Genomic DNA, 45674 nt, shown 5'->3' with positions numbered 1-45674 from the left:
CATGTAGTGGCTGACATATTGCTATCGGGGGCAAGCCCCCTCCCACATTTTTGACCCGGTTCGGCTTCCAGGATCAGGTCGGCTATAAGGCCGCCTCGCTTTGGCTTTTGATCTTAGGCGAGGCACCAAGTGGTTTTACGGGGCGCCTAAGATCAAAAGCAGATCAAAAGCAGAGCAAGGTCTATCTGATCTATGGAGATCCAAATGTGGGAGGGGGCTTGCCCCCGATAGCGGTGGATCAGTCATGCATGTAGTGGCTGACATATTGCTATCGGGGGCAAGCCCCCTCCCACATTTTTGACCCGGTTCGGCTTCCAGGATCAGGTCAGCTATAAGGCCGCCTCGCTTTGGCTTTTGATCTTAGGCGAGGCACCAAGTGGTTTTACGGGGCGCCTAAGATCAAGATCAAAAGCAGAGCAAAAGCAGAGCAAGGTCTATCTGATCTATGGAGATTCAAATGTGGGAGGGGGCTTGCCCCCGATAGCGGTGGATCAGTCATGCATGTAGTGGCTGACATATTGCTATCGGGGGCAAGCCCCCTCCCACATTTTTGACCCGGTTCGGCTTCCAGGATCAGGTCGACTATAAGGCCGCCTCGCTTTGGCTTTTGATCTTAGGCGAGGCACCAAGTGGTTTTACGGGGCGCCTAAGATCAAGATCAAGATCAAAAGCAGAGCAAAAGCAGAGCAAGGTCTATCTGATCTATGGAGATCCAAATGTGGGAGGGGGCTTGCCCCCGATAGCAGTGGATCAGTCATGCATGTAGTGGCTGACATATTGCTATCGGGGGCAAGCCCCCTCCCACATTTTTGACCCGGTTCGGCTTCCAGGATCAGGTCGGCTATAAGGCCGCCTCGCTTTGGCTTTTGATCTTAGGCGAGGCACCGAGTGGTGGGGCAGGAGCCCTTTGGTTACTTTGGGGCTTTTTTTCCAAAGTGACCCGCTGTAAGAGCGGAACCATAAGCCGCCGTAACCTAAATAACGGATATGTACTCAATCCAATCCAAAAAAATGCCCGGTCAACCTAACTCAACAACACCACCCCCCCCGGTAATTCCGTACACTTCGCCCCATACGCATCACGAATCAACAACGCCACCCCCGCCAACTGCTGCAAACTGAACCGCGCCTGCACCCGGCGCTGGCCCAGTTGTTTGTTCAATAACACCAACACCCCCGGCCGGTAGCGATTGATCTCGTCCACCACCGTCGCCAGCGTCGCGTTGTTGAACACCAGCACCTGCTCGCGCCAAGCCACCACCGCCTGGGCGTCCACCGTCTCCACCGCGCCGATCCCGGCGGCGCCATAGGTGAGTTGTCGGCCACTCTCCATATGCACAGTGCGTCCAGCGACATCCACCGACAGCCACCCTTCGATACAGGTGACGCACACGTTGCGATCGGTATGCCGCACATTGAACCGCGCCTGCGCCGCACTGACCCAGCCGGCGCCGGCCTGGACCTTGAGCGGCTGGGCCACGTGGGCGAGCACTTCGACTTCGCCTTCGAGCAATTCGATCCCCTGCCCCACCCGGCTGATGCGCGTCTGGGTATTGAGTTCCAGGCTCACGCCTTCACTCAACAGTACCTGGCGCTGCTCGCCGACCGCGGTGCGATAGTCCGCGGTCAAGCCGGCCAGCCCACCCGGGGCGCCGACGCCCACCATCACCAACGCCGCCGACGCCGCTATTGCGCCGCCGAGGAAGGCTCGCCGGCCAAAATGGCGCGGGGGCTGCGCCTGTTCAACCGCCGTGCCCACTTGCCGCCATAACGTCTTGGCCTGCTCGAACGCCTGGGCATGCTCCGGGCTCTGGGCGCACCACGCTTTCAGGGCCTTGGCATCGGCTACGGTGGCGCGGCCCGAGGTCAGCAGAAGCAGCCAGTCGCGGGCTTCATCGTGCAATGGGCTGGCGGGGGTTGCCCGGGCGGTGGAGAGGCTAAAAATGTTCAAGCGCGCAAATACTCACGGATTTATCAGGGACTCAACACTAAGACGGTTTTCCGGCCCCGGGACCGAACCGCTGGATCACTTTTCTTTCCAGGCGCTTGGCACAGTGGCCCAGGGCGGCCTTGATTTCCTTTTCGACCATGCGCGTGGAAATGCCGAAACGTTGGGAGATTTCCAGGTGCGGCGCTTCTTCCAGGCGCGCGGCGATGAGGATCTTGCGACGGCGCGCCGGCAGTTCGTAGAGCGCCTTGACCAGGGACTGGATTTCTTTCTGCCCGCCCACTACCCGCGAGGGGTCCTGGGCTTCGTCGGCGCTTTGCAGCAGCTCTTCGACTTCGCTGCCGGTCAACAGCCGGGCGTCGGCTTCGCGGCGATCGGCGGCGATGTTCAAGGCCATGCGGTACAGGTAGGCATTGGGCTGCGCCAGGTTCGGCGGCATGTCCATGCGGTCGACGCGCAGGTAGGTTTCGTGCAGCACATCGTTGGCCAGGTCTTCCGAGCCCAGGCGCTTGCGCAGACGCACCTTGAACTCCTCGTAGGACGCCAGGAACAGGCTGACCATCGTGCTGTGCCCGGAATCTTTCATCCGCCCCAGGCTCCTTTCCCTGCTGTGCATTCCATGCGCGTTCCTGTTGTGTCGGGCATCAAAAGTAAAGTCACCGGCTGGCGCAGCGAGCTGGGCGCCGGGCGTTCGACCCGGGCAGCGCCCAGGCTGCGCACCAGGGCTTCATCGCGTTGTTCATCGCCGGTGGAACTGACCAACCGGCTGTATTCGATCAACCCCTGAGGGCTGACCCAGACCTGCACCAGCGCTCTGAAGCTGCCGGGGTGGGTCAACGGCGAACGGCACAGGCTGGTTTCGATCGCCTGTTGCAACGCCGCGGCATAGCTGTTGTTGATCCGTGCTGCGTTGCGTGCCGATGCACCACGGGTAACAGGAGGTTGGCTGACCGCGGGCAGTTGCAAGGTGAATGCGTCACTGCGTGCATAGCGCGCCATCAGGCCACTCCCCGTCAGCAACATCGCCAAAGCCTCCTGCGCCGTGAAGCGCCCGCGCACGCTGATGGAGCGCCGGCCCCGCGTCAGTTCACGGTCGACCAGCACCGCCATGCCGGTGGCGCGGCTGTACGCTTGCAGTGCGTGTTCCAGATCTTGTGCTGGCAGGTCCAGTATCAACAGCGGCGGCTCTGCCCTCGCCGGGGTCCCCAGCGCCAGCAGCAACAGCAAGGCCAGGGCACCGATGGCGCGCCGCAAGCCCCACTGTTCCCCCCCCGCTCTGCATCGCTGCACGGCCGACGTGTCCTTGAAAACCGTCATCCTGAGGCCAGTTTATGAACCTGATGTTACGGTGATAGCAAAAAAAACATCACGGTGATGGGAAACCCGCTGCACTACACTTTCAAGCCTTATCGGCCCAATTCCCCAGGCCCGCCAGGAGGCCCCATGAAGCGACTCCCCACCCTCGCCAGCCTGTTGCTGTGTACCGCGCTGCCCCTGCTCGCCCACGCCGAAACCGCCGCCAAAGGCTGCACCGAGGTGACGGTGGATGGCTATAAGGCTCCCGACTATGGCTGCCTGGGCCAGCAGATGGGCAACAACGCGGACGCGGCCAAGGCGGCGCAGAAAAACCGCGAGGCGCAGAACGTACCGGTGCAGAAGCGGCCGCCGAATCAGGTGGGACTGTCCACCCCGGCGGCGACCAGCATTCGCATGGGCAATACGTTCGGGACGTCGGTCAAACCGCAGCGGCCTTGAACCTCTGACAAGCCATCAAGGCTGAACCGCTCAACCGAGCACGCCCATACAATTCGCTTGGCTGCCCTAGCCCCTAATCTCCTGACTTTCCAAAAAGGCGGGAGAGTAGGCATGTACAAAAAAGTGAGAACGGTATCGCTGGCATTGACGCTGTTGACCGGCGCCATGATGAACTGCGCCTTTGCGGCGACGCCAGCGGTCGCCGTGGCACCGCAATATGACACTAGCCATGTGTACGTCGCCCCGGCCGATGTGGACCGTTTCACCCAGAGCTTCCTCGCCACTTTCGGCGGCAGGAGCACGCCCCAGGTGGTGGTGAATGTGCTGCCGGTGCCCAGCAGCACCACCTCGCAGTTGCTGCAGACGCCGGCAGGCACGGTGTCGCTGTTTGGCTTCACCACCCCCATCCCGCATCCGTTCGGCCAGGAACGCAACGGCTATCTGGTCAAGGACATGGACGCAGCGCTCAAAGCCGCCCGGGACAACGGTGCGGCGGTGATCGTCAGCGACTTTCCCGACCCGATTGGACGGGACGCGGTGATCCAATGGCCAGGTGGTGTGAACATGCAGCTCTACTGGCACACCAAGACCCCAGACTACGCGGCGTTCCAGACCCTACCGGAAAACCGTGTTTACCTCTCCGCCGATCGGGCCGACACGTTCATCCGGTCGTTCCTGGGCTTCTCCCATGGCAAGGTGCTGGCCGATGACAAGCACGCATCCGCGGTCGACGTGGGCCAGGTCAGCGGCACCTACCGGCGCGTCGAGATCGAATCGCCGTTCGGACGCATGACGGTGCTGGTCACTAACGGCCAACTGCCCTACCCGTTTGGGCATGAAACCACCGGCTACCAAGTGGCGGACCTGACCGCCACGCTCGGTAAAGCCACCGGCTCGGGTGCCAAAGTGCTGGTGCCGGCCTTCACCAGTAAAAACCGGCGCAGCGCGCTGATTGAATTCCCGGGCGGCTATATCGCGGAAATTCACCAGCTCAATACGGTGCACTGAGCCCATGCCAATGACTCGACGCACCGGCTGGGGCCTGGCTGTGCTGTGGCCGCTGCTCGCCAGCAGTGGCCATGCAGACGAGTTGGCCACGCGACCGGCGATCAAGACCAACCGCTGGCAGGAAGACTGGTCCGTACTCAGCGATCCGGCGCTGCGCACGCAGCCACTGGACAGCTTGAAGTACCTCCCGCTGTCCAGCGCCAACCCATTCACCTACCTGTCCCTCGGCGCAACATTGCGCGAGCGCTTCGAGATGAACGATGCCAGCGGTTTTGGCGTACACAATGTGGCCCGTGATAGCTACTTGCTCCAACGCTTCCAGGTCCATGCCGACCTGCACTTGAATGAAAACTGGCGTGTGTTCACCCAACTCGAAGATGTGCGGGCCTACGACAAGACCACGATCGGCGGCGCCGATCAGAACCGCGTGGACCTGCGCCTGGCCTTCGCCGAATACATCAACACCTTCGACGCCGGCACCTTCAAGAGCCGTATCGGCCGCCAGGACTTTGCCTTTGACTTGCAGCGTTTCATCTCGTCGCGGGACGGCCCGAATGTGCGGCAATCCTTTGATGCGCTGTGGGCCGACTGGGAGACCCGTCAGTGGCGCTTTATCGGCATCGCCAGCCAGCCGGTGCAGTATCAGGACGGGCGGCACTTCGACGACACATCCAACAGCGATGCGCGCTTTCATATGCTGCGGGTCGAGCGACTGGTAGGCGGCAAGAATGAACTGTCAGCCTACTACGGCGTGTATGAGCGCAGCGCCGCGCACTATCTGGATGCGGACGGCGATGAAACCCGGCATTTCGTCGACGCACGCCTGGGCGGGGCGGCCCAGGGTTTCGACTGGGACATCGAAGCCATGCTGCAAAGCGGCTCGGTAGGCCACAAGGACATTCGCGCCTGGGCCGGCGGCAGCCGCACCGGATACACCTTCGATAGCCTGGCGTGGAAACCGCGCATCGGCCTGCAATTGGATATTGCCTCGGGCGACCGTAAAACCGGCGACGGCACCCTCGGCACTTTCAACCCGCTGTTTCCCAACGGCTACTATTTTTCCCTGGCGGGCTATACGGGCTACAGCAACCTGATTCACGTCAAGCCCTCGATCACCGTTCAGCCTGTCGACAAGCTGAGCGTGCAGACCGCCGTCGGCCTGCTCTGGCGGCAGACCACCAGCGACGCGGTCTACACCCAGCCGAACTTGCCGGTCGCCGGCACCGCAGGCCAGGGTGATCGCTGGACCGGCGCTTACGCTCAACTGCGTACCGACTATGTATTTACGCCAAACCTCAGCGGCGCGGTTGAAGCGGTGCATTACGCAGTCGGCCGGACCTTGCGCGATGCCGGAGGCGACGACAGTAATTATTTGGGGGTAGAGCTCAAGTTCAGTTGGTGAACCCAAGCAAGCACACCCATACAAGCCCGTTGCCCGGTTTGGGGCAATAGTGATCCTGATGTTTTTCGTTCCTCAACCAAGGAGTTTTCCATGAGCACATTCGTTGCCAAAGACGGTACCCAGATCTACTTCAAGGACTGGGGCAGCGGTAAACCCGTGTTGTTCAGCCATGGCTGGCCGCTGGATGCCGACATGTGGGAATACCAGATGGAATACCTGAGCAGCCGCGGCTTTCGCACCATCGCGTTTGACCGCCGGGGTTTCGGGCGCTCGGATCAGCCGTGGAGCGGTAACGACTACAACACCTTTGCCGACGATATCGCCCAACTGATCGAACACCTGGACCTCAAGGACGTGACCCTGGTCGGCTTTTCCATGGGTGGCGGCGACGTCGCGCGCTACATCGCCCGCCACGGCAGTGCCCGTGTCGCCGGCCTGGTGCTGCTGGGCGCGGTGACGCCGCTGTTCGGTCAGAAACCGGACTACCCGCAGGGTGTGCCCACCGATGTGTTCGACGGTATCAAGGCCGGCCTGCTGAAGGATCGGGCGCAGTTCATTGCTGATTTCAACCTGCCGTTCTTCGGCATCAACAAAGGTCAGAAAGTCTCCGACGGCGTACTGACGCAAACCCTGCAGATCGCCCTGCTGGCATCGCTCAAGTCGACCGTGGATTGCGTCACCGCCTTCTCCGAGACCGACTTCCGCCCGGACATGGCCAAGATCGACGTGCCGACCCTGGTGATCCACGGCGATGGCGACCAGATCGTACCGTTCGAAACCACCGGCAAGGTAGCGGCCGAGATGATCAAGGGTTCCGAGCTGAAGGTCTACAAAGACGCGCCGCACGGGTTTGCAGTGACCCACGCCCAGGCATTGAACGAAGACCTGCTGGCGTTCCTGAACCGCTGAACCGCTTAGACCCCGCTCTCCTTATTTGGCCGGGCTTGCCCGGCCTTTTTTTGCTCAGGCAAAACGCTGACCGAGGGTGAAGCGACCCGGCCCGGCGATCAGCACGCTGGTGAAAATGATCAACAACAGCCAGCCGAACTGCCCTTCCAGCAACGTCCACTCCGGGTGCACCACCAGCATCGCGATCAACAGCACCGCGAGGATCGGCAGGCAGGCCAGGCGCACCAGCACCCCGGCGATGATCAACAGCGGGCACAGCACTTCGGCGCCAATCGCCAGCAGCAACGTGAGGTGGGCGCCGAGGTGAAACGGGTCTTCGATCAGCTTCAATTGCTCGCTGTAATTGAGCAGTTTGGGCATGCCATGCACCCAACACAGAAACAGTGCGCCGCTGACCCGCAGAAACAGCAGACCCACATCCTGATTTCTTGATTCGTTCATAAGCGACCTGTCCGTGAGATGACTGCCGCCGATTGTGTGCGCAAAGACACCTGCGAGCTTGCAAGCGTGTGCTGACCTCACTCCCCGGTGCCGGCAAACCCCGCGACGATTTCATCGATCACCACCCGCACCCGCGCGGTGTGGCGCAGGTCGGCGTGGGTCACCAGCCAGACGTCGTAAGGCATCGGCCGAGTGCGCTCCGGCCAGAGACGCACCAGCCCGTCGCGTTCGCCGGTACACACCGGCATCTCACCGATACCGATGCCGGCGGCAATGGAACGGCGCACCAGCAGGCCGGAGCTCAGGGTGGCCGCGATGCGGCCGCGGCCCAGGGGTTCGCAGACCAGGGTCATGTCCTTCTGGCTCTGCAGATAGGCGTGGTACACCACCAGATCATGGCCTTCGAACAGGCTGCCGGGCTCCGGTGCGCCGTGGCGATCGATATAAGCCTGGGAGGCAAACAACCCAACCGGCCAACGTGCGATACGCCGCGCGATCAGGTCAGGGCTGTCCGGGCGCATGTTACGCACGGCGATGTCGGTTTCGCGCTTGGCCAGGCTGAGAAACTGGGTGGACGCGTCCAGATGCACGCGCACGTCGGGGTGCTGCTCGTGCAAGCGGGCAATCGCCGGGATCAGGAAATCGATGGCCAACGAGTCGGTGGTACTGACCCGCACGGTGCCGGTCAGGCGTTCGTCCAAGCCTTGTATCTGGCGCTCCAGGTCGAGGGCCGAGCGTTCCATTTTTTCCACGCTGCGCAGGGCGGCTTCGCCGACGGCGGTCAGCGCGTAGCCTTCGGAGGTGCGCAGGAACAGAGTGGCGCTCAAGGACTTTTCCAGCGCGTTGATCCGTCGGCCGACGGTGGCCTGGTCAACCCCCAGCACCCGCGCCGCGCCACGTAAGGTCGACTCGCGGCACACCGCCAGGAAGACCCGTGCATCGTCCCAATTCATGCCCCCTCCTTATGCTGCATATATGCATCGATGTGCCGCATACTCGCAGCGTTATTGCATCATGCAACGGGGCTATGCTGAGCGCCAGAGAAAACCCTCAGGACCGCCGTCATGCCCGACACTCACACCCCGCCCCGCCGCGCACTGTGGTTACCGATCTTCGCCGGCCTGTGCGCCAGCCTGGTCAGCATCGGCCTGGCGCGCTTCGCCTATACCCCGCTGATCCCCTCGCTGATCCAGGCTCACTGGTTTGCCGCCAGTGACGTGGTGTACCTCGGCGCCGCCAACCTGGTGGGCTACCTGGTCGGCGCACTGATCGGACGGCCCCTCGCCCGGCGCACCTCGAACACGGCCGCCTTGCGGCTGATGATGGTGGCCGTGACCCTGGCGTTCTTTGCCTGTGGCTTTCCCTTGTCGTTGCTCTGGTTCTTCGCCTGGCGCCTGCTGTCGGGCATCGCCGGGGGCGCGATCATGGTGCTGGTGGCGGCGACGGTGTTGCCCCACGTACCCGCGGCGCGTCGGGGCCTGGCCAGCGGCGCGATCTTCCTCGGCATCGGCCTGGGCATTGCAGGCTCCGGGACGATTGTGCCGCCGTTGTTGAGCCTGGGTTTGCAACAGACGTGGTTCGGCCTGGGCCTGTTGGCGCTGGTATTGACGGCAGCGAGCTGGTTCGGCTGGCCTTCGGGCACCCTGCATGAAGCGGCACCGCAAGCCAACGCGTCCGTCGCGACCCCGCCGGGCGTATACCTGCTGTTTGGGCAATACGCGTTCATGGCCGCCGGGCTGGTGCCGGCCATGGTGTTCCTGGTGGACTACGTCGCCCGTGGCCTGGGGGCCGGGCCGCACGTCGGGGCGATGATCTGGGTAATGTACGGCCTGGGGGCGATTGTCGGCCCGGTCACGTATGGATTTCTCGCCGACACGCTCGGTGCGCGCCTGAGCATCCGCCTGGTGCTGGCGGTGCAGGCGACTGCGGTCGGCCTGCTGCCGGTCTCCAGTTCGTTCACCGCGTTGGCGCTGCTGGCGGTGATCCTCGGTTCGTTCCCGCCAGGTATCGTACCGCTGGCATTGGCGCGGGTTCATGAGCTGGTGCCCAACCATCACCATCAACAGCTCGCCTGGAGCCGCGCAACGGTATCTTTCGCCACGTTCCAGGCGCTGGCAGGCTTTGCCTACTCGGCGCTGTTCAACGGCAGCGGCGGCCAGCATGCCCTGTTGTTCATGATCGCGGCCGGGGCCATCGTGGTCGCGCTGCTGCTGGAACTGGGCATGATCCTGCTGAACCGCCGCCCGTCAGAGGCGGTCCCAACCCATACGCTCATCGCCACAGGAACTCTCGAATGACGCTCCCGCACGAAATGACCCTGATCGAAATCACCCAGCCCGGCGGCCCCGACGTCCTGCAACCGCGGCGGGTCGCCGTACCGGTGGCGGGCCCCGGCGAGATCCTGATCCGTGTGCAGGCGGCCGGGGTCAATCGCCCGGACGCCTTGCAACGCGCCGGCAAGTACCCGCTGAAACCCGGCATGAGCCTGATTCCGGGGCTGGAAGTGGCCGGTGAAGTGGTGGCGCTCGGCGACGGCGTCAGCGCATACGCCATTGGCGACAAGGTGTGTGCCCTGACCAACGGCGGCGGCTATGCCCAGTTTTGCGCGGTGCCCGCCAGCCAGGCGTTGCCGATCCCCGAGGGCATGGACTGGATTCAAGCCGCCGCCGTGCCGGAAACCTTCTTCACGGTGTGGTCCAACCTGTTCGGCCTCGCCGGCGCGCATAAAGGCCAGCGCGTGTTGATCCACGGCGGCACCAGTGGCATCGGCACCACCGCGCTGATGCTCTGCCGCGAGTTCGGTATCGAGGCCTTCGCCACCGCCGGCAGCGCCGACAAATGCGCCGCCATCGCCAAGCTGGGCGCCGAACCGATCAACTACCGCGAGCAGGACTTCGCCGACGTCATCGCGCAGAAGACCGCCGATCAGGGGGTTGATGTAATCCTCGACATCATGGGGGCCTCGTACCTGAACAATAACCTCAAGGCCCTGGCCATGGACGGTCACCTGGTCATGCTCGGCTTTCTCGGCGGCGGCAAGGCGCATGACGTCGACCTGCTGACCATCCTCGGCAAACGCGCGGTGATAACCGGTTCACTGTTGCGCCCCCGCACCCGCGAGGAAAAGGCCCTGATCGCCGAACAGCTGCGCGAACAGGTATGGCCTGTGCTGGCCGCCGGGCGTTGCCTGCCGATCATCGACAAGGTCTACGCCTACACTGACGCCGCCCAGGCCCATGCCCGGATGGAAGGTGGGGATCATATCGGCAAGATTGTGTTGCAGGTGGCGTGACGCCTGATGCCGTCACTGTCGGGCCTTGGCAGGGCCCGACAGCTCGCACAAGAAATGACCTATTGGGCATGCACCGGGTAATCGATATAGCCCACTTCATTGCCACCATACATCCCCTCCGCCCGCAGCGGATTCAACGGCCAGCCATTGAAGAGCCGTTGCGGTAAGTCCGGGTTGGCAATGAAGGGCCGCCCGAACGCAATCAGGTCGGCCAACCCCGCGTCGACCAACCGCGCACCGCGCTCGGCGGTGTAACGCCCGGCGTAGATAATCCGCCCGGTGAAGGTGTCACGCACGGCCTGACGGAACGTGTCGGGCAGGTCGGGGGCGTTGTCCCAGTCGGCTTCGGCAATCGAGACATAGGCGATGCCCGCCGCTTGCAGCACCTTGATCGCTTCCAGGTAGGTGTGGTACGGGTCGTCTTCCACCAGGCCGATGTACACGCGGTCCTGATCGGTGCCGCTGAACAACGGCGAAAAGCGCACGCCCAGGCGTTGCGGGCCGACCACCTGGCTCACAGCCTCGACAATCTCCCGCAAAAAACGCAGACGGTTGTGCAGCGAACCACCGTACTCGTCGGCGCGCTGGTTGGCGTGGGCCGAGATGAACTGGTTGACCAGGTAACCGTTGGCCGCATGGATCTCCACCCCGTCAAACCCGGCGTCCAATGCATTGCGTGCCGCCTGTGCGTAGTGCCCGACCAATGCCTTGACCTCAAGGGTGGTCAAGGCACGGGGCACGGGCGGTTGGACCAGTTCACCCTGGCCAGGCCCGGTGGCGATGAACGCCTTCGCCTGTTCGGCCTGCAGCGCGGACGGTGCGACGGGCGCGGCGCCGTCAGGCTGCAACGCATTGTGGGACACCCGGCCCACATGCCAGAGCTGGGCGAAGATCACCCCGCCTTCGGCATGCACCGCGTCGGTGACGGTGCGCCAACCGTCGATCTGCGCCGGGGTGTAGATGCCCGGCGTCCAGGCGTAACCCTGGCCGCGCGGCTCGATCTGGGTGCCCTCGCTGACCATGAAACCGGCCGAGGCGCGTTGACGGTAATACTCGGCCATCAGCTCGGTGGCGACATCGCCGGGTTGCGCGCTGCGTTGACGCGTCAGCGGTGGCAGGACGACGCGGTTGGCCAAGGTGTGATGCCCGAGTTTTATCGGGGTACTTAAAACACTGTGGGTCATTTGAAAGATTCCAAATTCAGGACGAGCGAAACCGTTGGCGGCTCTTGAGAGCCGCCAATCCATGCAGGTTTAAAACCGTTGATTAACTTATGCGGTGAGCTTCAGCAGGGCCTTGGCAACAGCGCTGGAACTGGCAGGGTTCTGCCCGGTGACCAGCAAACCGTCTTCAAGCACAAAGGCTTGCCAATCGGCGCCCTTCTCATACTTGCCGCCCAGTGCCTTGAAATCGTTTTCGATCAGGAACGGCACCACATCGGTCAGGCCGACCGCGGCTTCTTCCGCGTTGGAGAAGCCAGTGACGCGACGGCCCTTGACCAGCGGCTCACCATTGACCGCCTTGACGTGGCGCAAGGCGCCCGGTGCGTGGCAGACAAAACCGATGGGCTTGCCGGCCCGCTCGAACGCCTCGATCAGGGCGATGGACACCGGCGATTCCGCCAGGTCCCACAGTGGGCCGTGGCCACCCGGATAGAACACGGTGTCGAAGTCGGCGGTGTTGATCGTGTCCAGCTTGACGGTGTTGGCCAGGGCCTGCTGCGCGGCCGGGTCGGCGGCAAAGCGGCGGGTCTGTTCGGTCTGCGCATCCGCTTGATCGCTCGCCGGGTCCAGTGGCGGCTGGCCGCCGGCCGGAGACGCCAACACCACATCGGCGCCGGCGTCCTTGAACACGTAGTACGGTGCGGCAAATTCTTCGAGCCAGAAACCGGTCTTGCGCCCGGTATCGCCCAGCTGGTCGTGAGAGGTCAGTACCATTAATACTTTCATGTTCCAGTGCCTCGATAGGGTTAAGGTCAGTGTGTGTCAGGGCAACCCAACAGCTGGCGGGTCAGCAGCAGCGCCTGATCAAACGGCGCGGATGTACGGGTGATCTTGCTCATGACGCTGCTCCCCAGCCATAACGCATACAGGCTCCGGGCCAGGCTTTGCGGGGCTTGCGCCACGGTCAGCGAACCGTCTTCGATGCCGCGCCCGATCGCGCCGGCAAGCAAGGCGATGGTCCTCGACGTGCCGCGATCCAGGGCCAAGCGCATGGGTTCTGAAAGGTCTGACACTTCCGCACCGAGTTTGACTGCAAGGCATTTGCCCGCGTCGGTGCAGCCGGTCTGGTTGTCGATCCAGCCTTGCCAGTAGCGCATCAACTTGGCGCGCGGGGACAACCCGGGCTGCTCGAACAGTTGCGTCATGCCTTCTACGTAGTGATCGAAGTAGTGGTCGAGCAATACCACACCGAATGCATCTTTGGAGTGGAAGTAGTGATAGAACGAACCTTTGGGCACATCGGCGGCTTGCAGGATTTCGTTCAACCCCACCGCAGAAAACCCTTTGGCGCCGACAATCGATTGCGCCGCGTCGAGAATGGTCTGCCGTGGACTTTTGCTGGCGCTGTGCATGCTTCACTCCGTCCGATTAGACCAGTCGTCTAGTGCATGGGGTGAATGTTAGGAGCCGGGCCGGGCGCCCACAATGTCATATCCGCAAGGATTGCGGACATGCGCCGAACCCGGTTGCCGTTTTCCCGGCACGCGCCGACAATCGCCCCTCCCGCCCGCGTTGGAGTATGGCGATGCATAGCGTTGCGCTGATGGTTTACCCGAACTTCCAATCCCTGAGCCTCAGCCTGGGCTCGGTGTTCGAGTGCGCGAACCTGCTGCGCGGCGAGCCGGCCTACGAGTTTCACCTGGTGTCGGAAAGCGGCGGCGCGGTGATGACGTCCCAGGGGTTCTCGGTGAACACCACGCCGATCCGGCCGCAGGGCTATGACACCCTGATCGTCAGCGGTTACCTGGAATTTCGCCTGCCGGAGGCCAACCTGCTGGCGCTGGTCAAGGCCGCGTCCGCTCAATCGCGGCGTGTCGCCTCGCTGTGCATGGGCATCTTCGTGCTGGCCGAGGCCGGGTTATTGGCGGGCAAGCGCACCACCACTCACTGGATTCACGCACCGGCGTTTCGCAAGCGCTACCCGGATATTCAGTTGGAAGAAGACAAACTGTTCATCGTCGACGGCCAGATCTGGACCGGCGCCGGCATGAGCGCCGGGGTCGACCTGGCGCTGGCAATGGTGGAGAACGACCTGGGCAGCGACCTCGCCCGGCGTATCGCGCGCAAGCTGGTGATTGCCCAGCGCCGGGGCAGCGAACAGTCGCAGTTATCGGCGTTGCTGGAATTGGACCCCAAGTCCGACCGCATCCAACTGGCCCTGGCCTATGCCCGCGAGAACCTGACCCACGACCTGTCGGTGGAAGCCCTGGCCGATGTCGCCCGGCTCAGCCCGCGTCAGTTCAGCCGGGTGTTTCGCGAAGAAACCGGGCAGACACCGGCCAAGGCCATCGAATCCCTGCGGGTTGAAGCGGCGCGGGCGATGATGGAAACCAGCCGCCACCCGGTCGAGGTGGTCGCCCGCGAAACCGGCTTCGGCGACCGCGAGCGCATGCGCCAGGCGTTTCTGCGTGCCTTCGGGCAGCCGCCCCAGGCCATGCAGCAGGCTTTTTTCAACGAGCGCAGCGTTTAGTGCAACGACGCCCGTGTGATCAGGTAACTGGTCAGTTGCGGATCATCGTCCAGCTCGAGGGTCTGCACCGGGCGTGGCAGGTTATCCAGCACGGTGCGCCAGAACGCCTGGGACACTTCATCCTGGTCATAGAAACGCACCAGCCAGTTGGCCGCGCCGCTGCATAGCACCTGGGTGGCGATCGCGCTGCCGATGCCCTTGCGCCGGTAGCGCTTGAGGATGAACAGGTCGGCCAGTTCCAGGGCATCGATGCCCGGCAATTCACTGCCTTCGATCAGCAGGAAGCCGGCGATATAACCGTCGACCAGCAGCAGGTTGGCGCTCCACTGCGGGTCGTGCCAATAGCGGTTCAGGTGTTCGTCATGGATGTAGAAACGGCCGTCCGCCTCGACATCTTCCTGCTCCCAGTCCGAGGATTCATAGGCGTAGTACTGGTACAGATTGCGGATCAGCTCGGACGCTTCCGGGCCGGTCTGGATCAATTCGACGGTGGTTTCAGGCATGAGGCTCTCGGTGAAAAAACGCAGGGCGCCATTGTTCACAAAACGCTGCCCCAGTCCAATAGCGGCATGAACCTTTCTACTTGCTGAATCGATTGCAGATAGCTGCCGCCTCGCCCGAACCTTCGAAACATTTCGAATAAACTTCGCCGGCTGCCTCTTTTTTCTCAAGGACATGTACTTTGACCAACGTCTGTTCCGCCGGCCTGGATGTGGGCTTCGCCTCCCTGGATTACCTGCAGATTTTCATCCTTGGCGTGATCCAGGGCATTACCGAGTTGTTGCCGGTGTCGTCCACCGCCCATATGCGTGTGGTCCCCGCCCTGCTCGGCTGGCAGGATCCGGGCTCGGCGTTTTCGGCGGCGATGCAACTGGCGGCGCTGGCGGCGGTGGTCAGTTACTTCTGGCGCGATGTGCGCCAGGTGGTCAGCGGCAGCATTGGCGCGGTGCGCCAGGGTGACTACAACAATCAGTGGTTCAAGCTGGCGGTGGCGATTGTGCTGGCGACCATTCCGATCTGCATTGCCGGCCTGGCGTTGTCGTCGACCTTGAATGCCTGTAACTCGCCGCTGCGCGGGTTGATGGTGATCGGCATCGCTTGCGTGGTGATGGCAGTGTTGCTGGCGGCCGCCGAACTGCGTGCGCGGCATACGCGGGAGGTGAGCGAAATGCGCCTGCGCGATGCGTTGATCGTCGGTATCGCACAGATTGGCGCCTTGATTCCCGGGGTCTCGCGTTCCGGTTCCACGCTGACCGCCGCGCTGTTCCTCAATTTCAAGCGTGAAGAGGCTGCGCGTTTCTCTTTTCTGCTGGGCCTGCCGGCGATCGCCCTCGCCGGCTTGAAGGAGCTGTGGGTGCTGCTGCACGCCGATATGCCGGTGCATGCCTGGCCGCACTTGCTGTTTGGCCTGGTAGTCGCCAGCGTCTCGGCGTTCTTCGCGATCTGGGGCCTGATGAAGTTCCTGGAGCGGTTCTCCACCTGGCCGTTCGTGATCTACCGCGCGCTGCTGGGGATCTTCCTGATCGTCGCGGTCAGCACCGGGTTGTTGAGCTGAGCCTCATCGACCTCAGCGCTCGAAATCGCGTGCATCGTGCCGCTCCGGCAGTTGCTCTTCGAGCGGCCCGGACACCCGGTTGACCCGCCGTCCACGCTGCACCGCCGGGCGCGCCTCGATCGCATCGGCCCAGCGCAGCACATGCTTGTAATCCTGCACCGAAAGAAACTGCGCCGCGTCATACAGGCGGCCTTTGACCAGGCCACCGTACCAGGGCCAGATGGCGATGTCGGCGATGGTGTAGTCGTCACCGGCAATGTACTCGCTCACGGCCAGGCGCTTGTCGAGCACATCCAGTTGGCGCTTGGTTTCCATGGCAAAGCGGTTGATCGGGTACTCCATCTTGCTCGGCGCATAGGCGTAGAAATGCCCGAAGCCACCGCCCAGGTACGGCGCGCTGCCCATCTGCCAGAACAGCCACGACAGACACTCGGCGCGGGCCGCAGGTTCGGTCGGGAAGAACGCCCCGAATTTCTCCGCCAGGTACTGCAGGATCGCACCGGACTCGAACACGCGAATCGGCGTGGCGCCGCTGCGGTCGAGCAAGGCGGGGATTTTCGAGTTCGGGTTCACCGCGACAAAGCCGCTGCCGAACTGGTCGCCGTCGCCGATCTTGATCAGCCAGGCGTCGTATTCCGCGCCGGTATGCCCGAGGGCCAGCAGCTCTTCGAGCAGGATCGTGACTTTCTGCCCATTGGGCGTGGCCAGCGAGTACAGCTGCAGCGGGTGTTTGCCGACCGGCAGTACCGTGGCGTGGGTCGCCCCGGCGATGGGCCGGTTGATACTGGCGAACGTGCCGCCACTTTCGGTGTCCCAGGTCCAGACCTTGGGGGGTACGTATTCGGTCATGCTCACGACTCCTGATGTGCTTGAGGTCAACGAATCGACCCAGACTAAACCAAAGGTTGGGGTTGCGTCACAACCCAGCCTTCATCCTTGAGCGCTGGGTGGACACTTATCGGTAACGCCTTTCAATTGCCCCAGATAGCCGTCCACTTCCTTGAACAACCACTGGGAAAACGCCTGCTGCTTGGTGTGCGAACCTTCGCGGGGCGGCCAGACCAGCCAGTAGGGATACGCGTAGGGCACACTGATATTGCCGAGCTGCACCAGTTCGCCACGGGCGATGGCGTCCTGCACCAGGCTGCGCCGCTCCAGGGCGATGCCCTGCCCCAGGCGCACCGCCTCCAGGATCAGGTTGGAGTCATTGCTGCATAAGCCGGCGCGCTCGCCGGACATCTCGACGCCCGCCGCCTCGCACCATGGCAGCCAGGACTCGGTGCTATGGATGATCGGGCTGTCGACGATCTGCTCTGGTGTCTGCGGCAACTGCCCGTGATTGAAATGAGGCGCGGCCACGGCGATCACTTCATCGTGAAACAACAGCCGCTGCTCTACGCCGTCCCAATCGCCCTCGCCCATGCGGATGCCGATATCGACCGATTCCTGATGCAGGTTGGAAATGCTCAGGCTGGCTTGCAAGCGAATGCGGATATGCGGGTACAACGCCTGGAACGTCGGCAGGCGTGGGACCAGCCAGGAGCAGCCGAACGAGGGCAGCACCGCGACCACCAGTTCATCGGTCTTGGGTTGGGCCTGGATCAAGCGCGTGGCTTCGGCGATATCTCCCAGCGCCTTGCGAATCTGCAAGGCGTACAGGCGCCCGTCTTCGCTCACCCGCAGGCCGCGACCTTCGCGCACGAACAGGGCCAGACCGACGAGCTCTTCCAGCACTTTGATCTGCTGGCTGATGGCTGAGTGGGTGACGTGCAGTTCCCTGGCCGCCAAAGTCACGCTGCCCAATCGCGAGGTGGCTTCGAAGCTGCGCAGGCAGGTCAAGGGAGGAAATGCGTTCATGTAAGCTCAGCTAACCTTTCACGGTAAAAATAATCGATATTGCAGGACCTACAGCCGATTTAAAGTTACCTAAATTAACCAATCCTGCCAACTACCCATTACCAAGGAGGCTTTATGAAACTGGTCGGCATGCTGGACTCGCCTTATGTACGTCGCGTGGCCATTTCCCTGGAACTGTACGGGGTGGATTTTGTGCATGAGCCCTTGTCCGTGTTCAGCACCTACAACGCATTCGCGCGGATCAACCCCGTGGTCAAGGCGCCCACCCTGGTGCTGGACGATGGGACCGTGTTGATGGACTCCAGCCTGATCCTGGATTACCTCGAAGCCCTCGCGCCAGCTGACAGAAAGTTGCTGGCGCAGCCCCCGGCGGCACGCGCCAAGGACCTGCAGTTGCTCGGGCTGGCCCTGGCGGCCTGTGAGAAAAGCGTGCAGATCGTCTATGAACACAACCTGCGGCCGGCCGAGAAGCAGCATGCGCCGTGGCTCGACCGCGTCAGCGGGCAATTGCTGGCCGCGTATACGCTGCTGGACAAACACCTGAGCCAGGCCGACAGCGAAGCGCTGACCCAGGCCTCGCTGACGGTAGCGGTCGCCTGGTCCTTCAGCCAGTTCACCGTGGCCTCGGTGGTCAAGGCAGATGCGTTCCCCCATGTGCAACGCCACGCCGAACGCCTGGAGCAGCACCCGGCCTTCAAGCGCTACCCCATCAAATGACCGGAGTTACACCCAGCCGCCATCGACAATGAAGTTCTGCGCCGAACACATCGCTGACGCCTGCGAGGCGAGAAACAGCGCCATGCTGGCGATGTGTTCCGGCAATACGCTGCCAGGCAGGCACTGGCTGCGGCTGATCAGTTCCTTGGCGGCGTCGTCGACCCACATCGTCAATTGTTTTTCGGTCATCACCCAACCCGGCACCAGCGTATTGACGCGGATACGGTCCGGGCCCAGCTCACGCGCCAGCGCCCGCGTCATGCCGTGGGCGGCGGCCTTGCTGGCGGCGTACACCGGGTAGCCGGCGGAGGCCATCATCCAGCCAACGGAGCCCAGGTTGATGATCGAACCGCCACCCGCACATTTCATCATCGGCACCACAGCCTTGGCGGCAAAAAAGGCGTGCTTGAGGTTGACCGCGATCAGCTTGTCGAACGTCTCCGAATCAACTTCCTCCAGGGTATGACGCACGTCGTTGGCGGCATTGTTCACCAACACGGTGATCGGCCCCAGGGCGTATTCGAAGCGCGCAATCGCGGCCTTGTAGGCAATCTCGTCGGTGATATCGCAGTGACCGAACTCGACGGTGTGCCCCTGGGCACTCAACAACGCCGCCAGGCGCTCGCCCTGGCCTTGCGCGCGGTCGACGAACGCCACCTTGGCCCCCTGCCCGGCGAAGGCTCGCACCATGAATTCGCCGATCCCCGAAGCGCCTCCGGAAATCAATACGGTCTTGCCCTTGAGGTCGGGATAAACGGCCTGTTCAGTACTCATATCAAGGTTGCCTCGATCAATTAGTCTTATTTTATTTTACGAAATCGGCGTTTAAGGCTATAAATTTGCGGCCTCACCGACAAAATATCGCACATTAGTAGAACTATTCCACTCAAAACAACAAAAGGAAGTTCGACCATGAAGCACCCTCGATACCTGTTGTCCGGCCTCGCCTTGTCCATGCTGATCGCCAGCGGTGGCGCGCAGGCCGCCGGTCTGTCCAGTGAACACAAACCCTTCGGGAAAACCAACGACGGCACCGCTGTCGAGCAGTACATATTGCGCAACAGCCATGGCATGCAAGCCACGGTCATCACCTATGGCGGCGTGTTGCAGGCGCTGAAAGTGCCGGACAAGCACGGCAAGGTCGAGGACGTGGTGCTCGGCTTCGATGATGTGCAGGGCTATCAGCGCGGTACGGCGTTTTTTGGCGCGACCATTGGCCGCTTCGGCAATCGCCTGGCCGGCGGTGCGTTCGAGCTCGACGGCAAGCGTTATCAGGTGCCGCTCAACGACGGTCCCAATTCGCTGCATGGCGGCGCCCAGGGCTTCGACAAGCGCGTGTGGCAAGCCAAGCCCGTCAAGGACAAGGATTCGGTCGGCGTGACCCTGACCTACCTGTCCAAGGACGGCGAGATGGGCTTTCCCGGCAACCTGACCACCGAAGTCACCTATCGGCTCAACGACAACAACGAATTGCACATCGACTACAAGGCCACCACCGACAAACCGACGGTGCTCAACCTCACCAACCACAGCTATTTCAACCTCGCTGGCGCGGGCAACGGCGACATCCTCAAGCAGGTGGCGACCTTGCACGCCAGCCACTACACGCCGGTGAATGCCACCTTGATTCCCACCGGCGAAGTGGCACCGGTCAAGGGCACGCCGATGGACTTTCTCCAGCCCACCGCCATCGGCCAGCACATCAAGGACACGCATCCGCAACTCAAATTCGCCGAGCCGAAACAGGGCGGGTTTGACTTCAACTGGGCGCTGGATACCCAGGGCGACATCAAGCAACTCGCCGCCGACGTGTACGACCCCGCCTCCGGCCGCCGTTTGCAGCTCTACACCACGGAACCTGGGGTGCAGTTCTATACCAGCAACTTCCTCGATGGCTCGGTGAAGGGCAAGGCAGGCAAAACCTACCTGCATTGGAGCGGTTTCACACTGGAGACCCAGCACTTTCCCGATGCGCCGAACCAACCGACGTTTGCCTCGACACGCTTGGACCCCGGGCAGACCTACACCCAGCGCACCATCTTGAAGTTTTCCGCCGATTGAGGATGGCGGCTGGCTTGCCGGCGACCGAAACGCTGTCGCCGGCAAGCCGGCGTCCGGCGCTAATGTGATGCAAATAGTCCCCAAAACCGTGCTTGGCTGCTATTGTGCCGCGCTTTGAAAAGCCGCCTACCAGCAAGGAATTGGACGTTGAACACTGACGAAAAAATGACCGGGGACCTGTTCGAGGTGGATAAGCGTCTGTCACTCAAACCCGTGGTGGACTTCAACGCCTACCTGCGCAACGCATTCGGCGACGGCCCCTGCACCTGCGTGCGCTGTGCTGCCGCTGGCGGGGAGGAAACCGGCTATGAGTTCCAGCACACCTTCAACCTCGACACCAAACCCACCCACCGCCGCTTTGCCTCGACGGCCGGCAGCGATGTGCTGTTGATGTTGAAAAAGGCGTGGTTGTCGTACACCAAGGCGGAGTTGCCGCTCAGTGGTGTGCTGGCATTGCCGACGGTGAAGGAGTTTGTCGAGCCACATTTGCACAAGCGCCTCGCCCCGTTGTTTCTGGCCAGTGGGTTGGCCAAGGATGTCGACGGCGAACTGCGCATCCAACCGCAGGCCATGGCCTGATCCCTCCCTTTGAGCCGCCCTTGAATGTGCGGCTCAGGCGTCGGGGTGATAAATCGAACCGTTGAGTGAGCGCAGTAGCGAGCGTCCTACCCTGGGACGCCGCTGTCCCTACGCCAATTCTGCCTATTTCGGCTTTTTCCTTGCGCAAGTTTCATCAGTGGGATCAGCATGGCCCACGATGAATAGCCGCTTGATCGAATAACGCGCCTTCACCACCAAAGCCGAACACCGTCGCACCGAGACGGGCATCCTGCGCGTGACGATGTCGCCCGACTGCCGCCGCGCAGGGTTGGCGCAGCGAAAGCACAGTTCAGGTTTTGCGTTGATCACAAGGAGTTCCGGATGGCCGCACCAAGCAAGAAGATGAGCCTGTTGGGCCTGACCACCCTGGTAGCGATCAATATGATGGGCTCGGGGATCATCATGTTGCCGGCCAGCATGGCGCAACTGGGCGCGATTTCACTGCTGTCGTGGGTCGTCACTGCGCTCGGTTCGATGGCGATCGCCTACGGCTTCGCTCAATGCGGGCTGTTCTGTACCCGCAGCGGTGGGATGTCGGCGTATACCGAGGAGGCCCACGGTAAGTCGGGGTTTTTCCTGTGTTCGTTTCTGTATTTTCTGTCGCTGATCATTGCCAATGTGGCGATTGCGATTTCGGCGGTGGGTTATTTGTCGTCATTCATTCCGTGGCTGGGCAGCGGGCCGGGACCGTTGTTCGTCGGCAGCCTGGCGCTGATCTGGCTGACCACCGTGGCCAACTTCGGCGGCCCGCGCATCACCGGGCGCATCGGAGTGGTCACGGTATGGGGCGTGATCATTCCAGTGGCGGGACTCTGCGTGATCGGTTGGTTCTATTTCAAGCCCGAGGTGTTCACGGCCGCCTGGAACCCACACCAACGGCACCTGTGGGACGCCGTCAGTGCGAGTATTCCTCTGACCTTGTGGGCGTTTCTTGGCATGGAGTCGGCCGCCCAGGGCTACGACGCGGTGGAGAACCCCAACCGCACCGTGCCCCTGGCCTGCCTGCTCGGCACGCTTGGGGTGGCGGTGGTGTATGTGCTGTCGACCGCGGTGATCCAGGGCATCGTGCCCAATGCCGAACTGGCGGCGTCCTCCGCACCGTTCGCACTGGTTTACGCACAGATGTTCAGCCCCTGGGTCGGCAAGCTGATCATGGCGTTGGCGGTGGTGGCCTGTATCGGCTCGTTGCTGGGCTGGCAATTCACCCTGGCGCAAACGGCCAAGATGTCGGCGGACCAACGCCTGTTTCCGCGTTTTTTCAGCCGCATCAGCGCCGCGAATGCACCGGTGCTGGGGCTGCTGGCGTGTGCCACGCTGCAAAGCCTGATTGCCTTGTCGACCATCTCGCCCAGCGCCAGCGCGCAGTTCAGCAAACTGGTGAACCTGGCGGTGGTGACCAACCTGCTGCCCTACGTGACCGCCCTCACCGGCCTGCTGGTGATGATGTACAAGGCACACGCCAGCGCGACGGTGCAGGCGCGCAATACGTTGGTGGTGCTGGTGGCCGTGGGGTATTCGCTGTATGCGATTTATGCCTGCGGTGAAGAGGCGGTATTTGGCGCGATGCTGGTGCTGGCGTTCGGGTATCTGTTGTATGGCTTCCTGGCCAAGCGGTTTGTCGGGGAACCGGCAGATTCCCCTGGCAGATGAAGATCAAAATGTGGGAGGGGGCTTGCCCCCGATTGCGCCAGTCGATACGTGTATTGACTGAACCACCGCTATCGGGGGCAAGCCCCCTCCTACAGTATTTACCGCGTTTGCCTGAACTGATTATTTACGCGCCGCCTCCCACTGCTTGAGCAGGTCGCCGTAGGCCACGGTTTCGCCTTTGGGTTTCTCGTTGGCCAGTTTCGGCTTCGGCGCGCCGGGCTGGTCGAACCAGTATTGGGCGTCACGTTCCGGGTTCATTTTCGGACCGCACACCGGTTGCACTTTGGAGCGCTCCAGGCGCGTCATGATCGCGTCTTGCTCCTTGGCCAGGTTGTCGAGCGCCTGTTGCGGGGTTTTCTCGCCGCTGGCCGCCGCCGCAATGTTGCTCCACCACAGTTGCGCCAGGCGTGGATAGTCCGGCACGTTGGTGCCGGTCGGGGTCCACTCGACCCGGGCCGGGCTGCGGTAGAACTCCACCAGGCCGCCAAGCTTCGGCGCCAGGTCGGTCATGGCCTGGGAATTGATGTCCGACTCACGGATCGGCGTCAGGCCGACGATGGTTTTCTTCAGCGACACGGTTTTCGAGGTGACGAACTGCGCGTACAGCCAGGCCGCGAGCTTCTGCTTTTCAGGCGTCGACTTGAGGAAGGTCCAGGAACCCACGTCCTGATAACCCTTCTTCATGCCCTTTTCCCAATAAGGCCCGACGGGCGACGGCGCCATGCGCCATTTCGGCGTGCCGTCGGCGTTGACCACGGGCAGGCCCGGCTTGGTCATGTCGGCCGTGAACGCGGTGTACCAGAAGATCTGCTGGGCGATATTGCCCTGGGACGGCACCGGGCCGGATTCGGAGAAGGTCATGCCCGCCGCTTCCGGCGGTGCGTAGGCTTTCATCCAGTCCACGTATTTCTGCGTGGCGAACACGGCGGCCGGGCCGTTGGTGTCGCCGCCCCGGGTCACGCTGGAGCCCACCGGGTGGCAGTCCTCGACGCGAATGCCCCACTCGTCCACCGGCAAACCGTTGGGCAAACCCTTGTCGCCGCCACCGGCCATGGAGAACCAGGCATCGGTGAAGCGCCAGCCGAGGGACGGGTCTTTCTTGCCGTAGTCCATGTGCCCATAGATGCGCTTGCCGTCGATTTCCTTGACGTCCTCGCTGAAGAACTTGGCGATGTCTTCATAGGCCGACCAGTTCACCGGCACGCCGAGGTCGTAGCCGTATTTTTCCTTGAACTTGGCTTTCAGCTCCGGCCGCTCGAACCAGTCAGCGCGGAACCAGTACAGGTTGGCGAATTGCTGGTCGGGTAACTGGTAGATCTTGCCGTCCGGCGCGGTGGTGAAGGAGATACCGATAAAGTCCTTGATATCCAGGGTCGGCGAGGTGAAGTTCTTGCCTTCGTTGGCCATCAGGTCAGTGATGGATTCGGTTTTGCCGTAGCGAAAGTGCGTACCGATCAGGTCGGAATCGTTGACCCAGCCGTCATAGATATTCTTGTCGGACTGCATCTGGGTTTGCAGCTTTTCCACCACATCGCCTTCCTGCAGCAGGTCGTGGGTCAGCTTGATACCGGTGATTTCACTGAAGGCCTTGGCCAGCACCTTGGATTCATACTCATGGGTGGTGAGGGTTTCCGACACCACGTTGATCTTCATCCCACGGAACGGTTCGGCGGCCTTGATGAACCACTTGAGTTCCTCGAGCTGCTGGTCGGCCGTGAGGGTCGACGGCTTGAACTCGCTGCCGATCCATTTTTTCGCCGCTTCTTCATACGCATCGGCCCAGGCCGTGGCACTCAAACCGCTGAGGGCCAGTACGGCGGCCAATGAAATGCTATGTCGCAGCTTATTGTTTTTATCGAACATAGAGACCTCCTGGTTGATTTCAAAAGGGACTACAAACGCCACACACCCCTTGTTGGAGCGAGCTTGCTCGCGAAAAACGCCCAGACACCGCGCACGCCCAGAAACGCCGCGTTATCGTTGACGAATTTCGCGAGCACGCTCGCTCCTACAGAGAATAGAGGCATCCGCACTAGCCCCAACGCATCACACACAACAGCCATACAAGGGAGAGCGCGGACGCCACCCAGATGCTCCAGTCGGTTGCGCCGATCACCAGCAGGTGCAGGTAAGCGCTACCGAGAAGACCGATAAACAAACGATCACCACGGGTGGTGCTGATCGGCAGAAACCCGCGCCGAGGGATACTCGGCGCGCGCAGTTCCCAAGTGGTCATGCCCGCCAGAATCAGGGCGATACCGCCAAAGAACAGCGCGGTGGGGGTGGTCCAGGCCATCCATTCCATCATCGACTCCTCAGACCCGGCCCAGGGCAAAGCCCTTGGCCACGTGGTTGCGTACAAACCAGATCACCAGCATGCCGGGCAGGATGGTCAACACCCCCGCCGCCGCCAGCACGCCCCAGTCGATCCCCGACGCCGAGACGGTGCGGGTCATCACCGCCGCGATGGGCTTGGCATTGACCGAAGTCAGGGTGCGCGCCAGCAGCAGTTCGACCCAGGAAAACATGAAGCAGAAAAACGCCGTTACGCCGATGCCGGAGCCAATCAATGGGATAAAAATCTTCACAAAGAACTTGGGGAAGGAGTAGCCGTCGATGTAGGCGGTTTCGTCGATTTCCTTGGGCACTCCCGACATGAAGCCTTCAAGAATCCACACCGCCAATGGCACGTTGAACAGGCAGTGCGCCAGGGCCACCGCGATATGCGTGTCGAACAGGCCGATGGACGAATACAGCTGGAAAAACGGCAACAGAAACACCGCCGGCGGCGCCATGCGGTTGGTCAGCAGCCAGAAAAACAGGTGCTTGTCGCCCAGGAAGCGATAGCGCGAGAACGCATACGCCGCCGGCAGCGCTACGCTCAAGGAGATCAGCGTGTTCAGGCTCACGTAGTACAGCGAGTTGAGATAGCCGGTGTACCAACTTGGGTCAGTGAAGATCACCTTGTAGTTGGCCAGGGTGAAATCCTGCGGAAACAGCGTCAGCCCGCCGAGGATTTCGGTATTGCTTTTGAAGGACATGTTCAGCAGCCAGTAGATCGGCACCAGCAGGAACAGGATGTAGATCAGCAGCGGTATGACTTTGCGCTTGCTCATGTTGGTGGCCTCAGCGGTTGGCGTCGGAATGGGTCATGGCGGTGTAGAACAGCCAGGACACCAACAGGATGATCAGGAAGTACACCAGGGAAAACGCCGCGGCCGGGCCTAGGTCGAATTGGCCGACAGCCATCTGGGTCAGCGTCTGGCTGAGGAACGTGGTGGCGTTGCCCGGCCCGCCACCGGTCAGTACGAAGGGCTCGGTGTAGATCATGAAACTGTCCATGAAGCGCAGCATCACCGCGATCAGCAGCACACTTTTCATCTTCGGCAACTGGATATGTCGGAAAACCGCCCAGGCCGACGCCCGATCGATACGCGCCGCCTGGTAGTACACATCTGGAATAGCGCGCAGCCCCGAGTAGCACAGCAGCGCCACCAGGGAGGTCCAGTGCCAGACATCCATCACCAGCACCGTGACCCAGGCGTCCATGGTGTTGGCCGCATAGTTGTAGCTGATGCCCATCGCATTGAGGGTAGAACCGAGCAGGCCGATATCGGCGCGACCGAAAATCTGCCAGATGGTGCCCACCACGTTCCACGGAATCAGCAACGGAATGGCGAGGATGATCAGCACCAGCGATGACCAGCGGCCCTTGGTCGGCATGGTCAGGGCGATGGCGATGCCCAGCGGGATTTCGATCAGCAGCACGCACTCCGAGTAGATGAACTGGCGCAGCAGCGAGTCGTGCAGACGCGGGTCGAGCAGCACCTGCTTGTACCAGTCGGTGCCAACGAAATAGCGGCTGGACTGGTCAAAAATGTCCTGCACCGAGTAGTTGACCACCGTCATCATCGGGATCACCGCACTGAATGCCACCAGCAGGAACACCGGCAACACCAACCACCAGGCCTTGTTGTTCTGCACCTTGTTCATGGCCGCACCTCCAGCAGGTAATCGTCGGCGTAGAGCATCAGCCACTGCGCGGGGAAGCTGATAGAGGCGGTGCCTTCGGGCACCGGTTTGTCTTCGGCCAGGCGCACTTTCAGGGTGGCGCCGTCCAGGCTCAGGGTCAGGATCTTGTAGGTGCCGAGGTCTTCAATATGGGTGACGTCGGCTTGCAGCGCGTCGGGGTTATGCTCATCCCACACATGAATGAATTCCGGGCGGATGCCCACCTGCAAGGTCGTGTAGGGCGTGTCGGCGAGGCGTTGCTGCACGGCCTCGGACAACCGCAGATGGGTGTCGGCAAAGCGCACTCCGCCGGCCTCAGCCTGCACTTCGATCAGATTCATCCCAGGGCTGCCGATGAAATAGCCGACAAACGTATGGCTCGGCCGCTCGAACAACTCCCGCGGCGTGCCGAATTGCACGATTTGCCCGCCGTACATCACCGCGATCTTGTCGGCGAAGGTCGAGGCTTCCAGCTGGTCGTGGGTCACGTAGACCATGGTGATATTGAACTGCTCGTGGATCTGCTTGAGCTTGCGCCGCAGTTTCCATTTGAGGTGCGGGTCGATCACCGTCAGCGGTTCATCGAACAGGATCGCCGAGACGTCGTCACGCACCAGGCCCCGGCCCATGGAGACTTTCTGTTTTTCGTCGGCAGTGAGGTTGCGTGCCTTTTTGCTCAGCAGGCTTTGCAGGTCGAGGACTTCGGCAATTTCCTGCACCTTGCTGTGAATTTTCGCCTCGGCCATGCCCTGGTTACGCAACGGGAAAGCCAGGTTGTCGAATACCGTCATGGTGTCGTACACCACCGGGAACTGGAACACCTGGGCGATGTTGCGTTTTTCCGGGGTCAGCTCGTTGACCACTTTATGGTCGAACAGCACTTGCCCTTCGGACGGGCTGAGCAGGCCGGAGATGATATTGAGCAGGGTTGATTTGCCGCAGCCCGAAGGCCCGAGTAAGGCGTAGGCGCCGCCCTGCTCCCATACGTGGTTCATTTCCCGAATGGCATAGTCCTCGGGACCTGTCGGCGTAGGGCTGTAGCTGTGCGCCAGGTTCTGCAAATGGATCTCGGCCATCAGGCAACCCTCGCGACACGGCGTCCGGGGGCCTGGACCAAGCGGCCCTGGCCATCGAACACAAACAGTTTATGGGTGGGGATATACACACGGATCGGCGCGTCGACGTCGTACTCATGCACCCCCGGCAAGTGCAGCACCAGCAGGAAATGCTCGCTGCGCACATGCAGGAAGGTTTCCGAGCCGCTGATCTCGGCGACTTCCACGGTCACCGCCAGTTCGAGGTCGTCGTCGTTGCTGGGCACCAGACTGATATGGCTGGGGCGCACGCCAAAGCGGAACTCGCCCTCGCCGATGGGACGCAGGTCAACATTGAGTGGGAAGTGTACGAAATTGGCGAAGCTCACTTCATTGCCGCTGATGCTGCCCGGCATCAGGTTGATCGGCGGTTCGGAAAACAACTCGGCGGCCAATACGGTCTGCGGCTGGTGATAGACCTCGGCCGCCTTGCCGCTCTGGATCACCCGGCCTTCGTGGAGGATGGTGGTGGTGCCGCCGAGTGCCAGCGCTTCGTTGGGCTCGGTGGTGGCGTAAATCGCAATGGTGTGGCGGGCCTTGAACAGCTCGCGCATTTCCTGACGCAGCTCTTCGCGCAGTTTGTAGTCCAGGTTCACCAACGGCTCATCGAACAGGATCAGTTCGGCATCCTTCACCAACGCGCGGGCCATCGCCGTGCGTTGCTGCTGGCCGCCGGACAGCTCCAGCGGGTGGCGCTTGAGGAACTTCTCGATGCGCAGCATCTTCGCGGTTTCCAGCACCTTGCTCTGGATCAGCTCGTTGGACACACCGGCCTGGCGCAACGGCGAGGCGATGTTCTCGAACACGGTCATGGTCGGGTAGTTGATGAACTGTTGATACACCATCGACACGTTGCGCAGGCGCACCGGTTTAGCGGTGACATCCACGCCGTTCATCAGGATGCGACCGCTGTCGGGCTTGTCCAGGCCGGCCATCAGGCGCATCAGGCTGGTCTTGCCGGACAGGGTGCGACCGAGCAGCACATTGAAGGAGCCGGCCTCGAAACGCAGGTTGGCGTCGTCGATCCAGGTCTGGCCTTCGATGACGCGGGAGACATGTTCCAGGGTCAATGACATGACACGCCCTTTTTTATTATTGGAATGAATCTGGCCAGTGGTCACAGCGAGTTTCGTGCCAACCGCAGCAGGTGCTTGATCCACAAGGAAATGCCCTGAAAGCGAGGTTCGGGAGCGAACAAAAATGAACAATTCGGACTGAACAACTGAACACTCAGCGGGTTGACAATGAACAGTTTTGAACAACACTGTTTGAACCCGATTGACTGAACAACGCAGAACACATGTGGGAGGGGCGGTGCGACGATTCGACTTGCCCCCTCCCACATTGACCGGGTGACATCCGTTAGATTGTGCAAGACCCAAAAACAATAAAAAGAAGGTCTCCATGACCGAACCGCTGACTCACGACACCCTCATCCAGGAGTCCTGGCGCCGCTGCCGCGCATTCGGCCTGGACCACCAGAGCCCACCCAGCTTTGACCAACTGCCCGCCGAGGGCATCAGCCAATTGCTGGAGAGCCAGCATTCCCTGGTGCAGACCACCCACCAGGAAGTGTTGCCTTACTACGAGAACATCCTGAGCAACTCCAACTGCCTGATCATGCTGGCCGACAACCAGGGCCAGGTTTTGACGTCGTGGGGCACCCAGCGCTTTATCGACCCCAAGTTGGCCCGTGGTTTCAGCCCCGGCGCCAGCTGGATGGAGCGTTCCAGCGGCACCAATGCCATCGGCACCGCGCTGGCCTGTGCCCAGGCGGTGCATATCGAACACGATGAACACTTCCTCAAGGCCAACCGCTTCATGACCGGTTCGGCGGCGCCGATCTTCGACGCCCAGCGCGAAATCATCGCGGTGCTGGACGTGTCCAGCGACAGCTACCTGCCGCCCTCTCACACCCTGGGCATGGTCAAGATGATGAGCCAGACCGTGGAAAACCGGCTGATCCTCAACCTGTTTCGCGGCGAGCATTTCCAGCTGACCTTCAACACCGGGCTGAACAACCTCGACAGCCAATGGGCGGGCCTGCTGATCTTTGATGAAAGCGGCCAGGTGTTATCGGCCAACCGCCGCGCCGACAACCTGCTGGGCATCAGCCTGTCGCGGGTGATGATCGACCGCTTGTTCAAGGTGTCGATGCTGGAGTTACTGAATCAGCCGGAGGGTTTGCCGTTCTCCTTGCAGGCGGCCGGCCGCAATCGTTTCCAGTGTTTATTGAAGCGGCCCAAGCAGATGCCGGTACACGCGCGGGTTTTCAGCGAACCGGCGCCGCCGCAAGCCACACCGATCAGCCTCAAGACCCTGCATTTCGGCGATGTGCGCGTGGAAAAAGCCGTGCGCCAGGCCGAGCGCCTGCTGGAAAAGGACATTCCGCTGCTGATCCACGGTGAAACCGGCGTGGGCAAAGAGGTGTTCGGCAAAGCCCTGCACCAGGCCAGTTCGCGCAGCCAACAGGCATTTATCGCGGTGAACTGTGCGGCGATTCCCGCTGAGCTGGTGGAATCGGAACTGTTCGGCTACGAAAAAGGCGCCTTCACCGGCGCCAATCAAAAAGGCAGCGTCGGCCTGATCCGCAAGGCCGACAAGGGCACGCTGTTTCTCGACGAGATCGGTGATATGCCACTGCCGACCCAGGCCCGCTTGCTGCGGGTCTTACAGGAACGCTGCGTGCAACCGGTGGGCAGCAGCGAGTTGTTCCCGGTGGATTTGCGCATCATCTCCGCCACCAACCATGTGCTACGCGAGCAGGTGCAGGCCGGGCGCTTCCGTGAGGATTTGTACTACCGCATTGGCGGGCTGACCCTGGAGTTGCCGCCACTGCGCGAGCGCACTGACAAGCGGGCGTTGTTCCAACAACTGTGGCAGCAACACCGCGAACCGAAGCAGTGGGCCGGGCTGAGCGCCGAGGTGCTGGCGTTGTTCGAGCAGCACCCGTGGCCGGGCAATTTGCGCCAGGTCAGCAGTGTGTTGCAGGTGGCGTTGGCCATGGCCGAGGAGCAGCCGATCCGCCCGGAGCATCTGCCGGACGACTTCTTCGTCGATCTGAACGTGACGGCGCCGCTGCCCACCAGCGCGCCTCTGGAGGACAGCATTGACCTGACGCGGCGCTTGAAAGCGGCAGGCGGGAATATTTCCCACCTGGCGCGGGAACTCGGCGTGAGCCGCAACACCCTGTACAAGCGCCTGCGCCAAGGCAATGACTGAAACCCGGGCAGCAATCGACCGCTGCCCTCTCGGGCTTGAAACCGCCCTGCCCGCACGCGACACTGCGCCGCTCCATCACGAGGACACCGCCGATGACCGCAACCGCCGCCACCGTTTCTGCACGGGAGGCTTATCAAGTGCTCAAGGATATGGCCCTGGAAACGCGGGTCATCAGCGCCTGCGCGGCAGCGGATGACACGGTGAGCGTGGAAACCGACGGCTGGCGGATGGTGCTGCTGACCCAAGGTGCGGTGCTGGTGGGGTGCCAGCACTGCCGCTCACCCGACGGGCGGCATGGCTCATTGGACAGTTGGCAACGCTATGGCACCAACCCAGTGGCATTGATGAGTACGTGGGAGCACGCGCAAGTCGAGCGTCTGTTGTCGGTGTCTCAACGCCAGCTCCACGACACGCCGGTGTAGATGCCCCGACCATCCCCGGGCGTGGAGCGGGCGGCGTCCAGGCCCTTGTCGTCATAACCCGGGGTGACGGTGTTGGCGTAGCGGCGGTTGGTCAGGTTGCGCAGGTCAACCCAGGCTTGCCAGTCCTGCTGCGGGGCGTCGTAGCCGAACGTGGCGCCGAGTAAGGTATAGGCCGCCGCGTAGTAGGAATTGGCGTAATCCACCGCCACCCGCGAGGAATGCTCGGTGTTGAGGCTGGTGTAGAAACCGCTCGGATGGCTGTAGCGCAACTGTGCCTGGTAGTAGTGCTTGGGAATGCCCGGCAAGGTGTTGTCGCCGAAGCGGTCGTCGTTGCGGTAGTGGAAGTCGCTGAAGGTGTAAGCCTGGCGCAGGGCGAGCTTACCGCTGCCGCCACCGTCCCACAGCGGGCTGAGCAGGCTCAGTTCAACACCTTGGTGAACCGTGGGGCTGGCGTTGGCCTCGGCGAGGATCGCGTTGGTGGTGGGGGTCTGGGCCTGGGTTTCAACGGTGAGCAACTCGTGGCGCACTTCCGAGCGGTACAGTGCCAGGTCCCATTGGCCGAACCACGCGTCACCACGGCCGCCGACTTCCAGGGTGGTGGCGGTCTGGTTTTTCAAACTCACGCCTTCGCGTTGCAGGCCGGTGGCCGGGCCGCTGCCCGGCCCGAAGTATTTGTTGGAACCCCAGATCATCGACCAGGCATGCGGCGGCTCGACCGAGCGGCTCAGGTTGCCGTACACCTGCAATTGCGGGGTGAAGTCATAGCGCAGGCCGATGCGCGGCGCATAGTCCCAGTCATGTTGACTGAGCGGCGCCTGGCCGTCGGGATAGGTCACCTGGGTTTCGCGGCGGGTGTAGATCGCGGCCAGGCCGGTGGTCAGCCACAGGTCCGGGACCAGTTCCAGGTCGTTGCCGATATGCAGCACGGTGTCGGAACCCAGGTAGCTGTAGTCGCGGGTCTTGGTGCCGGGGGCATAGCCTGCGGTATTACCGACAGGAATTCGCACGTATTCCGACGCGCCATTGTTGGGCATCGCCTGGGTGGTGCGCAGGCCGATCGTGGTTTTACTGTCGTGACCGAACAGAGTGTCCTGGCGAATGTAGTTCAGCGTGCCGCTGATATCGGTATAGGCGACTTTCAGGCGATTGGTGCCCTCGCGCAGGTCCATCGGGTAGTCGTGATAGGCCAGGCCGACTTCCAGCCGTGCGTTGTCGTCGAGCTGCAACGTGGTCTTGTTGGCGATCCAGGTGGAGCCCGGTTGCAGGCGTTTTGAATCGCGGGCGGCGTTGAGGCTGTTGGCGGCACGCGGATCATGGCTGATCTGGTAGCGCGTGAGCTTGCCTGGCGTGTCGTTGGTGGTTTCGCGGTAGCGCAAGTAAAAGCGCGTCTCCAGGTTCGGGTTGAAACGGTAGCCGAAGTTGGCCGCGACGCCCTTGCCCGTGCCGGCGCTCTGCTGCTGATAGCCGTCGGATTCGGAATCGGTGAGGCTGATGTAATAGTCGGCATCCCCCAGCACCTGGCCCGAACTGATCTCGCGCTGGGCGTAGCCACGGCTGCCCGCTTCGTAGCGCACTTGCAGCTTGGGCGCGTCGTAGCCGGTGTGGGTCACGTAATTGACCGCCCCACCCAGGGCCTGCGCGCCCTGATCAAAACCGTTGGCACCGCGCAGCACCTCGACGCGGCTTTGCCACAAGGGGTCCTTGAGTTCATAGGGCGTACCGCCGGGGCCTGTCAGCGGCAAGCCGTCGAGCGTCTCGTACAACCCGGAAGCATGGGCGCCGGGGCTGCGGTTGAGGCCCGAGCCACGGATCGAGAGTTTGACGCCTTCATTATTCGCCGCCTTGGCGTACACCCCGGCCTGATACTTGAACACGTCCTCGTTGGTGCTCACCCGCCCCTGTTGCACGCTGCTCATGTCGATGTAATTGGTGCCGCCGGGCACGCGCTTGAGCTGCGCCTGCGCCACTTCAGCCGCGCTGGCTTCGCTGGTGGTGACTTCGACCGGCGCCAGTTGCAGGTCTTCGGCCTGCACAAGGGAACTGAGGGTCAGGGCAGCAAAAAGCAGCGGGGGTTGGCGCAGCAACATGGGGCGGGTCCTTGGAATGCGGGGGCGTGAAGGCCAGGCCTCGCACGCGAACTGTGATGGGAAGACCGGGACGCTCGCCAGGTCACGCCTTATTCAAGGCGCAGAGCCTTCCCGGCCCCTGAAAAAACCACCTGTCTCCTAGCCCGCGGCGGACGCCAGCGCGCACATGAAGTCATCCGCCTCCGACCCCGCCGGAAAGCGGAACCCGTACATTTCGTCGGTCGTCAGAATGCTGTTGAGGGCGTCGCGAAATTGCGCCTCAGTCGGCGACTCCTGCAGCAGTTTGTGTGCCGGTAACAACAGCTCGGCAGAAACGCCTTGCGCACTCGCGGCGTCAATCACCGCAAACAGGATAAATCGCAGGCGGATTTCGCGATCCGTGGGCCAAACCGTTTTTCGCTTACCCAAGGTAGGGCCTCATATTTAAGAAAAGTCCGAGGCTATTGCCGACAGATGGGCGTTTCAAGCAGTGCAGTGCAAGATAGGGCACTTCCTACAGAGGAAACGGAAACACCGCACTCAACGGCCCTAACGCTCACTGCACCGGCAGAAAATTCATCAGCAACAGGCTTTGCGCGTAATTGACGCCAATGCGTCGGTAGCGCTCATCGAGCATCTGGGTCAGCAGGTCGAGTCGCGCGACGATCTTGCCGAACTCAACGGCGAAACTGAGGTTACTGCCCTCCTCCGAGATCTCGTTGGAAAACAGCAGCAGCACGCCATTGGCATCCTGACGCTGGCTGAGCAGCCAGGTGGCCTTTTCGATATTGCGCGCCGCGTTGCTGACGAATTGCGGGTTGATCGTGTCAGAGATATAGAACCGGGTGCGCCCGCCATGTGCAGTCACCAGCATGCTGCCAATCGCATAGATAAACGCCCCGACCCGATCGCCGCGAAACTCGGGGCTCAAGGAGTAACTCAGGGCTGCCAGATCGCGACGATCCCCCAGGGCGGGCAGCGGTTGACGGTTTTCGATGGCCGAACGGATTTCCCGCGCCGCGCTCACCGCGTCCAGGTAACCCGACTGCCGCCACTGGTTGGGGTTGCGCAGGTACAGCTTGTTCATCAGCAGATACAGGCTTTGCAGGTTATCGCGCATGCTGAGGGTGGCCATGCGGTCGACGCTGGTCTGGAGAAACTCATCAGGCTTGCCATTGCTGAATTGCCTGGCGATATCGCGCCCCTGTTGCTGGCTGCAGGCGGTGGTGCAGAGCAGAAACACGAGGACGAGCCAGCGCGGGCGGTTCATCCATCGGCAGGTAAGAGGCGGGAACGTATGATCCATCGGCACCAGGTCTAGTTCTTATGTCCACACGCAGTATGAGTATGGCTGGGATAGAGATAGATCCGAAAAATCCGAAAAAGTGCAGGATTGGGCAACAGAACATCCGGAAGGTCATGAGAAATGCCCAGTGCATGTCAGTGGGTTTCGCAACAAAGCGACCTCAGGGCCGGTCGGCACCCGAATCAGCACAAACGCGTAACGATCCGCAGGTTCAGGCTGCCAAAACGGGAACCTCAACTTTGTAGGGCAAGCGTCGGACATAGCCTCCCGCCGACAAAGAACGCGTTATACAAACAAAAACGCCAGCTTCAGCAGAGCTGAAACTGGCCGTCAATGCGTTGCGTCTTCCGGGCTTGACCGGCGATCGTCCGCTTAGAAAATCGAGATTGGGTAATCCACGATCAGACGGGTTTCGTTGTAATCCCCTTCCGCCTGATCAGCGTTACCGCGGTGCCAGGCTTGACGCACGCGCATCGACAAGTCTTTGACCGGGCCGCTCTGCACCACGTATTTGGCTTCAAAGTTGGTTTCATGGTGCTTGCCGTCAGCACCATAACCATAGGCGCGGTAGGCGCTGCCGACCGGCATGTGCGTGCCGTCGATATTGTCACCGTTGAGGTAGCGCGTCATAAAACTCAGCCCTGGCACGCCATAAGTCGCCATGTTCAAGTCGTAACGGGCCTGCCAGGACTTTTCGCCTGGGCCGTTAAAGTCAGAATATTGAACCGAGTTGGCCAGGAAGATGGAGTCGGCCAGATCACCCGACTTGTTATTACCCACGGCCACATAGTCGAACGGCGTGTCGCCGTGAACTTTCTGGAACGCCAGTGTGACGGTATGAGCACTCAGGAAAGAGTACGCCGCTGCCAACGACCAAGTGGTGTTGTTGATGGAACCGGCTTTGGACTGGCCGGAATCGGTGGTGCGGTAGATGTTGAAGTCCAGGTTCAATGATTGATCGGCAGTGAACGGAATCGTGTAGTTGGCATTACCGTAGTATTGATGCCAGACGTCCTTGAGGTCCGAGGCAAACACGCTCATGGACAAGTTATCGGTCAGCGTGTACTTGCCACCGAGGTAGTCAATGCTCTTGGCCGGTATGTTGGCATAACCGGCATACAATTCGTGGCTATTGTTGGTCGTGGTCGGACCGTTACTGCTGGTGAAGTGCCCGGCGTCGAAGTTCAACCCTTCAATTTCGCTGCTCAACAGGTTGAAGCCAGTCGCTGTTTGGGGCGTGGCGCGAGTACCCGCCGTGGCCAGGACCGGGTTGTTGGGCTGCAAGTTGCCATAATGCAGTTCAGTCTTGGAGAACCGTGCCTTGATCGACGCGCCTGCACTGCTGAAGTCATTCTCCGGTCGGCCGTTGCTGTCGACCGGCAAGTTGCCAGAGCCTGCATTGCCTTTGCCACCGTCCAGCTTCACGCCCCAGTATCCGTAAGCATCTACACCAAAACCGATGGTGCCTTGGGTGAAGCCGGAGGAGAAGTTGCCTTGTATCACCTGCAACCAGTCCTGTTTATCACCCGCCGAATTCTTACCGTCACGATCAAAATAAAAGTTACGAAGCAGCAGGTTCAAACTACTGCCTTCAACAAACCCCTTGGCAGTCGCCTGGTCCTCCACACCCGCGGCTGACGCTAGTTGACTAGCACCCAGCGAGACCGTCAGCGCCACCAAATTCCACTTAAAAGACATTGTTTGTTCCCCTGTTTTTAATAGAGCTGCCTCGTCTCTCAACGCACAGTCAGCAGGGTCTCCCCTGAAGTCAGGCGGTCAAAAGCGAAGAGTCATAAGTCGATGGCAGATGAGAAGGTTTCTAAGTCGCAACGCATTGACTGCGCAGCGCAAGGTACCGTTTTATAACGGTTTATTTTTAGTACAGGGCAGAGCCTAAGGTGAAAAACTTATAACACTTTCCCGCCGATGGAATGACCTCGTTTCCCGTGAAAGTAATTTTCCATTTCTGTAACAATTCAGGTTTATACAAGACAGCCGGACGCGTGAAATGAGCTGGACATCGATGTTTCGCATACATCTAAAGTCCCAACTGCACGATGAAAACGGCACGCTCTGAGCCTGGATATCCGCAAAGGGCCAAACTGATTCAGGCGTTCTTGGGGCTCCCTTATCGAGAGCGGCGAATGCCGCAATATTTAAAGCAACGTTGTGCTAGCGTACCTGTAGGACGGATTACATGATGGTCTTAGACGCATGCCTCGAGGTCGATATGACTACAAGCCTCGAGGCAGGACATCACATTGCTATAGAGCCAGCCTGCAGGTATCGCAGCGCCATGGGGGTACAGAACCTGATGACACACATTGCCCCATTGCCCCCCCTTGATTTGAATCACGATCACCCACTCATAACGGCCGCGTTGTGAACGCTGAGCTACCTCATTCAGGTTCGCAGACGCCGCTTGAGGGTTTGTGCGAGGCGCAGGTGCAGCAACGTCTGGCGCAGGACGGGCCGAACGAACTCCCCGCCTCCCGCCGACGCAGCGCCTTGCGCCTGATGTGTGACGTGGTCTTCGAGCCGATGTTTCTCCTGCTGGTCGCGTGCGGCGCTTTGTATATGGTGCTGGGCGATGTCCAGGAAGCCCTGATGTTGCTGGGCTTTGTCTTCATCGTGATGAGCATCAGCTTTGTCCAACAGCGGCGCAGTGAACGCTCCCTGAATGCGTTGCGGGACCTCTCCAGCCCAAGGGCTAAAGTGCTAAGGGAAGGTAAGGAGTGCAGCGTTCCCGCGCGGGACCTGGTCGTTGGCGATGTTGTAATGCTGGCTGAAGGCGATCGCGTACCCGCTGACCTGCAACTGACAACATGCGCCAACCTATCAATTGATGAGTCCTTGCTGACCGGAGAATCCATGCCAGTCAGCAAGCTGGTCGCGTCGCAGTCTCATACACTTGGTGATCCAGCGCCGCCGCCAATGAATACGGCCCTTGCGCAGGCATTTTCAGGCACATTGGTCACATGCGGTACCGCCCAGGGACGTGTCACCGCCACAGGCGAGCGCAGTGCGCTGGGCCGGATTGGCCAGTCACTGGCAGACATCGAGGTGGAACCCACCCCGACACAACAGCAAACGCGTCGTGTGGTCAAGCGGGTCGCTGTCATAGGCCTGGCGCTGGCGGCGGCGCTCGCTATCGCTTTCGGGCTGCTGCGCGGTGACTGGCTGCATGGGATGCTGGCGGGCCTGACGCTGGCGATGGCAATCCTACCGGAGGAGTTGCCGGTTGTACTGACGCTCTTTCTAGGCCTCGGCGCCTGGCGACTCGCCCGTGAGAAGGTGTTAGCGCGTAGCATCCCTGCCGTCGAATTGCTCGGTGCGACCACCGTCTTATGCGTCGACAAGACCGGTACGCTGACGGCTAACAGAATGACGGTCAGGCGCCTTTGGTCCGAGGAGGCTGAGTATGAAGTCGCCAGGGACGGTACTGACGGCGGCATGCCTTTGCAGGAGGCACTCCATGGTGTGCTTGAGTACGCGGTTCTCGCCAGCCACCGCCATGCTTTCGACCCGATGGAGTCGGCCATCGGCGAGACCGGGCAGAGCCTGCTGGCGCTCACCGAGCACCTTCACGCCGACTGGACCCTGATCGACGACTATCCCTTGTCACCCCAGATGCTGGCAATGTCGCGGGTCTGGCAATCACCGAATCAACGAGAGCGACTCATTGCCGCAAAGGGAGCGCCCGAGGCAATCGTCGATTTGTGCCATATGGATCCCGTTCGCAGCGCGCGCATTGCGGCTCAGGTGCTGGCAATGGCGGCAGACGGGCTTCGCGTTCTCGGCGTCGCACAGGCGACCTTCGCCGCCGAGGTATTGCCCGGTTTACAGCACGACTTCGACTTCAGGTTTCTAGGATTGGTCGGGCTCGAAGATCCGATTCGTCCAGATGTGCCGCAGGCTATTGCCGAGTGCCGGGCCGCAGGCATCCGTGTGGTGATGATGACTGGCGACCACCCGGCCACAGCGATGTCGGTCGCCAGGCAGGCCGGGCTGGGCACTGATGCGCCGGTGATCACTGGAACCGAACTGTCCACGCTGAACGATTCTGAACTGGCCGCACGACTGATCACCACGCAGATCTTCTGCCGTGTTCAGCCAGAGCAGAAACTGCGCCTGGTACGCGCGTTCCGTACACAGGGTGATGTCGTCGCCATGACCGGCGACGGTGTCAACGACGCGCCTGCGCTGAAGGCAGCCGATATTGGCGTTGCGATGGGCGCGCGTGGCACCGAGGTCGCACGCGAGGCGGCCGCACTGGTTTTGCTCAATGATGATTTCGAGTCGTTGGTGACCGCCGTGCGCTATGGCCGCCGCATTTTCGCCAACTTGCGCAAGGCGATTGTGTTTGTGGTGGCCGTACACGTGCCGATCGTCGGCCTATCGATGCTTCCAGTGCTTTTCGGCTGGCCGATGGTGCTGATGCCGGCGCACATTTTGTTCTTGCAACTGATCATCGACCCCGCCTGCTCGGTCGTGTTCGAGGCCGAACCGCTTGAGCCGGATGCGATGAAAGCTCCTCCTCGTCGAAAGGAGCAACAGTTGTTCGACAGCGCAGTGATGATACGCGGCATCTGCCAGGGCATTGGCTTACTGATACTGCTTCTCGCGACGTATGCGGGTATGAGGTTCTTTGCGCCGGTAGCGTCTGAGCAAGATGAGCTTGCGAGAACACTGACCTTCGTCGTCCTGGCGCTGGCCAACCTCGCCCTGATCCATACCAATAAGTCATGGGGCCGCACGCGCTGGGTGGGGCCTGGCGCGTTTGGCACCCAGCTCAGTTGGATCGCTTTCGCAACGTTGGCCATGTTGGCGATAGCGCTGTTTTTTCCGCCGGTTACCCAGCTGTTCTCATTCGTGACACCCGCGCCAGTACTGCTACTTTTCGCATTTGGCATCGTCGCGCTGAGCGTAATGTGGTTCGAAGTCGTGAAATGGCTAATACGAATGAGGAGCGGGCATAGCGACTGAGCGAAGCCTTTCGTGCTGATCCCCGAGTTCGCCAGGGGCTGCACATGTCGCAACCCAGGCGAGGTTTGTTCAGCAGCTAATCGCTTAGATTGGCTCCCAGCTTTGGAAAAGCAAACCGGATCAGCAGCGCAACATCGGGTGCTTCGCCCCTCGAACATTATCGGGTAACGCGGCGAGTGGACTCGTCACGTTGGCGAACCTCTTACTCGGGTCAACGCCTTCATAAAAGGTGTGCGTCAGGATTCGAACCCTGGAATCGCCAGTAACGCTCACGGGCTTCCAGGAATCCAAAGTAACTTTTTAAAACAATACGTTAGATTCTAATAATTACCGCACCAAGGCACTTTTGAATGCGTTGGAGCCCGCGCCGATCATGGGGCGTATAAGGTGGCGGAAATCATTCCGCCCTCCCCCGCGTGCTGCCGATCGAACACTATCGCCAATAGTCGTAGTGAAACATCCGGGGGCCGCTGATAATCTGCGACCACGTTCGCCAGCCGTTTAGGGATGGAGGCGAAAATAGAAGCCCTGGAGCCGCGAACCTCCGGGGCTTTGCTTTTTTGGCGCAGGCTGACACCCAACTCTTCTGGGCATTTTTCCTTTGGCCCTAAATTGTTCAGGGCGCTGGGCGAAATCCCTTTCAGTACCGACATGGCCGAAATCGGAATGGTTGTGATGTGCCTTGATCTTTCCCGATAGACACGTTCGATTGCACCCGCCGGATTGTTTGGCTGTCATGGATTTGGTGTGTTTGTGCATTGGCGTAGCCGTGAAGCAAGCCTACGATCAGCCCCTGAGACAGCCGACCTTGCGATTGCTCATGGTCGCGTTTAGCGCGGATACAACAACGCCCGCGTGGCGGCGGGCGTTTGGCATAGATCGTCGAAGCGTTATCGCCTTAATCGAAGGCGCCGTTGAGGACTTCGTAGATTATGCCGGAAGCAATTGCGACCAGTATCAAGTCCGTGCCTGCCTGCTGCCATTCGTAGCCGTCGTAATGTGGAAGTCTGCCCAGCAATCGACCATCAAGTTTCTTGGCGATGCCTGGAGGAAGAGGCTTCCCTCTGGCGAGGTTCTTTTGTATTCCGGGTGGCAGTGAAGGGCCTGGGCTCCAGTAGTCACGGTAGCCGCCGAGCACTCCCAATACGCTGCCTCGGTCAATGCTTGGTCCGCGAGACCAATCGTCTCCGCTGGGACCTTTCCCCTTATTACCCTGGTTGCCATGACCCTGACCACCTTGTGAGTTGCCTTTTCCATTGCCTTGACCTTTCCCATTGCCAGGGTCTGCGAGTGCAGCCACCGAGCCAACGGCCAAAGTAAGGCAGATAGCAGCTACAAGCGTGCGTGATCTAAACATGACTGTCTTCTCCGGAAGGGAATGCTCCCTGAAATGTAGACGGTATTGAAGGTTTTAGTTCCGTAATACCCATCCCACTCGCTGCATCTGTTAACGGAGCGTGGCACCCAACAATAACCGCCGATTAGGCACCCTCCAGGTTAAAAAATTGCGGGATCAGGTGCTGCTTTCGATTTCACCAATCGTCGATGCCTTACACCCAGCACTGCCAAACACGTACATACATTCCCCTTGTATTTGATAGCTTAAAGCCATCAAGCGGCATGCCTCATGCGCAGAGCCACCTTGGACAAGACGTGGACGTCTGGCAATCATCACTCATTGGTGAATTGTTTCTATCAGGGAAGAGGATCTGAAGCGGGTGACCGCCACCCCATCCTCCATAGCCAAATGCTCAGGCATGCACGCGCGTCTATGGCTGACCCTGCCCGACCGAAGCGTTAAGCATTGGTGCCTTCCCAGGAATCTGTTTTGCGACCAACAGTCGTTGCCCAGGAGCACCCTCAGGAAATGGATTCCGGAAACCATTCAATAGACGGGGCGAACTCCGAAAAGCCAAACGAGTAGGAACTTAAATATGGAGATTTATAGTATGTCAGCTCAAGAAAATTACGTTGGTGTTGGCGGATGGACTGATTACCACGAACTGACTCCAAAGGACCATGCTGTATTCAAAGAAGCCTTGGAAGGCTTTGTGGGGGTGCAATACACCCCTGAGACGGTTGCAACCCAGGTCGTCGCCGGCACAAACTATCGCTATCACGCCAAAGCACAGCAGCCTGGTTCGCCAGCAATCTGGGCAGCAATCGTAGAAATCTACGCACCCCTCAAAGGTAAGCCGCACATCACCCAGATCATCCGCATCTAAGCGCGCTTAACACCCTTCGGGTCACGCGAGGATTGCGGGACTCGAAGGCTAATCGCGCGCCCTTGCTTGTGCTGCGCTTCTGGCTTCTCTCTCCCCTGGAGCCGCAAGCATGACGATTGATGCCCTCCCCGACCTGAATGCGTATCCCACCCCTGAGCGGGCGTTTCGCTATCTGCGACTTATTGCGAGGTGGCCGAGGTTCGTGGGTGCGATGAAGGCTACGTGCCGGACCTCTTCCCCGCCCAGCATTACGGTGACTACCTGATCCTGAACATCGACCTGAAGCCAGGCCGGATCAAGAACTGGAGGAAGCCGGTCGCCACCGACATCGAAAAGATGATCGAGGCGAACCAGGAAAACTGATCAACCAGCGCGGTGTATCGGATATCGCTCAGCCCTCTGTGATGACAGCAGGGTGGTTGCCTTGCCCCTGGCCTTAGCGGATTTTGTCGCGGCGTAGACGGGCAACACTCGAAGGGATTCAAGCGACATCCGATGCGGACGAATTCGCGGCCTATAACGCTATAGGCCGCCACTGATACTCAAGGAATCAGTCATCCCGATCATCACGATCTCGACCGTGATAACGATCATACCCGCGATCATCGTATCGGCGATCATACCCACGGCCCCGACCTTGGTCATCGTAGCCCTGGTCGTATCTGCGCCCATGATCATCCCCTCTGTAACGATCATGCCCATACCGTCCTCCGTCGTCCCAGATAGGCACGCAACCACCAAGCAGAATAAGACCAGAAATGGCCAAAAGGGTTATTGCTGCGCGCTTCATCTTGAACGTCCTAATTGCTTGAGAGGGTTAATTTTTTGACTGCAAATCAGCCCAATGATTCAGCCGTGCCCGCGAATAAACATCGGCCCGAGCGGCCGCCAGGGCATGATCAATTACACGTCGCTGAAGAGCGTCGCGCCGGGGAAAATTGGCCAGGCCGATCTACCTGAGCGCCATGTGCATCGACGCCCGGGGCGACCGCTACAGCAAGTCCGTGGAGAGGGTGAGCACTAAAATCCACCAACACCGCTAAGCCGTGCGTTAAAAGTAACCGTACAGTAGACACATCTTGACGAAATCATCTTAGGCCATGGCGCGAGCAAGACGCCCTTGTCGACGGTAGCGGTGAAGCGTTTACGAGCTTTTGGTGTCCGGGAGAGGCCCTTTGGCCCAGTGGGCCAATGCTTCACCGCTCAGGTAAGGCAGAGCCTCGCGGGCCGTATGTGCGAACCGAGTAGTACTGGTACCTTTATCGTCATATCTGAACCAGTGGTCGCCGCCCATAAGCTGTATCAAAACGTGGGCTTTGTGCTGGAGTCGGAGCAGGAAGGGCAGCAGTGGGGCAAGTCGGTGGTGGAGCAGTGTTTTGTGCGGCAAGGGGTTTGACGCAACAGCACCCCAGTAAATGGGGCACTGTTACGGCCTGACGATCACTCGTCGAGATTGCCCATGGCTGTGGTGTTAAAGCCGCCGTCCACGTACATGATTTCCCCGCTGATTCCCGACTCCAGGCCCGAGCACAGGAAGGCGCCGGCATTGCCGACCTCTTCAATGGTGACGTTACGGCGCAACGGCGTTTGCGCCTCGTTGGCCACCAGCGTCTTGAGGAAATTCTAGATGCCGGAAGCGGCGAGGGTGCGAATCGGCCCGGCAGACACCGCGTTAACCCGCGTGCCTTCGGGGCTCAACGAGCCGGCCAGATACCGTACGCCAGCCTCCAGCGAAGCCTTGGCCATGCCCATCACGTTGTAGTTGGGCATGGTGCGTTCTGCGCCCAGGTAAGACAGGGTCAACAGGCTGCCATTGCGGCCCTTCATCAGCTCCCGACCGGGAATATTACGAGGCCCATGGGCGGTTGGGGAGATACTTTTTCAAGTGATGGCATTAAGCTATCTCGCACTTAACCATCATGGCATTTAACAGGGTTTGAATTTATCTATGGGTCGTTCCTTTGCTTGGGTCTTTCCGTTGTGCCTGGTGGCTGTTTTTGGTGCGGGTTGTTCTTCTCATAAAGGCCTGCCGCCGGCCAAACCCAAGCCGGTCGTACTGACGGCAGACGACCACCATGCGAAGGTTATTTTCAGAATGCTCAGCACCGAATCGCAGGTGAGCTTCAGCGCTGGGCCCGAGGGGAATTTGAGCAGCGTGGGGGTTGTTTACAACGATTCCCTGGAGCAACAGGCGCCGGCGTTTGTCCGAGGGTTATACAAGGGCCTGGCCCATGGGCTCTATCGTGCCCGGCCGTTCCGGGAGACGTTGGTGCCGGCGAATCAGTTGACGGTGGTGGAAGGCGTTGCGAACTGGCGCAATGATCGCGGGACCTCGTACAGCCTGGAAAAGTGCGGGCCGTTGTCGCGCAGCTTTCTGCCGAAAGCGAACAAGACCTATCTGGTGGAGTTTGATTTGCAGGGGTTCTCGGTGTGTAGCGAGAAGGTTTATGACGTGACGGTGGAAGGGCAGAAGGAGTTGGTTTTACCGGTAGCGAAATGACCGGTCACGACGCGCAAAATACGGCGCGCACCGAGATGACTCTTGAAAAACGGCGCTTACTCCAGAACTTCTCTAAGGAATACCTGTGCAACGAATTGCGTTACTGCTTTCCATGGCAGCCGTCGGGGGGTGTGTTAGTCAGCCAGTGTCGCTGAGCAAAAGTGCGGTAAAGGCATATGGCGTTTTTCTGGGTCAACCTGTGGTAGCTGATACGGTATTCCGTGACGGAGACAGATTGAATTTCCAGCTCGTCGCTCCGAAAACAGATGCAAAACCGGAACGCACCGTTGTGCAATTGGAGGCGTCTTGCAGCGTGGCACAACTGCGTGCCGCTTACATTGATTCTCCCTTTGCGCGGGTTTACATCAATCGGCAAAACGGGGTGTACGTGGGCGCACGCTCCCTGACGTCATCCCTTTATTCAGGGCTCACCAGTAACCCGAGTTTCATTCACGCCTGTTCTGAGACACCGCAGCCCGACTGGAGAGTCGTCAGCGTAAAAGAGGATGACCAATGGGTGATGCTTGATAGGCATAGCATCAAACAGCAAGGCTCGGAAACGCTGTTCGTAACCGTCCGGCCAGCACCCTCTCCTGACAGCCCTCCAAATTAGCCAAGATAGTGGACACCATTTTTTAGTGGACACTATCTTGGATACCGTTGCCCCAGCCCGTCGAACCGGCCGCCGCCCCAACTTCTCGCTGGCGTTCAAACGCCAAGTCGTCGAGGCGACCCTCCAGCCTGGCGCCTCCGTGTCGTTGATCGCTCGTGAGCATGACGTCAATGCCAACCTGGTGTTTCGCTGGCGGCATCAATATCAGGAAGGAGTATTCGGCGCCGTCAGCCAGAGCGCAACGCTTTTGCCCGTCCAGGTGATGGAGGCGCCAATCGATCTGCCGCACGTCGTCCAGCCACAGGCGGAGTGTCATTCCTCGTGAGCATGACGTCAATGCC

At 60.7% G+C, this 45674-nt stretch carries 45 protein-coding genes and 2 pseudogenes; 21 read left to right on the top strand and 26 right to left on the bottom strand.

Going from position 1 to position 45674, the window contains the following annotated elements; translation table 11 throughout:
• Window positions 1-1024 precede the first annotated feature (1024 nt).
• The 3 genes from INT12_RS25850 to INT12_RS25840 are packed head-to-tail and all read right to left on the bottom strand — an operon-like array spanning window position 1025 to window position 3175.
• Window positions 1025-1951 (bottom strand): FecR family protein, encoded by a 927-nt coding sequence (locus tag INT12_RS25850; RefSeq protein ID WP_193059074.1) that lies wholly within the window; start codon window positions 1949-1951, stop codon window positions 1025-1027.
• Between the two features lie 37 nt (window positions 1952-1988).
• The gene (locus INT12_RS25845; RefSeq protein ID WP_017846682.1) at window positions 1989-2534 is read right to left on the bottom strand and encodes an RNA polymerase sigma factor; all 546 of its coding nucleotides are present in this window, start codon (window positions 2532-2534) and stop codon (window positions 1989-1991) included.
• The gene (locus INT12_RS25840; RefSeq protein ID WP_026139985.1) at window positions 2531-3175 is read right to left on the bottom strand and encodes a secretin and TonB N-terminal domain-containing protein; all 645 of its coding nucleotides are present in this window, start codon (window positions 3173-3175) and stop codon (window positions 2531-2533) included. Before INT12_RS25840 ends, INT12_RS25845 begins: the two co-directional genes overlap by 4 nt.
• A gap of 216 nt (window positions 3176-3391) precedes the next feature.
• Between INT12_RS25840 and INT12_RS25835 the strand changes: the two genes are divergently transcribed.
• The 4 genes from INT12_RS25835 to INT12_RS25820 all read left to right on the top strand — a co-directional run bounded on the left by INT12_RS25835 (window position 3392) and on the right by INT12_RS25820 (window position 7022).
• The gene (locus tag INT12_RS25835; RefSeq protein ID WP_046383038.1) at window positions 3392-3703 is read left to right on the top strand and encodes a hypothetical protein; all 312 of its coding nucleotides are present in this window, start codon (window positions 3392-3394) and stop codon (window positions 3701-3703) included.
• A 111-nt stretch (window positions 3704-3814) separates the two neighbouring features.
• On the top strand, window positions 3815-4711 hold the full coding sequence (locus INT12_RS25830; RefSeq protein WP_193040571.1) for a glyoxalase: 897 nt from the start codon (window positions 3815-3817) through the stop codon (window positions 4709-4711).
• 10 nt (window positions 4712-4721) lie between these two features.
• Window positions 4722-6113: an alginate export family protein gene (locus tag INT12_RS25825; RefSeq protein ID WP_046487206.1), complete on the top strand. Its 1392-nt coding sequence runs from the start codon at window positions 4722-4724 to the stop codon at window positions 6111-6113.
• 90 nt (window positions 6114-6203) lie between these two features.
• Window positions 6204-7022, top strand: coding sequence for an alpha/beta fold hydrolase (locus tag INT12_RS25820; RefSeq protein WP_017846687.1), 819 nt, complete (start codon window positions 6204-6206; stop codon window positions 7020-7022).
• 54 nt (window positions 7023-7076) lie between these two features.
• Here the strand turns inward: INT12_RS25820 and INT12_RS25815 are convergent, their stop codons facing one another.
• Window positions 7077-7463, bottom strand: a complete 387-nt coding sequence (locus INT12_RS25815; RefSeq protein WP_102618857.1) for a DoxX family protein — start codon at window positions 7461-7463, stop codon at window positions 7077-7079.
• A gap of 77 nt (window positions 7464-7540) precedes the next feature.
• Window positions 7541-8416 (bottom strand): LysR family transcriptional regulator, encoded by an 876-nt coding sequence (locus tag INT12_RS25810; protein ID WP_102618858.1) that lies wholly within the window; start codon window positions 8414-8416, stop codon window positions 7541-7543.
• A gap of 111 nt (window positions 8417-8527) precedes the next feature.
• Here INT12_RS25810 and INT12_RS25805 point away from each other — a divergent pair, with 111 nt between their 5' ends.
• Window positions 8528-9760: a YbfB/YjiJ family MFS transporter gene (locus INT12_RS25805; RefSeq protein WP_102618859.1), complete on the top strand. Its 1233-nt coding sequence runs from the start codon at window positions 8528-8530 to the stop codon at window positions 9758-9760.
• Window positions 9757-10755 carry an NAD(P)H-quinone oxidoreductase gene (locus INT12_RS25800; RefSeq protein ID WP_193040569.1) on the top strand — a complete coding sequence of 333 codons (999 nt, stop codon included), beginning with the start codon at window positions 9757-9759 and terminating at the stop codon, window positions 10753-10755. Before INT12_RS25805 ends, INT12_RS25800 begins: the two co-directional genes overlap by 4 nt.
• A gap of 59 nt (window positions 10756-10814) precedes the next feature.
• Here the strand turns inward: INT12_RS25800 and INT12_RS25795 are convergent, their stop codons facing one another.
• The 3 genes from INT12_RS25795 to INT12_RS25785 form a co-directional block, all read right to left on the bottom strand.
• Window positions 10815-11939 (bottom strand): alkene reductase, encoded by a 1125-nt coding sequence (locus INT12_RS25795; protein WP_193040568.1) that lies wholly within the window; start codon window positions 11937-11939, stop codon window positions 10815-10817.
• 87 nt (window positions 11940-12026) lie between these two features.
• Window positions 12027-12704 carry a type 1 glutamine amidotransferase domain-containing protein gene (locus tag INT12_RS25790; RefSeq protein WP_126587228.1) on the bottom strand — a complete coding sequence of 226 codons (678 nt, stop codon included), beginning with the start codon at window positions 12702-12704 and terminating at the stop codon, window positions 12027-12029.
• Window positions 12705-12730: 26 nt separating this feature from the next.
• Window positions 12731-13330 (bottom strand): TetR/AcrR family transcriptional regulator, encoded by a 600-nt coding sequence (locus INT12_RS25785; RefSeq protein WP_046487185.1) that lies wholly within the window; start codon window positions 13328-13330, stop codon window positions 12731-12733.
• Window positions 13331-13503: 173 nt separating this feature from the next.
• On the opposite strand from INT12_RS25785, the gene INT12_RS25780 reads away from it, so the two are divergent.
• Window positions 13504-14448, top strand: coding sequence for a GlxA family transcriptional regulator (locus tag INT12_RS25780; protein WP_046487182.1), 945 nt, complete (start codon window positions 13504-13506; stop codon window positions 14446-14448).
• Here the strand turns inward: INT12_RS25780 and INT12_RS25775 are convergent.
• A complete protein-coding gene (locus tag INT12_RS25775; RefSeq protein ID WP_026139989.1) occupies window positions 14445-14951 on the bottom strand; it encodes a GNAT family N-acetyltransferase in 507 nt (168 codons plus the stop codon). The two genes, INT12_RS25780 and INT12_RS25775, sit on opposite strands and share 4 nt — an antisense overlap.
• Before the next feature lie 179 nt (window positions 14952-15130).
• Here INT12_RS25775 and INT12_RS25770 point away from each other — a divergent pair, with 179 nt between their 5' ends.
• Window positions 15131-16003: an undecaprenyl-diphosphate phosphatase gene (locus INT12_RS25770; protein ID WP_046487180.1), complete on the top strand. Its 873-nt coding sequence runs from the start codon at window positions 15131-15133 to the stop codon at window positions 16001-16003.
• 12 nt (window positions 16004-16015) lie between these two features.
• On the opposite strand, the gene yghU is transcribed toward INT12_RS25770, so the two are convergent.
• Window positions 16016-16852 (bottom strand): glutathione-dependent disulfide-bond oxidoreductase, encoded by an 837-nt coding sequence (yghU, locus tag INT12_RS25765; RefSeq protein ID WP_193059073.1) that lies wholly within the window; start codon window positions 16850-16852, stop codon window positions 16016-16018.
• Between the two features lie 81 nt (window positions 16853-16933).
• The gene (locus tag INT12_RS25760; protein ID WP_193040567.1) at window positions 16934-17860 is read right to left on the bottom strand and encodes a LysR substrate-binding domain-containing protein; all 927 of its coding nucleotides are present in this window, start codon (window positions 17858-17860) and stop codon (window positions 16934-16936) included.
• 114 nt (window positions 17861-17974) lie between these two features.
• On the opposite strand from INT12_RS25760, the gene INT12_RS25755 reads away from it, so the two are divergent.
• A complete protein-coding gene (locus INT12_RS25755; RefSeq protein WP_104902968.1) occupies window positions 17975-18577 on the top strand; it encodes a glutathione S-transferase family protein in 603 nt (200 codons plus the stop codon).
• 6 nt (window positions 18578-18583) lie between these two features.
• Here the strand turns inward: INT12_RS25755 and INT12_RS25750 are convergent, their stop codons facing one another.
• Window positions 18584-19351 (bottom strand): SDR family NAD(P)-dependent oxidoreductase, encoded by a 768-nt coding sequence (locus INT12_RS25750; protein WP_193040566.1) that lies wholly within the window; start codon window positions 19349-19351, stop codon window positions 18584-18586.
• 138 nt (window positions 19352-19489) lie between these two features.
• On the opposite strand from INT12_RS25750, the gene INT12_RS25745 reads away from it, so the two are divergent.
• The 3 genes from INT12_RS25745 to potE all read left to right on the top strand — a co-directional run bounded on the left by INT12_RS25745 (window position 19490) and on the right by potE (window position 22888).
• Window positions 19490-20638 carry an aldose epimerase family protein gene (locus tag INT12_RS25745; RefSeq protein ID WP_046487173.1) on the top strand — a complete coding sequence of 383 codons (1149 nt, stop codon included), beginning with the start codon at window positions 19490-19492 and terminating at the stop codon, window positions 20636-20638.
• Between the two features lie 147 nt (window positions 20639-20785).
• On the top strand, window positions 20786-21217 hold the full coding sequence (locus INT12_RS25740) for a hypothetical protein (RefSeq protein ID WP_193040565.1): 432 nt from the start codon (window positions 20786-20788) through the stop codon (window positions 21215-21217).
• A 342-nt stretch (window positions 21218-21559) separates the two neighbouring features.
• The gene (gene potE / locus INT12_RS25735; protein WP_046487170.1) at window positions 21560-22888 is read left to right on the top strand and encodes a putrescine-ornithine antiporter; all 1329 of its coding nucleotides are present in this window, start codon (window positions 21560-21562) and stop codon (window positions 22886-22888) included.
• Window positions 22889-23008: 120 nt separating this feature from the next.
• On the opposite strand, the gene INT12_RS25730 is transcribed toward potE, so the two are convergent.
• The 6 genes from INT12_RS25730 to INT12_RS25705 all read right to left on the bottom strand — a co-directional run bounded on the left by INT12_RS25730 (window position 23009) and on the right by INT12_RS25705 (window position 29069).
• Window positions 23009-24751 (bottom strand): ABC transporter substrate-binding protein, encoded by a 1743-nt coding sequence (locus INT12_RS25730; protein WP_046487167.1) that lies wholly within the window; start codon window positions 24749-24751, stop codon window positions 23009-23011.
• Window positions 24752-24920: 169 nt separating this feature from the next.
• Complete coding sequence (locus tag INT12_RS25725) at window positions 24921-25193, bottom strand: DUF2160 domain-containing protein (protein ID WP_017846706.1); 273 nt, start codon at window positions 25191-25193, stop codon at window positions 24921-24923.
• A 10-nt stretch (window positions 25194-25203) separates the two neighbouring features.
• Window positions 25204-26004, bottom strand: coding sequence for a carbohydrate ABC transporter permease (locus INT12_RS25720; RefSeq protein ID WP_017846707.1), 801 nt, complete (start codon window positions 26002-26004; stop codon window positions 25204-25206).
• 10 nt (window positions 26005-26014) lie between these two features.
• On the bottom strand, window positions 26015-26881 hold the full coding sequence (locus INT12_RS25715; RefSeq protein ID WP_193040216.1) for a carbohydrate ABC transporter permease: 867 nt from the start codon (window positions 26879-26881) through the stop codon (window positions 26015-26017).
• Window positions 26878-27975: an ABC transporter ATP-binding protein gene (locus INT12_RS25710; RefSeq protein WP_046487161.1), complete on the bottom strand. Its 1098-nt coding sequence runs from the start codon at window positions 27973-27975 to the stop codon at window positions 26878-26880. The genes INT12_RS25715 and INT12_RS25710 overlap by 4 nt, the downstream gene beginning before the upstream one ends.
• Complete coding sequence (locus tag INT12_RS25705; protein WP_102618745.1) at window positions 27975-29069, bottom strand: ABC transporter ATP-binding protein; 1095 nt, start codon at window positions 29067-29069, stop codon at window positions 27975-27977. Before INT12_RS25705 ends, INT12_RS25710 begins: the two co-directional genes overlap by 1 nt.
• A gap of 328 nt (window positions 29070-29397) precedes the next feature.
• Here INT12_RS25705 and INT12_RS25700 point away from each other — a divergent pair, with 328 nt between their 5' ends.
• Together INT12_RS25700 and INT12_RS25695 are read left to right on the top strand one after the other, a co-directional pair.
• Entirely contained in the window at window positions 29398-31215 is a 1818-nt protein-coding gene (locus INT12_RS25700) for a sigma-54-dependent Fis family transcriptional regulator (RefSeq protein ID WP_193059072.1), read from the top strand.
• Window positions 31216-31307: 92 nt separating this feature from the next.
• A complete protein-coding gene (locus tag INT12_RS25695) occupies window positions 31308-31637 on the top strand; it encodes a hypothetical protein (protein WP_046383018.1) in 330 nt (109 codons plus the stop codon).
• Here INT12_RS25695 and INT12_RS25690 read toward each other — a convergent pair.
• The 4 genes from INT12_RS25690 to INT12_RS25675 form a co-directional block, all read right to left on the bottom strand.
• On the bottom strand, window positions 31607-33724 hold the full coding sequence (locus INT12_RS25690) for a TonB-dependent receptor family protein (RefSeq protein WP_193040214.1): 2118 nt from the start codon (window positions 33722-33724) through the stop codon (window positions 31607-31609). The genes INT12_RS25695 and INT12_RS25690 overlap by 31 nt on opposite strands.
• A 138-nt stretch (window positions 33725-33862) precedes the next feature.
• Window positions 33863-34132: a hypothetical protein gene (locus INT12_RS25685; RefSeq protein WP_169883889.1), complete on the bottom strand. Its 270-nt coding sequence runs from the start codon at window positions 34130-34132 to the stop codon at window positions 33863-33865.
• Window positions 34133-34259: 127 nt separating this feature from the next.
• Entirely contained in the window at window positions 34260-34973 is a 714-nt protein-coding gene (locus INT12_RS25680) for a hypothetical protein (protein ID WP_102618748.1), read from the bottom strand.
• Between the two features lie 408 nt (window positions 34974-35381).
• Entirely contained in the window at window positions 35382-36707 is a 1326-nt protein-coding gene (locus INT12_RS25675; protein ID WP_026139991.1) for an OprD family porin, read from the bottom strand.
• Between the two features lie 684 nt (window positions 36708-37391).
• Between INT12_RS25675 and INT12_RS25670 the strand changes: the two genes are divergently transcribed.
• A complete protein-coding gene (locus INT12_RS25670; protein WP_319017451.1) occupies window positions 37392-39995 on the top strand; it encodes a cation-translocating P-type ATPase in 2604 nt (867 codons plus the stop codon).
• A gap of 371 nt (window positions 39996-40366) precedes the next feature.
• On the opposite strand, the gene INT12_RS25665 is transcribed toward INT12_RS25670, so the two are convergent.
• Complete coding sequence (locus INT12_RS25665; RefSeq protein WP_193040213.1) at window positions 40367-40648, bottom strand: hypothetical protein; 282 nt, start codon at window positions 40646-40648, stop codon at window positions 40367-40369.
• Between the two features lie 245 nt (window positions 40649-40893).
• A complete protein-coding gene (locus INT12_RS25660) occupies window positions 40894-41352 on the bottom strand; it encodes an anti-virulence regulator CigR family protein (RefSeq protein ID WP_081610141.1) in 459 nt (152 codons plus the stop codon).
• Window positions 41353-41944: 592 nt separating this feature from the next.
• On the opposite strand from INT12_RS25660, the gene INT12_RS25655 reads away from it, so the two are divergent.
• A complete protein-coding gene (locus INT12_RS25655; RefSeq protein ID WP_169883888.1) occupies window positions 41945-42220 on the top strand; it encodes a hypothetical protein in 276 nt (91 codons plus the stop codon).
• A 222-nt stretch (window positions 42221-42442) separates the two neighbouring features.
• Complete coding sequence (locus tag INT12_RS25650) at window positions 42443-42583, top strand: hypothetical protein (RefSeq protein WP_162231504.1); 141 nt, start codon at window positions 42443-42445, stop codon at window positions 42581-42583.
• A 159-nt stretch (window positions 42584-42742) separates the two neighbouring features.
• Here the strand turns inward: INT12_RS25650 and INT12_RS25645 are convergent, their stop codons facing one another.
• Complete coding sequence (locus INT12_RS25645; protein WP_046383012.1) at window positions 42743-42922, bottom strand: hypothetical protein; 180 nt, start codon at window positions 42920-42922, stop codon at window positions 42743-42745.
• 586 nt (window positions 42923-43508) lie between these two features.
• Here INT12_RS25645 and INT12_RS31455 point away from each other — a divergent pair.
• Window positions 43509-43616, top strand: a pseudogene (locus INT12_RS31455) (MarR family transcriptional regulator); the annotation flags it as partial.
• A 44-nt stretch (window positions 43617-43660) separates the two neighbouring features.
• Here INT12_RS31455 and fabI read toward each other — a convergent pair.
• A pseudogene (gene fabI, locus INT12_RS25640) lies at window positions 43661-44059 on the bottom strand (enoyl-ACP reductase FabI); the annotation flags it as partial.
• 109 nt (window positions 44060-44168) lie between these two features.
• On the opposite strand from fabI, the gene INT12_RS25635 reads away from it, so the two are divergent.
• The 3 genes from INT12_RS25635 (at window position 44169) to INT12_RS25625 (ending at window position 45658) form a co-directional block, all read left to right on the top strand.
• On the top strand, window positions 44169-44720 hold the full coding sequence (locus INT12_RS25635; RefSeq protein WP_173677844.1) for a hypothetical protein: 552 nt from the start codon (window positions 44169-44171) through the stop codon (window positions 44718-44720).
• An 85-nt stretch (window positions 44721-44805) separates the two neighbouring features.
• Complete coding sequence (locus INT12_RS25630) at window positions 44806-45333, top strand: hypothetical protein (RefSeq protein ID WP_193040212.1); 528 nt, start codon at window positions 44806-44808, stop codon at window positions 45331-45333.
• A 37-nt stretch (window positions 45334-45370) separates the two neighbouring features.
• The gene (locus tag INT12_RS25625) at window positions 45371-45658 is read left to right on the top strand and encodes a transposase (protein WP_226926308.1); all 288 of its coding nucleotides are present in this window, start codon (window positions 45371-45373) and stop codon (window positions 45656-45658) included.
• The last annotated feature ends 16 nt before the right edge of the window (window positions 45659-45674 follow it).

Source organism: Pseudomonas sp. K8 (assembly GCF_014889455.1).
Classification (GTDB): domain Bacteria; phylum Pseudomonadota; class Gammaproteobacteria; order Pseudomonadales; family Pseudomonadaceae; genus Aquipseudomonas; species Aquipseudomonas veronii.
The sequence above is the reverse complement of the archived record's forward strand: the minus strand, read 5'-3'. Positions and strand labels throughout refer to the sequence as shown.

Bases quoted from the DNA above. Each gene is read 5' to 3' on its own strand.
- INT12_RS25655 (WP_169883888.1), top strand. From the start codon at position 41,945: ATGTCAGCTCAAGAAAATTACGTTGGTGTTGGCGGATGGACTGATTAC.
- INT12_RS25700 (WP_193059072.1), top strand. From the start codon at position 29,398: ATGACCGAACCGCTGACTCACGACACCCTCATCCAGGAGTCCTGGCGC.
- INT12_RS25785 (WP_046487185.1), bottom strand. From the start codon at position 13,330: ATGCACAGCGCCAGCAAAAGTCCACGGCAGACCATTCTCGACGCGGCG.
- INT12_RS25690 (WP_193040214.1), bottom strand. From the start codon at position 33,724: ATGTTGCTGCGCCAACCCCCGCTGCTTTTTGCTGCCCTGACCCTCAGT.
- INT12_RS25810 (WP_102618858.1), bottom strand. From the start codon at position 8,416: ATGAATTGGGACGATGCACGGGTCTTCCTGGCGGTGTGCCGCGAGTCG.
- INT12_RS25715 (WP_193040216.1), bottom strand. From the start codon at position 26,881: ATGAACAAGGTGCAGAACAACAAGGCCTGGTGGTTGGTGTTGCCGGTG.
- INT12_RS25645 (WP_046383012.1), bottom strand. From the start codon at position 42,922: ATGGGCATGATCGTTACAGAGGGGATGATCATGGGCGCAGATACGACC.
- INT12_RS25805 (WP_102618859.1), top strand. From the start codon at position 8,528: ATGCCCGACACTCACACCCCGCCCCGCCGCGCACTGTGGTTACCGATC.
- INT12_RS25675 (WP_026139991.1), bottom strand. From the start codon at position 36,707: ATGTCTTTTAAGTGGAATTTGGTGGCGCTGACGGTCTCGCTGGGTGCT.
- INT12_RS25755 (WP_104902968.1), top strand. From the start codon at position 17,975: ATGAAACTGGTCGGCATGCTGGACTCGCCTTATGTACGTCGCGTGGCC.
- INT12_RS25835 (WP_046383038.1), top strand. From the start codon at position 3,392: ATGAAGCGACTCCCCACCCTCGCCAGCCTGTTGCTGTGTACCGCGCTG.
- INT12_RS25695 (WP_046383018.1), top strand. From the start codon at position 31,308: ATGACCGCAACCGCCGCCACCGTTTCTGCACGGGAGGCTTATCAAGTG.
- INT12_RS25830 (WP_193040571.1), top strand. From the start codon at position 3,815: ATGTACAAAAAAGTGAGAACGGTATCGCTGGCATTGACGCTGTTGACC.
- INT12_RS25710 (WP_046487161.1), bottom strand. From the start codon at position 27,975: ATGGCCGAGATCCATTTGCAGAACCTGGCGCACAGCTACAGCCCTACG.
- INT12_RS25745 (WP_046487173.1), top strand. From the start codon at position 19,490: ATGAAGCACCCTCGATACCTGTTGTCCGGCCTCGCCTTGTCCATGCTG.
- INT12_RS25635 (WP_173677844.1), top strand. From the start codon at position 44,169: ATGGGTCGTTCCTTTGCTTGGGTCTTTCCGTTGTGCCTGGTGGCTGTT.
- INT12_RS25725 (WP_017846706.1), bottom strand. From the start codon at position 25,193: ATGGAATGGATGGCCTGGACCACCCCCACCGCGCTGTTCTTTGGCGGT.
- INT12_RS25845 (WP_017846682.1), bottom strand. From the start codon at position 2,534: ATGAAAGATTCCGGGCACAGCACGATGGTCAGCCTGTTCCTGGCGTCC.
- INT12_RS25800 (WP_193040569.1), top strand. From the start codon at position 9,757: ATGACGCTCCCGCACGAAATGACCCTGATCGAAATCACCCAGCCCGGC.
- INT12_RS25775 (WP_026139989.1), bottom strand. From the start codon at position 14,951: ATGCCTGAAACCACCGTCGAATTGATCCAGACCGGCCCGGAAGCGTCC.
- INT12_RS25730 (WP_046487167.1), bottom strand. From the start codon at position 24,751: ATGTTCGATAAAAACAATAAGCTGCGACATAGCATTTCATTGGCCGCC.
- INT12_RS25815 (WP_102618857.1), bottom strand. From the start codon at position 7,463: ATGAACGAATCAAGAAATCAGGATGTGGGTCTGCTGTTTCTGCGGGTC.
- INT12_RS25680 (WP_102618748.1), bottom strand. From the start codon at position 34,973: ATGAACCGCCCGCGCTGGCTCGTCCTCGTGTTTCTGCTCTGCACCACC.
- INT12_RS25760 (WP_193040567.1), bottom strand. From the start codon at position 17,860: ATGAACGCATTTCCTCCCTTGACCTGCCTGCGCAGCTTCGAAGCCACC.
- INT12_RS25705 (WP_102618745.1), bottom strand. From the start codon at position 29,069: ATGTCATTGACCCTGGAACATGTCTCCCGCGTCATCGAAGGCCAGACC.
- potE (WP_046487170.1), top strand. From the start codon at position 21,560: ATGGCCGCACCAAGCAAGAAGATGAGCCTGTTGGGCCTGACCACCCTG.
- INT12_RS25780 (WP_046487182.1), top strand. From the start codon at position 13,504: ATGCATAGCGTTGCGCTGATGGTTTACCCGAACTTCCAATCCCTGAGC.
- yghU (WP_193059073.1), bottom strand. From the start codon at position 16,852: ATGACCGAATACGTACCCCCCAAGGTCTGGACCTGGGACACCGAAAGT.
- INT12_RS25665 (WP_193040213.1), bottom strand. From the start codon at position 40,648: ATGTCGGTACTGAAAGGGATTTCGCCCAGCGCCCTGAACAATTTAGGG.
- INT12_RS25720 (WP_017846707.1), bottom strand. From the start codon at position 26,004: ATGAGCAAGCGCAAAGTCATACCGCTGCTGATCTACATCCTGTTCCTG.
- INT12_RS25790 (WP_126587228.1), bottom strand. From the start codon at position 12,704: ATGAAAGTATTAATGGTACTGACCTCTCACGACCAGCTGGGCGATACC.
- INT12_RS25660 (WP_081610141.1), bottom strand. From the start codon at position 41,352: ATGTTTAGATCACGCACGCTTGTAGCTGCTATCTGCCTTACTTTGGCC.
- INT12_RS25820 (WP_017846687.1), top strand. From the start codon at position 6,204: ATGAGCACATTCGTTGCCAAAGACGGTACCCAGATCTACTTCAAGGAC.
- INT12_RS25750 (WP_193040566.1), bottom strand. From the start codon at position 19,351: ATGAGTACTGAACAGGCCGTTTATCCCGACCTCAAGGGCAAGACCGTA.
- INT12_RS25825 (WP_046487206.1), top strand. From the start codon at position 4,722: ATGACTCGACGCACCGGCTGGGGCCTGGCTGTGCTGTGGCCGCTGCTC.
- INT12_RS25795 (WP_193040568.1), bottom strand. From the start codon at position 11,939: ATGACCCACAGTGTTTTAAGTACCCCGATAAAACTCGGGCATCACACC.